Below are 57,671 nucleotides of genomic sequence, written 5' to 3'. Positions count from 1 at the left end.
GAACCAGAACACTCTTCGTTTGTGTGTAATGTTTAAGGGTTTCGACTCCGTTTTCACGGCCAACACCTGATTGCTTGTAGCCGCCAACTGGCATTTCCGCAGGTGAGTCACCCCATGTGTTCACCCAACAAATACCCGCTTGAATTTGATGGATCACACGGTGCGCACGAGATAGGTTTTGAGTAAATACACCTGCCGCTAAGCCATAATCGGTGCCATTTGCACGCGCAATCACTTCCGACTCATCGCGGAATTTCAGAACTGACATTACCGGGCCAAAGATTTCTTGTTGAACGTGGCTCATGTCATCATCGCAATCGACAAATACGGTTGGAGCAACAAAGTTACCATTGGCTAGGCCATTGTCTGTTACTTTGTAGCCGCCAGTCAGTAACGTCGCGCCACTCGCTTTCGCGGCTTCAATCGCTCCTAGAACTTTCGATTCATGATCTTTAGAGATTAGCGCGCCAATTTGCGTGTTCTCATCAAGCGGATCGCCGACGACTAACAGCTCGGTTCGGGCTTTAAGCTGTGCGATAAAGTCGTCATAAATACCTTCATGGACAAATACACGTGTACCGTGCGTACAAACCTCACCTTGGGTGTAGAAGTTCGCCACCATGGCCGCAGAAACGGCATCGTTTAACTTCGCATCATCAAAAATAATCAGTGGAGACTTACCACCAAGCTCCATCGTTACTTGTTTTAGTGTCTTAGCGCTGTCACTCATGACGACTTTACCGGTGCCTGACTCACCCGTGAATGACACTTTTGCGATATCAGGATGCGCCGTTAGCATCTGTCCTACTCGGTAATCCCCTTGCACGACATTAAATACGCCATCTGGCATGCCCGCTTCTGAATAAATTTCGGCGAGCTTAAGCGCCGTTAATGGTGTTTCTTCTGATGGCTTGAAGATCATTGCGTTGCCCGCAGCCAGTGCTGGCGCCGATTTCCACATCGCAATTTGAATTGGATAATTCCAAGCGCCAATACCCGCGCAAATGCCCAATGGCTCACGACGTGTATAGAAAAACTGATCGTCGCTGAGTGGCTGCTGTTCACCTTGTAGGCTTGGAGCAAGGCCAGCGTAGTACTCAAGAACATCGGCACCTGTTGTGACATCAACCGCGATAGCTTCTTGAATGGGCTTACCAGTATCTGCCACTTCCAATGCAGCCAACTCGTCATTACGCTCACGTAAAATGGCAACGGCTTTGTGTAAAATACGGCTGCGCTCAATCGCAGTCATCGCCGACCATGCAGCAAAACCTTTTTTTGCCGATTCAATCGCTGCTTGAAGATCGTCTTGGTTCGCTTGTTTAATGTTGGCCAATGGCTCACCATTCGCCGGATTGTAAGTGGTGAAGTGTTCATCTGAACACCCGTCGTACATCGCACCATTGATATAGTGTGCTTTCATTTCCATTTTGAAGACCTGTAACTTTTATATTTTTTCAGAATAAAACGTAAGTTGTTTTTCGAGATAATCGTTGATGATGATTCTCGCTCTTTCTGCATCAATGCCTTGCGGGTTGAGCGTTCCGCGCAGCCAAATTCCATCAATAAGTGATGCAATACCATGAGCAACCAATTCAGCCTGCTCTGCATTTAATAATGCTTTGAGTTCTTTTCTTAGGTGGGACAATAGACGTCGTTCGTTGACACGCTGTAATCGCTTGAGCTGCTCGTCATGCATTGAGTACGACCAAAACGCCAGCCAAGTCTTAGCAACTTGGTTTTCTGCCTGATAGCCGACAAAGTTACCGTCAATGATTGCATTAATTCTTTGGTGATGAGCATCACTTGGCAGCTCACGTAACTTCTGTGTGATAGTGGACGAAAGCTGACGCAAGATTTCTCGCATCGTTTCCTCCAGCAATCCGTGCTTACCACCGAAATAGTGGTTGATAATCCCCGTTGATACACCGGCTTCTTTGCTGATTAACGAAATACTCGCCGCGTGTAAACCGACTCTATCAATCACTGACATTGTCGCTTTCACAAGCTGCGGTTTTCTGATTTCAGGCATCCCCACCTTTGGCATTTTGCGTCCCTGTTATTTTTAATTGAACGGTTAGTTAAATATAAAATGCCTGAAAATTAATTCGAACTCAAATTATTTTTAAAGAAAAATGTTAGTAAAAAAGGATGAAAAGTTGAGGGTGTACGAAAAATTGCTCGGTAAGAACTTGTCGGGACAACTAGATTTTAGTTTAATAACAAACAAATAAGTAAAATAAAATCAAACGCTTAACCATTGCTCTATTTTTAAAACGATGATGAACGAGTTGATTTTTGAACAACAAAAATCTGTGCCACAAAAAATTTATATCGACCACTAATCATTTCACCTGTACACGGTTTTTTTGTACAAAGAATAGACACACTAGTTTGTTATAGTTTTGTAGACACAAGTGGCATTCGCACTTTGAAGGTGAAGGAGACAAAAAGAGAGGTTATATTGAACGCCATGAATATGCGATTCGATATCCTTAAGCCATTTTTAAGTAATATCGCCAAGTGACTTTAAGATGTTAGATTCAGCGTTTTATATTCGAAACAAGGATCTCAAAGTCACTTGGCTATCAAAGTAAATGGGAGGGATAAGTTCAGATTCATCGTGCGATGAGCCTGAACTTTTGATTTCTGTTACGCTAGCGAGCGACCTTTCACGCAGTTGCGTCCGTTCGCTTTCGCTTGATAAAGCAATTTATCGGCCTGATCGCAAAGTGATTTAAAACTCATCTCATTATCTTCAGTGGTAACGACTCCAAAACTACAGGTCACTCTCACTTCTTCTTTCTGTTCCGTAACAAAGCCATGTAGGGATAAAGCGCTACGTAAACGTTCGGCAGTAATAAGGGCGTTTTCATGGCCTGTATTGGGCATAACAACAACAAACTCTTCACCACCAAAGCGAGCAACAATGTCGTTTTCACGTACAGTTTCCTCCAACACTTTGGCAACGCCCGTTAGTACGGTATCTCCAAACACATGCCCATAGGTATCATTTACCTGCTTGAAATAATCCACATCGATTAACGCTAAAGTTACTGGCCCCGATTGTGGTTTATTTGGCACCATTTTCTGTTTATCGAGTTTGCTATCTACCCATTTATTTAAAGCTAGATAACCGTACTTAACTTGCTCGACTTGCTCAAAAACAAAGTGTTGTATTTTTTCTTGCTTAGATTGAGGTACCGGTTTCTCTTTTCGCTCACGCCTCACTTCTACTGGCATAGTGAACCAGTCCTCTAAAAAACGGCGATTGAACAACCCTGTCAATGTGTCTGTCTTTGCGAGGCGACGCATTCTCAAACGCGAGCGATTGACGACGAGAAATACTACCGCCATCAAAAATAGAACACCGATGAGCGCAAGTAGCGCTTCACCCAATAAGTAAAAAGTACGACGGTTATTTTCTAGCTCCATACGCTGCAACACATTGTTCCAATTGAGATCTTCGTTTTCATATTCAAGTCGTTCCAACTCAAATAACGTCTGCTGGCGCTCAAGATTTTCAACTTCTCTTTGATTGCTAAATTGGATAAATTTATCGTGATAGTTACCGTAAGTTTCGAATGCTAGTTTAAAGTCATTGCTTCCCGCATAGGCCATAGCGGCGACTTTTAGTAGCTCCATTTGCTGTTGCTTGACGTATCGACTATCTATAATCTCCGGCAGCATTGGTGCGATCATCGCTAAAAGTATTTCAAATTGCTGCTGCTCTAACATATATTCGGCTTGTAACAACTTAAATGTTGCCAAATACGCGCTAGACGTTTCTCTGTACTGTAAATTCTCCGCCAGCTTCAAGTGGTTAACCATCTTCTTTTCTTGATTCGTCTCGCGATATAAAGCTGCAAGTTCAAGGTTAACTCGAAATCTAAAGCGTCCATCACCGATAATTTGAGCCAGCTTTAACGCTCGCTGATATGACGCTATCGCCTCTTCGTATTGGAACTGTGCTTTATGAAGTTTCGCTATCGTCAAAACGCTCAACAACTCATTGAACGACATACGCCTATCCCTAAAATAGCGATATGCTTGTTCCAAAAGCGCCTCAGATCGGTCGTAACCCTGAATTTTGACAAGTACGTCACCTAGCTCTAGTGCTGCACGTTCGACCAGCCCGTGAACACCTGAAGATTCAGCCGCATCCATGGACGACATAAGTGCAGCATAGGATTTTTTAAACTCACCTTGCTCATCGTAATAGCGTCCTTTTAGCAACAGGATTTCTGATTCAAGTTGCTTATCACCATTCTCACGCGATGTTTCCAACAAGCTATCCAACGCAGAAAGCGCGGTATCGATATCGCTCTTTCCAACCATAGTTCGCATCTGAATCAACTTAAACAGGAGATACTCATGGCTCTGTGGACGCACAAGCTCCAATCCTTTTCGAACGACACTCTGACTCTCTTCTAAGCGCCCTAGCAGCTCTAAAACCGTGGCCTTGGCAAGCCAGTAACGCACCAACAGCGCTGTTGGTTGGTTTTGTAGTAAAGACTCTTCTTCTAACGCTTCAATCAAAGCTAAAGAACTCTGAGGTAATGCGTAAATTTGATTTTCGATGCCTTCTAACGACTGTAAAAACTTACCTTCCTGTTCCACCTTTTCTGTGGATGCCTGAACAGAAAAACACAGACACCCCAATAATAGCGGCATCGTCCTAAGCGAATGAAATAGTGACATTATTGCTCTTCCCTAATGGGTAGTTACTTCAGTGTAATTGAGAATTCTGATTATTTATTATTAAGACAACTGAAGGTTATTCAGTCAGCCTCATATTCCCATGTATTTTGCGCTGAATAATAAATCACCATCTTTAGATGCCGAAATAGTTTTCGGTCACAATACAACCAATGAGAGTGTTTTTTACACACCAAGAATAACGATCTCGTTAGTGAGACAAAAGATCGTCTTAGTTGTGAGTTGATACATTTACATGACAAGCAATATAGAACTAACCATTCACATAAGAAATAGAATCAATTTTTATACCGTTCGATGAGATAGCAGTCGACCATGCATCCAATACATTTTTCAGATAGAAGCAATAAAAGAAAGAAGAAAGTGGAAGGAAGCGGACAATCAAACTCGCTCCCCTTTTTTTATGTTGCAGAGGGGGTTACATTCGCATTCCGCCATCGACTTCAAACACTCGTCCGGTCACGAATTCGTTGGTTAACACGTATTTTATGGTCGATGAAATTTCATCCGCCAAACCTAAACGTCCAACCGGAATCATTCCGATTAAACGTTCCATCGCTTCAGGTTTTATTTGGTCTGTCATGGCAGTTTTGATGACACCCGGAGCAATCGCCACTGAGCGAATTCCGAAACGCCCTAACTCTTTCGCCCACACCGTTGCCATGGTGGCTACCGCCGCTTTAGATGCTGAATAGTTGGTTTGACCAATATTCCCGGCACGCGCAACGCTGGATATGTTGATCAGAACCCCTTTGCTATCGGTGTTCAGCATTACCTTGCTCGCTTCACGGCCACACAGGAAAGTGCCTGTTACATTCACATCTAGAACAGACTGAAATTGTTCCAGCGACATCGTGTTAACCTGACCATCTTTGACTTTAATGAACATACCATCACGCATAATACCTGCGTTATTGATAACGCCATTGAGCTGCTTGAAATCTGCCTCAATTTGCTCAAAAGCAGTGCACACCTGCTGTTCGTCAGTCACGTTTGTCACATAAAAACGAGCGGTAACGCCGAGAGATTCACATTCCGCTTTCGTTTCAGCCAGTTGCTCTGAATTGAGGTCGATAAGCGCAAGATGAACGCCATTTTCCGCCAGTGACAGTGCCATTTGTTTACCCAGCCCCTGCCCTGCCCCCGTGATCGCAATGACCTTATTTGCTAACTCCATAAGCGCTCCTTAGGCCTGATTTTGCTTTTGGTAGAACTCAAACAAGCTTGAAAAATCTTTTTGCCCGTTGCCCTGACCGTTGTGAAAATTAAACAGATTACGAGCCAAGCTGCCCATTGGCGTTGATGTTTGACTGGCAACCGCCGCTTCCATCGCAAGACCCAGATCTTTAGCCATTAACTGGCTCATAAAGCCGCCTTGATAACCATTGCTTGCAGGCGTATTTTCCATCACACCTGGACAAGGGTTATAAAGCTCTAGCGCCCAGTTACGCCCTGAACTTTGCAACATGATGTCGGAAAGCACTTTGGGATCGAGTCCGTTTTCCATCCCTAAATTTAGTGCTTCACAAGTGCCGCTCATCAAAATGCCCAACATCATGTTATTGCAGATCTTCGCGACCTGACCAGCTCCAACATCGCCCGCATGGAAGATGTTTTTACCCATGTGGCTAAGCACCGCTTTGGCTTGAACAAAGTTCTCTTGCGAGCCGCCAACAATGAAAGTTAACGTACCTGCTGCTGCGCCCGCAACGCCACCAGATACTGGTGCATCAACAAAACTGATACCAAGTTGCGATGCTTTTTCGCCAACCAAACGAGCAGTCGCAGGATCGATGGTGGATGAATCAATCAGCAAGGTGCCTGATTCGACGCTATCTAATATGCCATCTTGACCAAGATAAACGCTTTGAACGTGTTGGCTCGCTGGCAGCATAGTGACAACCACATCAACACCTTGTACTGCCTGCTGAACGGAATCGGCACTTGAAGCGCCCAATGCGGTCAACTCCTCAACTGCGTTTGGGTTCAAATCAAATACTTCGACGTTCAAGCCCGCTTTAAGTAGATTCTTAGCCATAGGCGCACCCATGTTACCAAGGCCAATAAATGCAATTTTGTCCATATCGTATTTCTTCCTTGTACTAAAGTGCCGCTATAGCTACCGACGATGCGGTCAGTGGGTATTCTGCTGAGTCAATTGGCGAGAAGAAGCGCTCCAAAACTTGTGGCGTTACGTCAGAAACCGTGCGATGTTGCCAAGTCGGTTGATTGGTTTTATCAATAATCAGCGCACGAACCCCTTCTCTAAAATCACCTTCTAAGCCACAACGTAGTGTTAGGTTAAATTCCATATCAAAACACGCTTTCAAAGAGAGGTTTTGATACTGCGTTAACTGCTGATAAGTGATACTGAGCGACAACGGACTGCCATAGTTCAGTGACTTCTGCGCATTGACGAACCACTTGTTATCAACGTTAGCACGGCTGATTGCATCAACAATTGACGCTAAGTCACCCGAACATAACTGCTCAATCAATTCCGCATAGGGCATCAACATCCCTTCGGTTGGCTCGTCCACGTGTACCGAACGCAGCGTAGTGGCGATTTTTTCGTTGATGTTCGCTTCACCTTTCCAACTTACCGATGCAAGCAGATCCAGCAGCACTTGCTTGTTTTCTGGCTGTGCAATCCATTGGCTTAACCCCAACGCTTTCATATCTGTTGCGGTAATTTGGCAAGCAGTCAAACTTAAGAACAGTGCCAAATGTTTTGGCAACTGGTTCAGGAAGTACGTCGCGCCTACATCTGGGTAAAGGCCAATTTTAATCTCTGGCATTGCAAAGCGTGTGGTGGTTTCTGCTACGCGATGGCTGGCACCCATAAACAGGCCAACTCCCCCGCCCATCAAATAACCATGTCCCCACGCGATGATCGGTTTTGGATAAGTATGAATAAGATGGTCACAGCGATATTCGAGGTCAAAGAAGGTTTCCATCGCTGAAAACGCAGAATCAAAGTCTTGCTCTTTGTTTTCAAGTGCACGGTAGATCACTTGAATATCACCACCAGCACAAAACGCTTTTTCACCTTGAGCATGCAAGAATACCGCGATGACGCTGTCGTCCGTTTGCCATTCATTAAGCTGTTTGTACAACTTCTCAATCATCACGTAACTCAACGCGTTGAGAGCTGCTGGGTTATCAAGCTCTAGCACACCAATAATAGAGCCATCAGCGCACTCAAGTTTTGAAACATTTACTGTACCTGTCATTTGGCCTCCGCTAGCTGTTTGTCCATTGTGGCTTGCGCTTTTGCAAAAACGCATTCACACCCTCAGTCTGATCTTGTGTATTGAACAGCTGTAAAAACAGTTCACGCTCCAAAACCAATCCAGCTGCATGAGTTTGGCTGCGTCGACCTTGAATTAGCGTTTTGCACGCAGACACAGATTTCGGTGATTGACCTGCAACACGCTGTGCTAGCTCCATAGCCGCTTCGAGTGCTTGACCTTTCGCTACCACCTCTTCGACTAACCCAATTTTTTCCGCTCGCTCGGCCGTCACACGCTCGCCACACAGGATCATACGCTTCGCCCAACCTTCACCTACCAACGCGGTCAGGTTTTGCGTCCCACCCGCACACGGCAACAAACCTACCGATGCTTCAGGAAGTGCCATTTGTACTTGTTCTTCTGCGATACGAATGTCACACGCCATCGCCACTTCCAGACCGCCGCCCATCGCATAGCCATTAATCGCTGCGATAGAAACCCCATCGAATGCAGAAAGCGCTTCAAACGCTTCACCAAATGCGAACGCCATGTTTGCTGCTTGTGATTTATCACCCGATGCAAAGTTATTAAGATCTGCTCCAGCAGAAAAGAATTTCTCGCCTTCGCCTGTTAAAACCAACGCATAAATAGAGCGATCATTACTAAGTTCAATTGCCAACTCTTTTAGCTGATTCAAAGACTCAAGCGTCCAAGTGTTCGCTGGCGGATTACTAATCGTGAGCTTGGCAATATGCGCTTCGCGCTCTAATTTGATTTGTGCCGTCATAATCTTTCAGTCCTTTTTAATTTCTTTAGGTAAGGCTGTGTCTCGCTGACTAAAGCAGCTCAACGCCTTCCGTTAGTAATCGTCTTGCGACGATCAGACGCATGATTTCGTTGGTACCTTCAAGGATTTGGTGAACACGAACGTCTCGGAAATGGCGCTCGACTGGATATTCTTTGATGTAGCCATAGCCACCGTGAATTTGCAGCGCCTGATCGCAGACTTTAAAGCCCACATCAGTAGCAAAGCGTTTTGCCATGGCACAGTACGCACTTTTTTCTGCGTGCTGGGCATCGAGTTTAGCGGCAGCGAGTCGCACCATTTGACGCGCAGCGACCAGCTCAGTCGCCATATCAGCAAGCTTGAACTGCAACGCTTGAAATTGCGCCAGTGAACGGCCGAACTGTTTGCGTTCGTTCATGTATTGCTTGGCTTCGTTCAGTGCTTGTTGCGCAGTACCGACGGAACAAGTAGCGATATTGATTCGACCACCATCCAGACCAAGCATGGCGAACTTAAAGCCTTCTCCCTCTTCACCCAACAGATAGTCAGCCGGAATGCGGACATTTTCGAAGGTAATCATGCGAGTTGGCTGGCAGTTCCAACCCATTTTGGCTTCTTTTTTACCGTAGCTAATGCCTTCGCAATCAGCAGGAACAACGAATGCAGAAACGCCACCCGCTCCTTCACCACACGAACGCGCCATCACGACCAATACATCTGTATCACCCGCGCCAGAGATAAACACTTTTGCGCCATTGAGGACAAACTCATCGCCATCACGCACTGCGCTAGTCGTTAGAGAAGCGGCGTCAGAGCCGGCATTAGGTTCGGTTAAACAGTAGGAAGCGAGCTTTTCACCCGAAATTAGATCCGCGCTAAATTGCTGCGCCACTTCGGCTTTGGCAAAGCTGGTGATCATCCACGTCGCCATGTTGTGAATGGTCATAAACGCAGTAGTCGCGGTACAACCCATAGCCAACTGCTCGAAAATGATCGCCGCATCCAAACGAGACAATCCCAAACCACCATGCTCTGGAGGCGTATAGATGCTCAGAAAACCAAGCTCACCTGCTTGACGCAGTACATCTTTAGGGAAGTGATGGTTTTCATCCCACTCGGCCGCATGAGGCGCTAACATTTGGTCTGCAAACTGCTTTGCTACTTCGGCAAACGCGAGTTGATCTTCGTTTAATTCAAAATCCATCTTGAAGTCCTAAGGTCTAATTCGTTGCATTTGTATCCGAGCCAAGCCCACTTAAACGGTGGCGCTTGGCTAGAGGTGTCGCTAATCCAGTAATTAGCTAAGTTGAATGGTCATGTTTGGACCGCTTGGAATGTCATCTTCAAACCAACGCGCGGTGACAGTTTTCGTCTCGGTGTAGAAGCGAACCGCTTGTTTACCGTAAGCATGCAGGTCGCCGTAGAAGCTGCCTTTCCACCCAGTAAATGAGAAAAATGGCAATGGCACTGGAATCGGTACGTTGATTCCTACGTTACCTACTTCGATATTGTGTTGATACTTTCTCGCGGCAGCGCCGTTCGCCGTGAAAATAGACGTACCATTACCAAAGCGGTTTACATTGATCAGTTCAATCGCTTCATCTAGGTCATCCACTTCCATAGTTAACAGTACAGGCCCGAAAATTTCTTCCTGATAAATCGACATGTCTGTGGTCACGTTGGTAAACAGTGTTGGCCCCACCCAGTTACCGTTCGGGAAGCCAGGTACTTGGCAGTCTGTCCCGTCCAGAACACAATTCGCGCCTGACGCTTTGCCTTCATTAATCAGATTCACCACTCGCTGCTTCGCTTGAGGGCTAATCAGTGGACCATAACCGGCGGTTTCATCATCCCACGCGCCAGGCTGAACCTGAGCTAACGCCTCTTTAAGCTCTGGAATCCATTCTTTGGTTTCGCCGACAAATACGGCAACCGAAATCGCCATACAGCGTTGGCCTGCAGCACCAACTGACGCGCCAACTAGGTTATTGATGACTTGCTGTTTGTTTGCATCCGGCATGATGACCATGTGGTTCTTAGCACCTGCAAATGACTGCACGCGTTTCAGGTTGTCTGTACCTGTTTTGTAGATGTACTCACCAACGGGCACAGAGCCAACAAAAGAGATCGCACGAACAACTGGATCAGTCAGAATGCGGTCGACTTGCTCTTTGGTCCCGTGAACAACTTGCAATACGCCTTTTGGTGCACCAGCTTGTTCAAATAGCTCTGCCAATTTCATTGCAGTCAGCGGAACTTGTTCCGAAGGTTTTAGAATAAAGGTGTTGCCACAAGCGATCGCCATCGGGAACATCCACAATGGGATCATCGCAGGGAAGTTAAACGGTGTGATGCCAGCACAAACACCGAGCGGTTGAATGTAAGAGTAACCATCAATATTGGTCGCGACGTTTTCCACCGTTTCGCCCATCATTGAGCTACAAATGTTCGCCGCTTGTTCTACGACTTCAATCCCACGCCAAATGTCACCCTTTGCATCCGCGAGGGTTTTGCCTGTCTCACTTGAAAGCAGTATCGCCAACTCATCGTGTTGCTCTTTTAGCAAATGTTGGTAACGCAACATCAATCTAGCACGCTCCGGTGCTGCAACTTCTTTCCAGCGTTTGAACGTTTCTGTTGCGCTGGCAATTGCCGCATTCATTTCCGATTCCGTGGCACAAGGTACTTGTGCAATCACTTCGTTGGTTGCCGGGTTGGTTACATCTAGCCATTGTTTTGAATCGGAGATGGCAAATTCACCACCGATATACTGCTTTACTTGTTCTGTCATGATGACATCCTTGTATTTTTCAGCTTGTTACTGACTACTGTTATGTAAGTGAAACTTTGTTGAGAGTGATTTAGCAGATTTCAATCGCGATAGCGGTAGCTTCGCCGCCGCCAATACAAAGCGATGCAACGCCACGCTTACCACCAGTTTGTTTTAGCGCATGAATCAAAGTGACAAGGATTCGATTGCCACTTGCGCCTATTGGATGCCCCAGCGCACAAGCCCCTCCGCGAGGGTTCACTTTGCTCTCGTCCAGTTCAAGAGCTTTCACCGCGTATTGAGTCACGACAGCAAAAGCTTCATTGATTTCCCAAAGGTCCACGTCTGATTTGTCCCAGCCCGTTTTTTCCAACAGCGTTTCAATTGCGAAGACGGGGGCGATGGTGAACTCATCAGGCTGTCTTGCATGCGTGCTGTACGCGACAATTTTGGCTAGAGGTTGAAGGTTTTCCTGACGGCCAAACTCACTATCGACTAAGATCATTGCCGATGCACCATCAGAAATAGAACTTGAGTTGGCTGCCGTTACGCCGCCATCTTTAGCAAACGCAGGGCGTAAGGTAGGAATTTTAGTGACGTCGAGTTTACTCGGTTGCTCATCGTCTACAACCAAGGTTTCGCCGCGTCGACTTTTTACGTTAACAGGCACGATCTCTTCTTTGAACAAACCTTGTTCGATTGCTTTCTGCGCACGAGTCAACGACTGTTGCGCCCAGGCATCCATACTTTCACGGCTGAACTGATACTTTTGCGCCGTCTGTTCTGCAAAGACACCCATCAGCTCGCCTTGGTAGGCATCCTGCAACCCGTCATAAAACATGTGATCAAGCACTTGCTCGTGACCTAAACGGAAACCATCACGCGCTTTCTTTAATAGATAAGGAGAAGACGACATGTTTTCCATGCCACCAGCGATGACAGCATGCGCATTGCCAGATTGAATAAGGTCATATGCCAGCATGACGGTTTTCATACCCGATCCACAAACCTTGTTCAGTGTCGTACAACCAATCGATTGTGGCATTTCAGCTTTAAGACTTGCTTGTCTTGCAGGCGCTTGCCCCACACCGGCGGGTAAAACGCATCCCATCAACACTTCGTCTATTTTGTGCACATCGAGTTGGCTTTCGGCTAGCGCCCCTTGAATGGCTTTCGCACCGAGTTCCGTGACATCTGTTGAAGCTAATGCACCTTGAAAAGAGCCGATAGGCGTTCGCTTAGCGGCAACAATCCATGTTTCATTTTTCATTCCATTAACCTTTTGTTGACGTTTACGTCATAACTATACTAACATTTACGTTAACGTCAAGTTTGAGGTTATTGTTTGTTCGAGTGATTCTTTGATTTCGAGTAAATGCGAGTGATATCAAGGCTCAAGAGTGGATGTTGTTTATTTACTTTAACGTTAACGAACTGTATATTCATGTAAATGTTATACGAAAGTCGTAAGGTTAAGGAATGAACACATTTAAGATCAGCGAGCTCGCGAAAGAGTTCGACATTACTACTCGAAGCATTCGCTTCTACGAAGATTTAGGTCTCCTAACTCCAGAACGTAAAGGCAACACTCGAATCTACAATGGTCGTGATCGAATTCGACTAAAACTGATTTTGCGAGGTAAGCGATTGGGCTTTTCTCTTGCAGATATCAAAGAGTTATTTGAACTCTACGATACCGATCAAAGTACTGAGCAGTTGAACTATATGATTCGGTTGATCGAAGAGAAGAAGGCAGCATTGCAACAGCAAGCAAACGACATTCAAGCGGTAATGATGGAGTTAAATGCTGCGCAGTTGCGATGCCAAAACACACTGAGATCCATGAAAGGCGAAAAAGTCACCTAACACCTCAACTCTGGGATGTAGGTGACGTAAAGGCAAGGACACGCAATGAAATCTACCTACTCTTCCCTAAACTTTGTTTATGACGAAAATACCGATTTGCTTCGCGAGCAAATCAATAGTTTTGCTGCAAGAGAAATTGCGCCGCTAGCGCAATCTATCGACCAAACTAACGACTTTCCAAACCATCTTTGGTCCAAATTAGGTGACATGGGTCTTTTAGGTGTGACCACCAGCGAAGAGTTTGGTGGTGCAGGCATGGGCTATCTCGCCCACGTTATCGCTATGGAAGAAATCAGCCGAGCATCCGCTTCGGTTGCGTTAAGTTACGGCGCTCACTCCAACCTTTGCGTCAACCAAATCCACCGTAACGGCACACAAGCGCAAAAAGAGAAATACCTACCTAAGCTCATCTCCGGTGAACATATCGGCGCCCTTGCTATGAGTGAACCCGGCGCCGGCTCTGATGTGGTCTCTATGCAGCTTAAAGCCGAACGTAAAGGCGATATTTTCCTGCTAAACGGCAACAAAATGTGGATCACCAACGGCCCTGATGCACACACCTATGTTGTCTACGCAAAAACCGACCCAAGCCAGCACTCCAAAGGCATCACGGCATTTATTGTGGAACGCGGATTCCCTGGATTTACTCAAGCACAAAAACTCGACAAGTTGGGTATGCGCGGCTCGAATACGTGTGAGCTGGTCTTCCAAAACTGCGAAGTCCCTGCGGAAAATATTCTCGGCGAAGAAAACCAAGGCGTGAAAGTATTGATGAGCGGCCTCGACTACGAGCGTGTGGTGCTTGCAGGCGGCCCACTTGGCATCATGCAGGCGTGTATGGATATCGTTGTGCCTTACATTCACGACCGTAAACAGTTCGGTAAATCCATCGGTGAATTCCAGCTAGTTCAAGCAAAAATCGCGGATATGTACACACAAATGAATGCCGCTAAAGCGTATGTTTACGCCGTCGCTGCCGCTTGTGATCGTGGTGAAACCACACGTAAAGATTCTGCTGGCGCGATCCTCTACAGCGCAGAGCTGGCAACCAAGATGGCACTGGATGCGATTCAACTACTTGGCGGTAACGGCTACATCAACGAGTTTGATACGGGCCGTTTGTTGCGAGATGCCAAGCTGTATGAAATCGGTGCGGGCACTTCAGAAATTCGCCGCATGCTTATTGGTCGCGAATTGTTTAACGAAAGCGCTTAATAGTCATACCTAGGCGTTCTAACTCGAAACAACTTCCTTATTCAATCTAAATCTTATTCAACCTAAATAAAAACGGGTGGTGTCACCCGTCTACCGAATGGAGATCGGCTATTTATGGCTTGTTTGACGACCAATATTAACACCCATTCAGAGCAGTATCAGGAAAACTACCGCTCTATGGCGTCACTTGTAGATCAACTTTATACCGTGACTGCCCAAATAGAAGATGGTGGCGGTGAGAAAGCCCGCGAGCATCAGCAGAAGAAAGGCAAACTTCCGGTACGTGAGCGCATTCTTGCCCTACTCGACCCTGGTTCGTCCTTTCTAGAAATTGGTCAATTTGCTGGCTGGGATGTGTATCCAGATTACGTTCCATGTGCTGGAGTGGTTGCAGGTGTGGGTGTGATTGACGGCACTGAGTGCATGATCGTCGCGAACGACGTGACGGTAAAAGGCGGCAGTTACTACCCACTCACCGTGAAAAAGCACTTAAGAGCACAAGAAATTGCAGAAAAATGCCAACTGCCGTGTGTTTACTTAGTCGACTCTGGCGGCGCTAACCTACCCCGCCAAGATGAGGTATTCCCAGATAAAGACCATTTTGGCCGTATTTTCTACAACCAAGCCCGTATGTCGGCCAAAGGCATTCCACAAATTGCGGTGGTCATGGGGCTATGTACCGCTGGCGGCGCTTATGTTCCTGCCATGTGCGACGTATCCATCATAGTCAAAGAACAAGGCACGATTTTTTTGGCAGGTCCACCTCTTGTAAAAGCAGCGACAGGTGAAGAAGTCAGCGCGGAAGATCTTGGTGGCGCAGACGTTCACTGTCGCACCTCTGGCGTGGCGGACTATTACGCAGAAAATGATCACCACGCGTTAGAGTTGGCAAGACAAGCGGTTTCTCAAATTAACCACTTGAAACCCGTCCAACTCAAGCAAAAAACGCCACTGGAGCCGCGTTTTCCTGCCCAAGAGCTGTACGGCATCGTCGGAACCGATCTCAAAAAGCCGTTTGATGTTAAAGAGGTCATTGCCCGAATTGTTGATGATTCCCAGTTCGATGAATTTAAAGCCTTGTTCGGCGAAACCTTGGTCTGTGGCTTTGCCCATATTCACGGTATGCCGATTGGCATTGTCGCTAACAACGGCATTCTATTTTCGGAATCAGCACAAAAAGGCGCGCATTTTATTGAGCTATGCGCACAACGCAAAATTCCTCTGCTCTTCTTACAGAACATCACGGGCTTTATGGTCGGTCAGAAGTACGAAGCCGAAGGCATCGCCAAACATGGTGCGAAAATGGTAACTGCTGTTGCGTGTGCAGACGTGCCGAAGTTTACCGTGGTTATTGGTGGCTCGTATGGCGCAGGGAACTACGGCATGTGTGGCCGCGCTTATGATCCAACCATGATGTGGATGTGGCCAAACGCGCGCATCTCCGTCATGGGTGGAGAGCAAGCGGCTGGCGTGATGGCGCAAGTGACCCGCGATATCAAAACTCGCAAAGGTGAAAGCTGGAGCGTAGAGGAAGAAGAAGCGTTCAAACGTCCAATTGCGGAGCAATATCAGACTCAAAGCCATGCATACTACGCCAGTGCACGCCTGTGGGACGACGGCATTATTGACCCTGCGAAAACCCGTGATGTTGTCGGCATTGCTCTGTCTGCTGCGCTTAATGCGCCCATACCAGACAGTAAATTTGGCATCTTCCGTATGTAGTCGGATGCAAGGCAAACCTTAACTCCTCGCGAATACCGATGTTTAACAAGTAATGGTTAGCGAGCATTGAAATACAGACTGAAATGTCAGACAAAGGAAGTCACATGACCGGACTACTGCTTGAAAAAGACAGCAATGGCGTTGCCTGGTTAAGCCTCAATCGACCAGAAAAACACAACGCGTTTAATGATGAATTAATTGCTTCACTTATCGAAACCTTGGAACAACTTGAGCGAGACGACTCTCTACGCGCGTTAGTATTAACGGCACAAGGGAAACACTTTTCTGCGGGTGCAGACCTTGGCTGGATGCAGTCAATGGCCACCAAAACCGAGAGTGAAAACCTGCAAGACGCACAGCAACTAGCAAAACTTTTGCATACGCTGGATACCTTTAGCAAACCGACTATTGCTATGGTGCATGGCGCTGCATTTGGCGGCGCACTTGGGCTTATCTGCTGCTGCGATATCGCTATTGGTACACCTGAAAGCCGCTTCTGTTTGAGTGAAGTGAAGCTCGGTTTGTTACCCGCCACCATCGGACCTTACGTAATCCGAGCGATTGGACAACGACAAAGCCGACGCTACTTTTTAACCGCGGAACTGATTGATGCCGAAACCGCGCTATCGATGAGTATTCTTCATCAGATAGACGCTCAACCACGTGAAGCCGTCAATCGCACCATTGATCACCTGCTCAACAACGGTCCACAAGCCATGCAGGCTGCAAAAGCACTTTGTTTACGCTGTGATAACCAACCTATCGATCATTCATTAATTGAATACACCAGCCAAGCTATTGCAACCGCTCGCGTGTCCAGTGAAGGACAAGAAGGACTAGCTGCATTTTTTGAAAAGCGCGCCGCCAATTGGAGGAATCATGTTTAAAAGAATACTGATCGCAAACCGCGGTGAAATTGCCTGCCGAATCATTAAAACCGCAAAAAGCATGGCTATCGAGACGGTAGCCGTCTATTCCGAAGCGGATCGCAGCAGCTTACATGTTAAACAAGCGGATTTCGCTGAATTCATTGGCCCCGCTCCTGCGAGTGAATCGTATCTCGATATCGATGCGATTATCGGCGCTGCGAAAAAATGGCAAGCCGATGCTATCCACCCTGGGTATGGTTTTCTTTCCGAGAACCCGAAACTAGCCAAAGCGTGCAGCGAAAATGGCATCACCTTTATTGGCCCTTCCACCAGCGCAATTGAAGCAATGGGTTCGAAGTCGCAAGCCAAAGCCATCATGTCTGAGGCGAACGTGCCCTTGGTTCCCGGCTATCACGGCACAGACAACAGCGTAGAGCACTTATTAGCGGAAGCTGAAAAAATCGGTTACCCAGTGATGCTTAAAGCAACCCAAGGGGGTGGCGGTAAAGGCATGCGAGTAGTCAATAGCGCAGCCGAAATGCCGCTGGCCATCGACGGTGCGCAGCGTGAAGCACTTTCAAGCTTTGGCGACAAGCGGCTTCTAATCGAAAAATGCATATTGCAGCCTCGCCACGTTGAAGTTCAGGTATTTGCTGACCAACATGGCAACTGTGTCTATCTTTCTGATCGCGATTGCTCCATTCAACGCCGTCACCAAAAAGTTGTGGAGGAAGCACCAGCTCCCGGTCTTAGTGATGAACTGCGTAAACAAATGGGTGAAGCTGCGGTTCAGGCCGCTCAAGCGATCGACTATGTTGGCGCGGGCACGGTGGAGTTCTTACTCGATAGCCGAGGTCAATTCTACTTCATGGAGATGAATACCCGTCTGCAAGTTGAACACCCTGTCACTGAATTGATCACCAGCGTTGATTTGGTGGAGTGGCAATTCAAAGTTGCAGCTGGCGAGCATTTACCTATTTCGCAATCTGAAATCACCCACAACGGCCATTCAATTGAGCTGCGAATTTACGCAGAAGATACAGACAATGACTTTATGCCGTCGACTGGCCGCATTGATTACTTAAAAGAACCCGTATCAGACAGTAGTGTGCGCCTAGCGTGCGTACGCGTCGATAGTGGTGTTACCCAAGGCGATAGCATCAGCGAATATTACGATCCAATGATCAGCAAACTGATCGTCTGGGGGCAAACTCGTGATATCGCTCTAAAGCAGATTAAGCAGGCGTTAACTCAATATCACGTACGTGGAGTAACGACAAACATTGGTTATCTGCACAGTATTATTTCGCAGCCAGCCTTTGCCGAGATTGAGCTCGATACAGGTTTCATCGTCACACATCAACAAGGCATAAATGAGCAGCAAGACGTGTCGGATTCAATCTGGCTTACATTGGCGGCGGTTGCTCGCTGGAATGATCTCATTTCAAAATCAGACAGCTCAACGTTACCCGCGCCAACCAGACGAGGTTTTAGACTGTCAGTTGACAACGTTTACCGATTTAACTTCACGGATGCCAATGCCAACCATCAGGTACGTTTGCAACAATCATCGCAAGATGCAGGAACTCACTTCACTGTCCGATGTGGTGAGGAGCTGCATCAGGTCATCCTGCTTGAAAGTGACAACCAGTTTATCGTCGATATTGATAATGTGCGTTACACCTTTAATGCACTTAGCAACGAACAAAAGACAACACTATTTTATCTTGGTCAGCAGCGCACGTTCGCTCATCAACCTAACTTTGACTCTGCAAAAGATGTAGATGATGAACTAAGTCCAACCGCACCACTCAACGGCATAATTTCAGCAGTTATGGTGGCTAAAGGTGACGAAGTGGCGGCGGGCGATCCGCTTTTGGTACTCGAAGCAATGAAAATGGAATACACCATCACGGCTCCGGTAGCAGCAAAAGTCGACGAATTGTTTTATCAGCACGGGGACCAAGTACAGCACGGTTCCATCCTGCTGAATTTGTCTTTGATATCGGATAACGTCAGTGAAGATAAGGAGCGCGAATATGCTACCAGCGAAGGTTAATATCGTCGAAGTCGGCGCTCGTGATGGTCTGCAAAATGAAACGGCAGTGACGCTGGTTGATAAAATCCGTTTGATTAACCAACTAAGCAGCAGTGGCTTAAAGCATATTGAGGCGGGATCTTTCGTCTCTCCAAGGTGGGTGCCTCAAATGGCCGATTCCGATCAGGTGTTTGCTGGTATCTCAAAAAAGCCTGAAGTGGTTTATAGCGCGCTCACACCAAATCTCGCAGGGTTAGAACGTGCGCTGGAAAGCGGTGTAAAGCGAATTGCGGTGTTTGGCTCCGCTTCAGAAACGTTCAGCCAGAAGAACATCAACTGCAGCATTACCGAAAGTCTCGCTCGATTTGAACCCGTTATCGAATTGGCGAACCAGCACAACATTCCTGTACGCGGGTACTTGTCTTGTACCATGGTGTGTCCATATGAGGGAGTAATCAAGCCAGAGCAAACTACCAAGGTCGCCAATACGTTGTTTGATATGGGATGTTATGAGATTTCGCTCGGTGATACTGTCGGTAAAGCAACGCCTAATCGCGTTATCGCCATGCTGGATTCGTTGTTAACGCTACTGCCAAAAGACGCGCTCGCAGTACATTTTCATGACACTTATGGACAAGCATTAGCCAATATCTACCAAGCCTTGTTAATGGGCATCAACACCATTGATAGCGCAGTAGCGGGGCTCGGCGGCTGCCCTTACGCGAAAGGAGCCAGTGGCAATGTTGCAACGGAAGATGTACTTTATCTGTGTGAGCAACTTGGGATTGAAACAGGCGTTGACCTTGGCGTCATCAATGAAGCGGGTTGGCAAATTTGCCGTGCGTTAGGAAAGTCTCCTGCTTCTAGGGTCGCATTAGCTCTGGGCGATCCGTATAGCTTGTAAATCATCAACAACCAATCAGGTAATGTATTTCAACGGGCATGCAGACGTACGTGCCCGTTTTTTGTTGTTACTCATAAAAACCTTAACGCTCAACGGTCTTCATCACATTAATTAGTATCTGATTTCAGCTACAATTTAGTTTCAAACCGAACATATAAAACAGGATCAGGTAAATGCTCATAACATTTCGTTGTCGAAGCCACTCAAACGTCACAATGTTTGGTGATATTGCATTAGATATGCTCAAAATGATGGGTCACAGCGGCACGGTGCCGGGATCAATTTCCGCTCAAGATGTTCCTGACGCGCTATCAAGATTAACTTCTGCTCTATCTGCGAAAAATGCAGCTGAAGAAAACCTCCCTACTGATGTAGACGAAGAGGAAGAACAAGCAGAGCCCGCGGTAAGCCTAGGACGCAGAGCGTTTCCACTGATTGAGTTGCTAAAATCAGCAATCAAAGAAGAATGCGAAGTCATGTGGGACAACCAATAACGCCTTCAAACTGGTTTCTAGCGAGGTGAATCCGTGTTGTGACCGCCTCGCTATGGTTACTCGACACCAAGATAAGAACACCAATACCGCTTATCGCCCTATCCGTTTCTCTCCCTAGACAACTTGATTTGCCCATCAATGTGCACATCTCGTTGTGGAAACGCGATTTCAATGCCATGCTTTTCGAAAGCTTCGTAGATTTCAAAACGCATGGCACTTGCGACCGAGCGAATACCGCCCTCAACCGTTGAGTTAATCCAAAAATAAGATTCGAAGATCAAAGCATTGTCACCAAAGTCTTGAAAAAACACATCTGGCGCTGGCGAACTCAGAACTTGCGCTTGCTGCGAAGTCACTTCCGCCATTAAGGCAGCAACCTGTTTGACATCGCTCCCATACGCGACGCCGACGACGACCGAACCACGAACTAATCTGTCGCATAACGTCCAGTTGATCACCACGTTCTCAATCAACTGACTGTTGGGTATGAGCATATGAACACCATCGGTTCGTCTGATTCTCGTTGAACGTGTATTTATTTGCTCGACAGTGCCTTTGGCGCCCTCAACCTCTAAAAAGTCCCCAATTCGAATTGGCTTTTCACCAATCAAAATCCAGCCACTTATGAAGTTGTTAATGATGTTTTGCGCACCAAAACCGAAGCCGATAGCGATGGCACCAGACAGAAAGGCAAACGCGGTAATTGGCACATTGATCATCGAAAGTGTGGTCATAAAAATAATGGCGAGAGCGATGACAAATAATATCCGTTTAACCAAATGAATCACGTTTGGGTCTTTCCCCGATGAGGACATTCTTGACGTAACGGTTTTGATCAAAATTTTTGATAACCATAAAGCGACAATCACCCATGTCGGCACCATCAATATCGCCCATAACGTGATAGGTTGTTCGTTAAAGGTAAACAGCGTTGTTTCTAAAAATGAAATGACCCGTTCGAACATAAAGAGCTCACTCTTGATTCATCGTTGCCAGCAAGCCAGAGCGCATAAGTCTTAAATTTTTAGGTCAATCGATAGCGCAAGCGGCTCAACTAAGTTCTTCTTATTAACTATATTGTAATCTACGTAAAACGCTTCGAGTGGTTTCCCACTTTGGCTTCAACCGATTAAGCCATTTAGGGAGCACGTCTTTGTGAACTAAACGAGCCAATCAACCAACTGGATACGCAAGGCAAATCAGTGATAACTTTCTGATTTTTAAGCGTCAAATTTTCACTTCGAATCACTCTCACTTATTATTATGCACCTTATTGCAATTTATATTGATGGAATGATTGTTATGTCAGAACTGACTCGGATGCGCTCTGGAGAAACCTATAATTGTCTGGATGAAGAACTAAAGCTAATGCGCGCCAAAACTGCGCAGCTTGTCTTCCAGTTTAACCACGAACCAAACCCAGATATCCGTAGACAGCTATTGGCGGAAATGGGCGTCCAATTAAAAAATAGCGCCTGTATAGAGCCACCGCTACAACTTACCTACGGTTGTCACTTGTCCATCGGAGAAAACACCTACATCAACTGGGATGCCATTATTCTGGACAATGGACAGGTTGAGGTTGGCGCGAACGTCATGATTGGGCCTAGAGTGCAAATTTACACAGCCGCTCATTCACTCGATACGCAAAGACGCTTAGCCGGAGATGAGATCGCCAAACCGGTAAAAATCGGCAATAACGTTTGGATTGGTGGGGGCGCTATCATACTGCCAGGCGTGACCATTGGTGATGAGGCCGTCGTCGGCGCTGGCTCTGTCGTAACCAAAGACGTTGCGCCGGGCGATCGAGTTGTTGGAAATCCGGCGCGCTCCATTAAACCAAAAAACTGAAGAAAGTCGCTATTTCGCCAAATGATCGCGAATAATATTAGCGAGCAGATTGAGAGCATGAACATATTTGTCATTGAGCTCAAAAGAAGCGTTAAGACGAATACAGTGATCGTATTGTTCTGTCAGGCTGAACATCTTTCCCGGTGCGATGCTGATATTATCTTTTAGCGCTTCTCGATATATCTGCAAGGCGTCGATATGCTTGGGAAGCTCTAACCAAATAAAGTACCCGCCGCTTTGGCTTAACACTTTGACTTCTTCAGGTAACAGCTCACTAAGCAGATCCGTCATCTTACTTTTACGTTCAAACAGCTTTTTCCGTAACTGCTTCAAATGCGATTCATAATTGCGGCTTGTTAAATAATGCACCAATGTCATTTGCACTGGTGCACTCGTCGCTAATGTACTCATTAGCTGTAACTTTTGTACCTCTAGCGCCCGCTTTCCCGCCGCAACCCAACCAATACGTAGCCCTGCGATTAATGATTTTGAAAACGAGGAGCACAACATGGCATTGCCCGTGTCATCAAACATTCTTAGTGGGTAGACCGAGTCATTCCCTGCATGCAGTTCGCTGTACACATCATCTTCAATCACTGGTACGTTATATCGCTGTGTCAGCTCAATCAGCTTTTGTTTTTTCTCGTTGGTGAGCGTAAAACCCAGAGGATTTTGGAAGTTCGACATCAACCAACATGCTTTCACATCGTGTGTTTGCAGCGCTCGTTCCAATGAGTCTAGGTCAATGCCCGTGATTGGGTCTGTTCTTACTGAGAGCGCTTTCAAACCTAACCGCTCTAAGGATTGCAATGCACCGTAGAATGCAGGCGACTCCACAACCACCCAATCTCCCGGTCTTGTGCAGGCTTGCAAACTGAGCGTTAACGCCTCCAGCGCGCCTGCCGTAATAACAATTTCATCGGGTGAAATTTCAATGCCTTTCGCAGCATAACGCTTCGCGATGATGGTGCGTAATTGTTCGTTTCCCGGCGGTAAGTTATCAAAGGCGGTAGAAATCGGCATATTGCGAGCGGCTGCGCTCATCGCCCGATTCACGTGATAGCGTGGGTACAAACTTGGATCTGGATAGGCAAAGCCAAAATTGATCATGGATGGATTTTTACTCGCTTGCAGCACATCAAAGATAAATTCATTGATGTCTACCTGTTCTGTCCACGAAACCGCGGCTGGCGCTTGGGGTTCATTTGAACTCTTAATATTGGGAGCGACTCGATAACCAGAGCGCGGCTGTGAGGTGACCCAGCCTTGAGATTCCAGAATTTGATAGGCATGCAACACCGTCATCAAGCTTAAACCCGAGTGTTCAGATTGGCGACGCAGAGAAGGCAGCTTGTCACCCGGATGCCATATCCCCGATTTTATCTGCCTTTTAAGCTGTTCCACTAACTCTTGATACTTCGCCAAACGCAAATCCCCCTCCATAAAGCTGAATTCAAAATAATAACACTTCAATATTTAATCTGTTATAGGTTTATAGTCACTGTCTGTACCTACTTCCCTCATTCCGCTCCTTTTAAAATAGCTCTCTCATAAAACTTAAAAGATCAAAGGAAGTTTAATGTTTGGCCTCGACGCATTTATGCTTGCACGGATACAGTTCGCCTTCACGGTATCCTTTCATATTATTTTCCCCGCTATCACCATAGGTTTGGCCACCTATCTCGCCGTGCTGGAAGGCTTATGGCTAAAAACACGTAATCCCGATTACCAAAAGCTCTATCACTTCTGGTCGAAAATTTTTGCGGTTAACTTTGGGATGGGCGTTGTATCTGGCCTTGTCATGGCCTATCAATTCGGCACCAACTGGAGTGGTTTCTCCGACTTCGCTGGTTCTATCACTGGCCCATTACTGACTTATGAAGTGTTAACGGCTTTCTTTCTCGAAGCCGGATTTCTTGGCGTGATGCTGTTTGGTTGGCGTCGCGTCGGCGAAAAGCTGCACTTTTTTGCAACCTCGATGGTGGCGTTAGGCACGATCATTTCGACCTTCTGGATTCTCGCCTCCAACAGTTGGATGCAAACGCCACAAGGCTATGAAATTGTCGACGGACGTGTGGTGCCAACCGACTGGTTTGCTATCGTTTTCAATCCTTCATTTCCTTATCGTTTGGCTCACATGAGCGTCGCAGCTTTTGTCAGTTCAGCACTCTTTGTAGGCGCGTCAGCCGCTTGGCATTTATTGAGAGGCAATCAATCGACTGCGGTAAAAACCATGTTTTCGATGTCGCTCGGGATCTTAGTGTTCCTTGCGCCACTCCAAGCCGTGATTGGCGATGTGCATGGGCTAAACACTCTGGAACACCAGCCCGCCAAAATCGCTGCCATCGAAGGACATTGGGATAACAGTGATGGCAAACCAACCCCATTGATTTTGTTCGGCATGCCAAACATGGAACAAGAACGCACAGACTATGCCTTAGAAATTCCTGTTCTAGGAAGTTTGATCCTACGCCACAGTTTAACTGAGCCAATCCCGGCGCTGAAAGACTTCCCGAAAGAGGAACGACCGAACTCACCTATCGTCTTTTGGTCATTTCGAATCATGGTCGGGCTAGGACTTCTGATGATTTTTCAAAGCTTCTACAGCATGTGGTTACGAAAAAAGAACACGCTTTATACCTCGCGTTGGTTCCTCAAATTTTCATTATTTATGGGGCCATCTGGCCTTATCGCAATACTCGCTGGCTGGTTTACGACAGAGGTTGGTCGACAACCTTGGGTCGTGTATGGCGTACAAAAAACGCGTGATGCGGTTTCTGCACACGGAGACCTACAAATGAGCATCAGCCTGCTGTGTTTCCTTGTTGTGTACAGCTTGGTGTTTGGTTTTGGGTATTACTACATGATCCACCAAATCAAGAAAGGCCCCGATGCAATCGAGCACGATGAGCACGACATGACGACCGTTTCAGGCCGCATCTAGAATTTGTCACAAAGTTAAGGTAGAGAATATGCATTTTGATTTATCCGTGATTTGGTTCGCGATCATCGTTTTTGCCACTTTGATGTACATCATCATGGACGGCTTCGATTTGGGTATTGGAATACTGATGCCCTTCATCAAGGATGAAAAACAAAAAGACGTCATGGTCAACAGTGTCGCGCCAGTTTGGGACGGTAACGAAACTTGGATTGTGCTTGGAGGCGCATCTCTATTTGGCGCTTTTCCGATGGCTTACGCGGTGATTATTGAAGCGCTAACCATCCCTTTAACGTTGATGTTGATTGCTTTGATCTTTCGTGGAGTCGCATTTGAGTTTCGCTTTAAAGCATTGGAAAGCCACTTAAAGTTCTGGGATCGCTCTTTTATGGTCGGATCGATTTTAACCACGTTTTTCCAAGGCATCGTTGTTGGCGCGGTAATTCAAGGCTTTGCGGTGGAAAACCGCGTCTTCGTAGGTAGCCAACTAGACTGGCTTACCCCTTTTCCCATCTTTTGCGGTTTGGGTTTAGTCGCAACGTACGCGCTGCTCGGTAGCACATGGCTCATCATGAAGACGGAAGGTGCACTGCAAAACACGATGTACCGCTTCACTAATAAAACACTACTGGCGATGATCTCCGCATTAGTCATTGTGAGCGCTTGGACTCCACTTGCTTACCCTACCATTGCGGAAAGATGGTTTTCTCTGCCGAATTTGTTCTACTTACTGCCCGTACCAGTCATTACTGGACTGGTATGTTTGAAGATTGCTGACTCCGTTAAAAAGCGTAAAGAGCGCAGCCCTTTCGTGATGGCGCTAGTGATCGTGATTCTCGGGTTCGCAGGGCTTGGTATCAGTATCTGGCCAAATATCATTCCTCCTAGCATATCAATATGGGAAGCAGCGGCTCCTGCAAGCAGTCAGCGCTTTATGCTCGTTGGAGCGGTGATCATCATCCCGATCATTCTGGCTTACACCTTTTGGAGTTATTACGTCTTCTCTGGAAAAGTGAAAGAAGACGAAGCGTACCATTAACGAGTTGATAAGGAGTGAGTATGAAAGTCAAAAATTGGTGCCGCCAATGGGCGTGGATGGTTGGAATTTGGGTCGTTAGCGTCGCTGCATTAGGGTTAGTGTCTATGTTATTTCGCGTCATGATGACCGCTGCCGGGTTAAAATCTTAGCTCGGCACTTTTAAGTCAATAAAAAATGGATGCCTCTAGATCTTGTGTAAGAGCTAGAGGCGTTTGCATTCAAGTCCGACTTTTCACGTGTGCAGACAATACGATCGTAGATTCTAAACCGCGAGCCACTTCAAAATAACCACCAGCACGAGATAGCTGACGAGCCGTCAATTTTTCTTTGCCTAGCTTTTCAAACCAATAAGGCGCCAATGAGCACTGAGCCGAACCTGTGGCAAGATCTTCTGAAATACCGATTTTAGGTGCAAAGTAACGCAGCACATAGCCACTATCAGAACTTTGAGCCGTCACGATGACCGCATGAAACTCATCAATTTTAATCAGCTCATCAAAGTTAGGTTGATAGAGAACAACATCATCTTCGGACTCGAGAACAACAACCAAATCACGCGTTGTAAAAGCATCTACGGGGCGATTGGAAAAACCTGAAATATCCAAGGGGATGGCATGAGGCTTGGCTTGCCAACTTGGCATCACGATCCTGTACATTCCAAAAAGTTCAGTAACGGTAATATGGCCATACTGGCTTTTTAGAATGATCTCATTCTGATGATAGTTGGAAATGATTGCAGCGCCTGCGCCCAAACTTCCGTGTCCGCATAGGTTGATCTCTCCTTCTAGGCTAAACCAGCGAATGTGGTAGTCAGTGCCAGACCGAACCACAAATGATGTGACAGGTTGAGCGACCTGATGAGTGATTTGAAGTAATTCAGAATCACTCAGCCAGTGATTTAGTTCGACAACGCCACATGGGTTACCTTGAGCTAACTCATCACAAAATACATCATATATTTGTGCTTTAATCATCCATCATCCTTACTGTTTGGCGTCTTGTTGACGGGTGAGCGACTCAATACTGATACCACTGCATACCGCCTTAATCACTAAAACCAACGCACAGTAAAAATGCTATGCGTTGCGAACCCCTCTTGAACAATTTGTTCGCTTAAATTCTGTAGCACCAAGCCACACTCGCCCAAAACATAATGTTCAAAGCCCAGATCATCACACTTTGAACAGGAAGCATGTGGAAAACTAACTGTGGACATGCCCTAAGCTCTCTCAGAGAGAACAGCATTTGAGGCTGAAAGTCCCAACTGGTTGCTAAACGCAGACCTCTTTTAAACCAAGGGTGATTCGCCAAATATTCAGCGTAAGATGAATAAATTGTCCACAAACCCAAAAGACCAAACAGCTCAATTATTGAGATTACTTCCAAACTAAAGGGCAATAATGAAGGTCCTCCAATAAGCAAAATAGCCGCAAATATCCATTTTCTATTTCTCATTACACATCCTTGTTAATGATTTAATCTAACTGCGTATATAAAAGATTCGAGAAAAGCTTGTCAGTTCCTAAGCTTTGAGGCATCAGGCCTGACAAGCATATGTATTAGCTATTTCTGATCGTCAAATTCATTAACGGTTTTTAGCCAAATAGCAAATTGGTTCAAGGATGTCTCATGACGTCTCTTAATATTTAACTCATCGCAAATAACATCTATTGGCGCTTCTGAGTTCTTCTGAATCGCAAACTTAGCAAGCCCCAAAGCCTCCTCATACGACAGCTCATTCCACTTTCGTTCATAACCGAATGCCTCTACACCCCGCCACTCAATCAAATCGACCATATTACTCGGCGAAACCCAGAGTGTTGGAGAGTACCCATCGCTCTCTTTGATACCAGCGAAAGTATCAAGTATTTTTCTCATATACTCGAGTTGCTTTTTGCTTGTACGTGTTAAGCCATGTAGGTTGGCTATTTCGAGGGTAAGTGCATGCAGTGTAATACCAGGGCGTTCGATAAGGATATCTGTAGCAAGTTGAGTGAGCCTATCAACGTATTCAGGTTTAAAATAATTTGCGGCATCCAATGTAATCGATGAAGCGTTCTCGATTTCATCAAATTCTTTACCAGAGCTCCCCGTTTGTTCAAGACAAAAACCTGTGCCTGAGTTTAAAGTTGAAGGACCTCTCGCTAACACTACTTTTCCCTCTGCTTCTGCTTCTGCTTCTAGCAGTATGTCTCGCTCCCTTTCCACTTCAAGTATTTCTCTAAGTTTTGAGTCAATGTTTTCAATTGCATATTCAGGATCAATAAAGTAATCCGTCGACCATAACCTAACAATATTCCATCCTAGACCTTCCAAAACTATCTGTCTTACCCGATCTCTATCTCGGGCTGCAGGAGAAGAGTGGTACGTAGCCCCATCACACTCAACACCAGCTATGTACTTGCCAGGCTTGTCTGGATGAAGTACTCCGAGATCAACTCTAAACTTACTTACTCCTACTTGTGTTTGTATTTTCCAACCTTTAATTCTTAAAGCTTGAGCTACCGCTTCTTCAAAATCACTATCAAATTGATCGACTCCATGCTCTGCAGAAGCAATCTCAGATAAAGCAATTGGCCCCTTTTCTGCAAATTCAAGGAAGTGTTTTAAGTGCTCAACGGCAACCGAGTTCGTTCTGCTTAAATCAATCATTGAAGAGTCAAAACTACTAAAGACAACAACCTCCGTGGTTGCGCGAGTAATCGCAACATTTAAGCGGCGCTCTCCCCCGCTTTTGTTGAGTGGCCCAAAATTCATACTCATCGTTTTGGCTCCTGGCTCCGTAGGACCATACGCGAGACTGAGCATGATTACGTCTCTCTCATCACCCTGAACTGACTCTAGGTTCTTAACAAAAACAGGATCTCTTCCTGACCCCTCTTGAAAGTATTTTTCGATAGCAGGGTTTTGTCTTCTTGCGTCGTCTAACAGATCTTCAATCGTTCTTTGCTGATCAGTATTTAAAGTTACTACACCTATAGACTTATCTTGTTCATATTTATCCAGTAATCTTCGAACAATTTCATTTACGACTGCTTTTGCTTCAGCCGTATTGTTGCGACCCGCTCCTTTAGCATAAATTCCATTAACTCGATGCAAAGAAACTGCTGAATCTTTTGTTTCTGAAGAAGGATAAGTTACTAATGAATTTTCATAATATTTATTATTTGAAAAAGCAATAAGGGTTTCATGCCTACTTCGATAATGTCCCATCAACCTTTTAAGCGGTAACCTCGCAGCAAGCGCTTGGTCAAGAATAGACTCTAGATCTTCTTCATCTGGATCATCCGAATTCCCTCGAGCAGAGAAAAAGTTTGTTGGGGGCATCTGTTTTGGATCACCGACAATGATTGCGTTTTTCCCTCTCGCTATAGCACCTACCGAATCCCAAGTGGTCATTTGTGATGCTTCGTCAAAAACAACCAAGTCAAATCCTCTGAAATCAGAGGGCAAAAACTGAGCAACGGACAATGGTGACATCATTAAACATGGACACAAATCCAATAACGAATGACCTAGCTCGCTAATCAAACTTCGGATTGGTATATGCCGAGTTTTTTTCTGAAGCTCTTTAGCTAATACACCAAATTGTTTCGAACTCTGCTCCATAGATTGTTGTGTAGGAGCACTCTTCGAAGCAAGTGCAACCACGTAATCGCTTGTAATCTTAGCAACACGTTCGTCTACCACTTGAAACTCTTTTATTGTTTGTTCATGCGTTGAAGCTTTGAACTTTCGAAGCTCATCGCTGGCATCAATAAGAAGTGGGGCGAGCCAATAAGAAAAAGCAACTCGAAATTGCTCATTTAACTCTTCAGGGTTACTTACTCCTGATTCCAGAGCTTTAACCATTACATCAAGCTTATTGTCATACGCCTTCTGCTTGACTGATTGCCACTCACACCAGTTTTTCAACTTGTTTGACTGAGTCTTTATATCATTAAAATTCCGATATAGTGATTCAAGTTCAGCTTGCTCGGGTATACTGACTCCAAGTTCCGCAACAATCGAATTCGAGTTTTTGAATTCTTTTACCGCCTTGGAAAAGTTATTTAGGCTTGAATATACTTTCGACTCTTCTAAAAACTCTCTCCCATCTACAAACCATTTTCTTATCGCAATCAATATTTCAGAGGGTTCATCAGTCAAGCTAACTAGGTTAGATACAATCTCACGAATTTTTTTTCCTGTTACTGCAGTGCTTTCTAATATTTCGTGAGACGTATCCCAACCTTTCCAGACCGAGTAGTCCCCAATAATGTTGATATGTTCTTCTATTGAGCTCTTGAGCTTCTGAACCGTCGCAATTTTTTCAAGAAGTAACAAATCTTCAATTTGAGACAGACCAAACTCTTTCGCTTCGCGATTTATCTTACGCTTGCGAAATATTGCTTTAAACCAACTTGTTTTAGCTTCTTCAGCCAATTGTAGCCATCTCTCTGTGGGTAACTTAGACAAGTTGTCGCTAGTCACGCCATGCGATATGTCTTTAAGCTGCTGGTCGTAATCTGCTTTTAATACCGACAACTCTTGAATGGCTGCAATTCGTTCTTTTGAACCAGAATCTACAGCGAATGCAATATCTTCAAACGTTGCGATCATTGCCAACTCATAAGCACTTTCTAGTGCTTCAACATTTTTAAGCGTTTGGCGTATCGAGGTAAGTGAAAAACTCGATTGAACCTGTTGTGTCCAATCTATTAAAACATCGTAGTTTTTTAACCAGTCATCAATAACAGCAAGTAAATTAGACTGCCAAACATTCGACCACTCAGTAGCAAAAACTGGCATAAATGCGTTGATGTTCAAGCCCTTAATATCAGAGAATGCTAGTGCTAGCCTCCCGACTAACTCTTTAATCCTAACTAAATCCTCTTTTGTAGAAATAGGAGCTGCTGTTATGTCAGGGAGCCAATCTAGCTTGACTTTTAAGGTTTCACCATTTAATGCAACGGTAGAGATAGCGTCTCTGGCTGAGATTCTAAATGCCGATTTTCCATGTAAAGCACGAACATAATTGTTAAGCTCATCTCTCCTCGACTTGAGCTCTATAATATTCGCTTCCCATTCCTCAGAGCTTAAACCCTCTCTTTTCTGCCATGCCTTATTTAATTGTTCAAGAACTGCTCGTTTGTTCGCTTTATTGCTATGTAGTTCCAAGCAAAGATGATCCAAACCTACTTTCTGTAAACGGCGATATACCACATTCAGTGCAGCCATTTTCTCCGCGACAAAGAGTACTTTTCGCCCGAGCCCGATATTATGAGCAATGATATTAGCGATAGTCTCTGACTTTCCGGTTCCTGGAGGCCCTTCCAGAACGAAATCTTGTGAACGAGCAGAAGCATCCACTGCAACCAACTGAGAACTGTCGCAGTTCAAAGGAGTATAAATCGAGGCAGGATCTAATTTCTCATCAATTTCTTCTCGTTCGATAAACGAGCTCTCTTGGGGGTATGGGTCCCTAGGGTTATCAACTAAATGCTTAACAAATAAATTTTCCTTGAGATCATCTAACCGATCTTTAAGATCTTTCCACATCAGATATTTAGCGAAAGAGAAAGAACCTAAAACTAGCTCTTCCACTAACTCAAAACCAGCTTGTTCCTTAACGGCGTCTCTTACTCTGTGCCATACATAAGGTACATCTATACCACTATCATCCATCGGTAATTCATCTCGAAATTCACTTAGGTTGATATCATGCTCGGATTGCAGAAACTCAATAAGAGTAAGATTAAAAATTGGTTCTTCTTCTTGAAGTTGCTCGACGTAAACAGACGCACGAGCACTACGACGGGTAAGCTTTACGGGAATTAATAATAGAGGAGCTTTATAACTTCTTGTATCTTCTGGGTTCTCTTTCCATTTCAAAAAGCCAAGCGCTAGAAAAAGCGTATTCGAACCACCCTCTTCCAGATCATTTTTTGCTTTTCGGAACAACTCTATAGAGTTTCGCTCTAATCGATTAGGTGACTGATTAGCAATCAGAATCTTATTCTGAATTTGATTGAACGCGTAGCTTCGATGGAGCTCAGACCCGGACTGAAGACGAAACAATTCGTTATCGCGCTCAGAGTCAAAGTAAGGACTTTCCTGTGCAGACTGAAACTTAAATTTTACGCCATCTGCCAACATATCTTCGATCGCAGCAATATCAGGACAATATAATTTGATCGCAATGGCTCGGTCACTAAAGTTAATAAGGCTATTTTTCTTTGTTAAATCAAGAAGCTTGCGTGACCAAGTATCGATCCTAGTTTCTGGAGTTTCCTCTATAACTTGTTCTTCTTTTCGCACAGGGGGTAAAGGTGGAACAACAGGTAACATCAGCTCAACTGAAGTATCTTCTGACGTTTTTTCTTCTCGTGTAGCTTCTACGGTTGAGAGTGGTTTTATCGCTTGCGCTCTCGCTTGAGCAATATCAATGACCATCACAAACTGTTTTTCATGTTCTTCTGATAGCAATTCTCGAGCATGCTCTCTCGACTGCTCAAAAGTAATTGGAGAGTCACTAGTAACTAAAGTCGTTTCAAACAACACTAGATCACGGTTATCTATCCGTTTTCTTACATCCTGAGGGTCATCATTTGTTAAGATAGGTAATCTTTCATCAATAAGCCAAGCACCCGCAAAAGCATGACCTTCCGTGATTGCCACGACAGGATTCAAACCCATTGCTTCGATACAACTAGCAAACAACACAGACAAATCCAAACAAGCCGCCATTCTGGAATTACTAATATCAGAAGGCAGCCTAACGCGCTGACCCAATTTCGCAAACCCCTTAGGCGGGCTTACATAAGCTAGCTTTTCTTGAAAAATTACGTTCCACAAAGCTGCGATCATTAGGTACGGCTTTTCACGTGTATTCGACTGATAGCCATCGACAGAGCGCCCATAGCCACCTTTTTCAAGAACTTGTGTAACCTTGTGAATAAGAGATTCAACATATACACCGTTGGGCTTGACAAATGCACCTAACAGAGCTGGTTGACGGATCTCTCCGCCCCAATAATCAGCAGGCAGAACATCAAGAGGAACTTTACACTCTTTGAGTACCTCTCCATCGTCACTCATCAATTTAAAAAACAAAGATAGTTTTACTTCTTCAGTTAACCCAAACAGCTTATCAAAGGGAAACTGTAACTCTTTTACTTTTAAACTTACTACCTCACCAGGCTCTAAGCGATCAATATGCCATGATGTTTCATCTAGCCAGCCTTCAACTCCTTCGAGTTTAAGAACAAGCGACCGATATGTGGGGGATTCTTGTTCCTCTTTTTTAGGGTAACTCACTCGGATAGACTTAATTATTGGATAAGAGTTTTGCTGAGCAGCAAGTGAAAAAGTCGGAGTAATATCAATATCTAATTCAATGCCGTTAATTAATGTCTCTTGGACACTTGTATCTAACACTTTCAATTCCTTCCAGCTGGCTGACATATGAAACTGAGTTAACTTTTACTCTCTCAATACATTCAAGTCTAACTGGAATTTAAAATTCTATGATTATTGATGGGTCATACAGTAAATATTGATAAAATAATATCTATTTAAACAGCTCTAACGTGAAACAAATCACAATGAAAATATGATACAACTTATTAAGTGTATATCGTATTTGGATCACCAAAGAACAAAAACGTTTATAAAACGAAGCCTTTTTATCAAGCGGTGTTGAGCTAATGATTTGGCCTAAAGCAGAGCCTCAACATGACCGATGTGCATGGCTACTTTTAACGCTTGTTTATTGAGATTAGATGCCTCCCAAGCAACAACAACACGACTAGTGAGAGGGATATCCTCAATCTCGGCGACTGTCGCGGAATCATCGAGATGTTCAGCCAGTGAGCGCGGAACGAGAGCAATACCTAACCCGGCCTGCGCCATGGCAATCGTCGTACGAAGTTGCGGTGCTGCGAACTGTGGTTCGAGCCTTACTCCTGCGTCGGCAAAAAGTGTGCTCATGCCATCAAACAATGCGGGGCCCGTCTCTCGTGGAAACAGTAAAATTTTATGGCCTCTCAACTGTTTCATCTGGATACAGGGATATTTTGCCAGTTCGTGCCCCGCCGGAATCACTGCGACAAACGGGTCGTTAAACAACACCTTGTGTTCAAAAGGCTCACTGGCGTAGCAGGGTAGCCGCATGATTGCGAGATCAAGTTGTTTGCTTTTTAACTGAGCGGCAAGCTCTGGCATTGACAGTTCCGCCGTCTGTAAATGAACCCCATTCTCTTGAATACGCCCAATCCTCTCCAATACCTTAATGCAGGTTGATGTTGACGTCGCGAACCCAATTTTAACCTGCGTATTTTCACCACGGGCAATCTGTCGGGCTTTTGCTTTAGCGCGTTCCACATCAGCAAGAATATTTACCGCATCCAAATAAAAGACTTGCCCTGCATGGGTCAGTTCTACTCCTCTAGACAAGCGCTTAAATAAGTCCACGCCAAGCTCGTGCTCTAGCTTTTTGATTTGTTGACTCAAAGGAGGTTGCGCAATCCCTAGCTGTTCAGCTGCTCGGGTAAAGTGACGAGTCTCGGCGACCGCGACAAAATACTTCAGGTAGCGAAATTCCATATATTTTCCATATCAAAATAAATCTTTTTTATATTGGATTTAGCACCGTGTAGAAGTCAATCTAAATATACTCTTCATTGCATAACTGGTCTTACTCATGCGTGGATTTTATAACCCTCTATGTGCTTGTTCGCTTGAAGTAGCGAAAGAATTTTCTGAATACCATCACGTTACCGGAGATGGTGAGATTTATCAGACTTCGTTAATGAGCGCTTTAATCGCTGGTGTTTACGAAGGCTCAACAACCATAGAAGAACTGCTGAAACATGGGGATTTTGGTTTAGGTACGTTCAATGAATTGGACGGTGAGTTGATTGCTTTTGATAAGGAAGTTTTTCAACTCAAGTCGGATGGCTCCGCAAACCCGGCAGACCTAGCGCAAAAAACGCCCTTTGCTGTCATGACTTTTTTTAAGCCTGATATCGAGCTGCCACTGACATCACGCATGTCACGTCATGAAGTCCATAGCCTCATAGACGACATGGTTCCAAGCGATAACCTATTTTGCGCAGTGCGCATTGATGGCGTTTTCGATTCAGTTCGTACTCGTACCGTACCTAAACAAACGCGCCCTTATCGACCAATGCTTGAAGTGGTCAAAGAACAACCAACATTCCGCTTCACGCATAAGCAAGGCGTGGTCGCCGGCTTTCGCAGTCCTAAATATACGACTGGCATCAATGTACCCGGCTATCACGAACATTTTATTACCGATGACCGCCAAGGAGGTGGTCATATCCAGGATTACAGCATTTCGTCAGGATTTCTCCAGATTGGCAAAGTCTCACGGCTAGTGATTGATACCCCAGTATCGACAGACTTTCTCAGCGCCAATTTGGCTCCGGAAGATATAAATACCGCCATAGAAAAGGCGGAAAAGTAACAAAGTCAGGCAAATAATAAGGACAACAAATGCAATCCAAACCTTCAAATAAAAATGGAGCTCAGTTGATCGCTCAACAGCTAGAGTCTCTCGGCATTAAGTACATATTCGGTATTCCCGGTGCAAAAATCGATCGACTGTTCGATGCGATTGAAGACACTAACATCCAAATGATTCCTGTACGTCACGAGGCTAACGGCGCATTTATGGCGGGCGTTATGGGAAGACTAACCGGCAAAGCAGGCGTCACGATGGTTACGTCAGGCCCTGGCTGTGGAAATCTAGTTACGGGGGTTGCAACAGCAAACTCCGAAGGCGATCCGCTGATTGCTATCGGTGGTACGGTGAAACGAACTGACCAGCAAAAACAAACACACCAGAGCATGGATACCGTCAGTATTTTTCGCTCTATAACCAAGTTCAGTGCTGAAGTGCAGCATGTGGACGCCGCAAGCGAGATCATGGCGAACGCATTTCGTATCGCAGAGTCAGGTCGTCCTGGGGCTTGCTTTTTGAGTCTCCCCCAAGATGTTTTATCCGAGCAAACCCAAACGGACATTATTGTCCCCTCGCCTTACACACAGCCTGGTTGCGCAGACATCGCAGCAATCGAAGAATCGGTCAATCGAATCAGTAAAGCAAAGCGCTGTGTGGTTTTACTTGGCCTTCACGCGAGCCGCAGTCAAAACGCTGCTGCTATCGCCCGATTTCTTCAAAATACGCAGCTACCCGTTGTCGGCACTTACCAGGCCGCCGGCACGGTAGACATCAATTACTATCATCACTTTGCTGGGCGTGTCGGTTTGTTTAATAACCAACCTGGCGATGTTTTACTGCGGGACGCCGATTTAATTCTCACCATCGGCTTTAGCCCAATAGAGTATGACCCTGAGCTTTGGAACAGCCACCGCAACCCAGTGATTCACCTCGATATTGAACCAGCAGAATACCAACTTAATTATCAACCTTGTGTTGAAATCGTCGGAAACATTGCGCAGTCATTAGACAAGATGGGCAGCTATATCTCTGAATATGCTCGCCTTTCCCCAACGGCACTTTCAGTACTGGAAGAGGTAGCACTGCAACGGCAAGTGATCAAGACCTATCCCAATGTCTATCACAAGCAAGGATTTCATCCACTGGCGCTAATTAAAGCCATGCAATCTATCATCACACCAGATACCACGCTATGCCTTGATATGGGGAGCTTCCACATCTGGATCGCTCGTTACTTAAGCTGTTTTCGAGCTCGCCAAATGCTGGTGTCTAACGGCCAACAAACGATGGGCGTTGCACTGCCATGGGCCATTGGTGCCAGCCTACTAAAACCTGGTAGCAAAGTGGTATCGATATCAGGAGACGGCGGTTTTATGCAATCGAGCATGGAGTTAGAAACCGCGGTTAGACTGAACTGCAATATCGTCCATATTGTGTGGGTTGATAACGCCTACAACATGGTAGAAATGCAAGAGATCAACAAATATCAGCGCTGCTCTGGTGTGAAATTTGGACCAATTGATTTCAAGGCGTACGCCGAATCATTTGGCGCGAAAGGCTTCGCAGTGACTAGTCAACACGAATTGCTACCGACATTGAATAAAGCCATGGACGTTGAAGGACCAGCAGTGGTGGCTATCCCAGTAGATTACAGCGACAACGACAAACTGATGTTGCCGCGCACCGAGAAAAATCAAGATCCCGTTTTTGTAAGTTTCGAAGGAGAAATCGCATGAGAGGATTAAAAAATAAAGTCGCACTCGTCACTGGTTCTGCCAATGGTATTGGTTTGGCCATCGCAAAACGTTTGTATGAAGAAGGCGCAAACGTCGCTCTTGCCGATTGGAATGAAGAGCAGTTGGCAAACGCCGTTGAGGGCTTTGATAAACAGCGTGTGTCTGCGCATTCCATTGATGTTTCTGAACCAGAAAAAGTCGCAGCACTGATTTCTGATGTTGTTACCCGTTTCGGTAAACTGGATATTTTAGTAAACAATGCTGGCGTACATGTCCCTGGTTCCGTGATTGAAGGTAGTGTGAAAGACTGGAAGAAGATCTCTGGTGTAAACATTGATGGTGTTGTTTATTGCGCGAAGTTTGCTTTGCCTGAACTCTTAAAAACGAAAGGTTGTATGGTAAATACCGCGTCCGTTTCCGGTTTGGGTGGTGACTGGGGTGCCGCATTCTATTGCGCGAGTAAAGGTGCAGTGGTGAACCTTACCCGAGCGATGGCATTGGACCATGGTGCGGATGGGGTAAGAATTAACGCCGTATGCCCAAGTTTAGTAAAAACCAACATGACAAACGGCTGGCCGCAGGACATCCGCGATAAATTCAATGAGCGCATTGCGCTTGGCCGAGCAGCCGAACCTGAAGAAATTGCGTCTGTCGTGACTTTCTTGGCAAGTGATGACGCATCTTTCATTAATGGCGTAAACCTACCTGTAGACGGCGGTGCCACCGCATCAGATGGTCAACCTAAAATAGTATAAGCATGAAATAGACAGATCAGTGAGAGACGTTCTACTACCTTTCGGATCGATGCTGATCTGTCGCTTTACGCTCTGAGCACACAACCCGTGCCAGCAATAAACTCAACCACTCGACCGCTGTTAGAGATATCTCAACAACTTAAACCAGCAACGAGAAATTAATGTTTCACACAAACCGACAAACTATGTGAGCATTCCATCAGGCATAGAGTGAAGACTTATGTATCAGCGATTCACAAAGAACCAGACAGTTTCCGCGAATACTTTCTAAAGAAGTCTCAGTGACGACTAACGTTTCTGCCACACCATCCATTGCTCTCTGCCTTTAAAAACCTCAACACTGTTTGCCACCACTGAGGACTTCACAAGTTCAAACGTGGGCTCTAGAAAAGCTGCCAACTCCCCACTTCGCAAACAAAATGGAGGGAAGCGAGAGTGGTAATCATCATCTATAACGAAATAACCAATTAACAAACCGTCTCTTGGCAGCAATTTATCCACCATAGAGAAATATTCTGACCACATGTCTCTCGGTAGTGCTGCGAGAAAGGCCCGCTCGTAAATGACATCAAACGAGTGAGAAAAATCGGCATTAAATACATCACCCAATACGACTTTATCTTTGTAGTTACCTAACGTTGATTGCGCCATTTTTACCGCTTCTTGGCTGTAATCCATCGCGATCACGTCATGCCCATATTGAATAAAAGTGCTCAGTTCATAAGCGGCACCACACCCAGGAATAAACACTGACTGGCCTACATGAAGTGAATTGTCGAGATAGTCCTTGAGTTCTTGAGGTGTCGATTGGGCATCCCAAGGCATAGTGCCTCGGATAAACAAATCATCCCAGAATTGTGTGTTAATCATTGGTGCCTGTTTCATTTACCCGCTCCCTTATTGCGGTAGTAAAAAATAAAGGGATACGCAGCGCAATGTGGTATCCCTTTTCTAGCCTTTTGTCTGACGTTGTTAGTTTTTAATGACAACCACTTTCTACTGCACTTATGCCACAAATGAGTTAACTGCGAAGATCATTGATTAACGGCTGCTCCGCTTGGTTCGGTACAAACTGGACATTGCCTTTCAGTTTAGTGACTGACTGTAGTGTTGCTTGAATATCCTCTGCTGATACATGCACATCATGACAACAGAAAGTAATGGCATCGTTGAAGCCATCGCGCTCAATTTTCAAGGAGCCTTTAATATCGTGGCGACGACAGACTTCTTGGATCTGATGCGGATAAACAAACAGCCCTTTTACTTTCACCGCGGAGTCTGCTCGTCCCATCCAGCCCTTAATTCGTGCATTCGTGCGTGAAGAATCAGAACTAATCTCTAGATATGCCGATAAATCTCCCGTTGCGTAGCGAATCAGCGGGAACTTCTCATCGAGCGACGTTACAACGACTTCACCGACTTCTCCCGGTTGTACAGGAACACCATCAGGATCAACGATTTCAACAATGATATCTTCGGCAATCACTAATCCTTGTTCACCAGACACTTGATAAGCAATCAAACCAAGCTCTGCACTTGCGTAGGCTTGAAAGACTGCAATGCCTTTTTCCTCAAACATCTGTTGCATGTCTGCTGTAACCGCTTCACCAGAGACCAGAGCTTTCTCAAAGCTAGGCAGCTCATTGTATTTCTCTTGGTACTTTTGTAGCAACGTCAGCAAATACGAAGGTGTACCAGTGTAACCATTAGGTTGAAGCTGTTTAATTGCCTCTATTTGCGCTTCGGTATTGCCTACTCCAGCCGGAAATACCGCACAGCCACAAGCCCTTGCGCCACCATCCATAATAAATCCGCCAGGAGAGAAATGGTAAGAGAGCGTGTTATGCACTAAATCACCCGCACAGAACCCAGCAGCGTGAAACGCGCGCCCCATACGCCAGAAATCGGCCTCATCCGTTTGAGCCTCATATAAAGGCCCAGGAGACTGAAAAACACGCGCCATTTGACCAATGGCAACGCTATTTAAGCCACCAAACGGCGGTTTAAGTTGCTGCTGATTTGGTACATTGAACTTACGTGTAATCGGGAACTGAGCAAGCCCTTCACGATTGTTTGCCAATGTAGGCTCTAACTCAGAAAAATGCGCTGCGTAATGTTCGCTATTGGCTTTCGAATTCTCAATCAGCGCTGGCAAACGTTGAAACAGCGACTCTTCTCGCGCCTGTAGAGACAACGATTCTTTCGCATCAAATAGTTCGTTCATCCTTGCTCCTTACAACCAACGCTTACGACGTTTGTAAGATTTCAGATTCTTAAAGCTCTTGCGATCTTCATCGCCGCCGCCAAGGTAGAATTCTTTTACGTCTTCATTGTTTAGCAATTCGTGCTTGCTGCCATCTAGTACGATTTTGCCTGATTCCATGATGTAACCGTAATCGGCCGCTTGAAGAGCGAAGTTGGCATTCTGTTCAACCAAAAGCATGGTAATACCTTGCTCTTTGTTGATCTTGTTAATAATGCTGAATACTTCTTTAACTAGCAGTGGAGAAAGCCCCATAGACGGTTCGTCCAACAAAATCATCTTCGGTCGAGCCATTAACGCTCGGCCAATCGCTAACATTTGTTGCTCACCGCCAGACAAATAGCCCGCCAGGCCAGTGCGCTCTTTGAGTCGCGGGAAATAGTCAAACACCATTTCGATGTCTTGTTCAACTTCGTTGTCAGTGCGTGTATAAGCGCCTAAGCGAAGATTTTCTATTACCGTCATATCTTCAACAATTCGGCGCCCTTCCATAACTTGGAAGATGCCCGAACGGACGATCTCTTCCGGGCTTTTGTTGTCTATACGCTCGCCCATGAAGTTGATTTCGCCGCGCGTCACTTCACCATCTTCGGTTTTCAATAAACCAGAAATGGCTTTCAACGTTGTGGATTTACCCGCACCGTTGGCGCCCAGTAAGGTCACAATCTGCCCTTTTGGAACTTCTAAACTCACACCGCGAAGTACTAGTATTACTTCGTCGTAGACGACTTCAATGTTGTTCACTGAAAGCAGTATTTCTGCCGGTTCGATATTCGTTGCTAATTCAGCCATCAAGCTACTCCTTGCTAGGGTGAGAGTGTTCTCTCACCCATCCTTATTTTCAGTAAGCTTTGTTATTAATAAGTCGTAGATTAGTAACCTAGCCAATCGTCACGACGTGACAATGTCACCTGAGATACTTTCTTAATATCAACTGCGCCGCCATCGTTGTTGCCCATAAAGACGTTCACGGTTGTTGTGCCTCGGTGATCTTCCGGTTTCCAGTTCGCAGGGACACAAACACCTTCTAAGCCTTGTGGTACCCAGTTGTCATGGACATACATGCCCTTCTTGATGTTTTCACCTGTGATACCACCGTTGTCTTTCGCCCACTCCATCGCTTCTTTCATATAGAACGCAGAACAAATACCGCGAATGTAATGGTGAGTTCTGAATTCGCCCGGCTCTGATTCAGACTGCTTAGAAATCTCACGAACCAGCTTCATGCCTTCGTTATCGTCTCCCCAAAACGCCGTCATACCTGGGAAAACGTAATCTTTAAGGCCATCGCCTGCTGCTTCAAGCACTGGCTTGTCGCCGCCCCAAATGTTTGCCATGTACTGGAACTCTGTCCCAACCGTGTTACAAGACTTCACTAGTGAGATAACCGAGCTACCGATATTAGCAATGTAACCGTAGTTGGTGCCTGACTCTTTCAGCGACAAACATTGCGCTTTGAAGTCCCCTGGTTTTAGTGACACAACGACTGGGTTTTGCACATCAAAACCAAGCTCTTTGGCGTACTCTGCACACGCTTCTTTTGGCGCATTCGGGAATGGATGGTTATCGCCAATGTGCGTAAATTTCGGCGCACCTTGATTGCCCTTAGATTCCCAATCTTCTTTCGCCCACTTAACTAGCGCACGGCACGCATCTGAGTACGACGCACCATAAAAGAAGTTATAAGGCGCTGGTTTCGCGGTTTTTGGGTTTTTACCGGTTGGGTCAGTTAAGTGACCAGAGTAAGAAGCAGAGAACACCGGCACTTTGTCTTTGGTGACAAACGAAATAAGTGCTTCGGTATCCGCCGTACCCCAACCTTGCAGCGCAACCATGTCTTTACGCGCCACCCAACGTTTATAGTTAGAAATCGCCACTGGTACTTTGTACGCCATGTCTACTGTTTCAAATTCGAGCTCGGTACCGTTAATGCCACCGTTTTGGTTAATCCAACGCAATGCGTCTCGCACGCCAGAACCATAAGGCTTGCTCACATAGGCAGTTGGTCCAGAAAAGTCGACTAATTGCCCGACAAACACAGAATCTTTTGCCCAAGTTGCGGTAGTAAACAGTGCAGATGACAGCACCAACGTTGTCGCTAAATGTCCTTTATTCATAACTCGTTGTCCTTGTTATTGAGGTATATTCCACTTAATTCCACGTTAATATGAGAACGGATAGTGTTTCCAATATGCTCGAATCTGTTGCCAGCGATGCGATAATCCTTGAGGTTCGAAAATGAGGAACAGCATGATGACTAGACCAATCGCCATTTCTTTGAAGTAAGCCAGACCATCAGTGAAAGCGGTGGTATCACCAAACGCTGAAAGCCCCGTTACGCCAAACTCTAAAACTTCAGGCAGCAGTACGATAAATATCGTCCCCATCAGCGTACCTTTGACTGAGCCTAAGCCACCAATGATGATCATGGCCAAAAACTGGATAGACATCATGATGGTGAAGCCTTCTGCTGATACAAACCCTAGATAATGTCCGTAGAGTGCGCCCCCGATGCCTGCATAGAATGCACACACTCCAAATGAGAGCAGACGATACTTGGTTAGGTTGATGCCCATGATCTCTGCTGACAGATAGTGATCTCGTACTGAGACAAACGCGCGACCGTCACGAGAACGGATTAAGTTTGATGCCCACATATACATGAAGATCAGCGCAAACAGAGCGATGTAGAAGAAGCTTTCGTCAGTCGTAAACTCAAAGCCAAACAAATTAATTGGGTTCGCGCTTGCACCGTATGAGCCGCCACTGAACCAATCTGCGCGAGCAAAGAAGTCCTCTAGAATAAACTGCGCCGCCAACGTTGCGATAGCTAGATATAAACCTTTAATTCGAGCCGCTGGCAGACCAAACAGCATCCCCACAATCATGGTTAAGTAACCCGCAAGCGGAATCGCAAACACGACTGGAATGTTAAACTGGTTATTTAGCCAAGCCGATGCAAAGGCGCCAAAGCCAAAGAACGCACCGTGACCTAGCGAGATTTGTCCGGTAAAACCAACCAAAATGTTTAAGCCCAATGCCGCGATACCGAGGTATGCAATCTGAATAAACAGGTTTAGGAAGTAAATATCCAAGACCAGCGGTGCTGCCAGCATGGCGATGACACCAGCAATCGCAAGGCTTCTGATGGTTTTGGTTTCAAAAATTGGCGTATCGCTTTTGTATGTGGTTCGAAAATCCCCACATGGGCGCATGCTAAGTTGAGCCATGTTATTTCTCCTTAAATACGCTCAATATCTTTGGTACCAAACAGGCCATATGGCTTGAAGGCAAGAATGATTAACAGCACATAGAATGGTGCGATGTTGTACAGGTTACCCACTTGCAGGTATTGGCTATCAAAAAACTCAGCCAAGTTTTCTAGCACCCCGATGGTGATACCACCGACAATTGCGCCGACTACCGAATCTAAGCCACCTAAAATAACGGCTGGGAAAACTTTGATACCAATAATGGATAGCGCGTCAGATACGCCGTTAACGATACCGATAACAATCCCTGCTGTTGCAGATACCATTGCCGAAATGGCCCAACTGATGGCGAACACTTTCTTGATGGAAATGCCAAGACTCTGGGCTACTTGCTGGTTGAATGCCGTTGCGCGCATTGCCAGACCCATTTTGCTGAATTTGAAGAACCAGTAGAACGCGCCCATGATGAGCATTGAGAAGATCAAGCTCAGAATGTAAGCAAACTCAACATTCAAACCTCCGATATTCACCACGTTGGTTTCGAACACTTGCGGGTACGACACAGCAGAGACACCGAATATCCACTTCATCAGCGCTTGGAAAAACATCGATAGACCAATGGTCACCATGATCACAGAGATAATCGGTTCACCAATCAACGGTCTGAGCACAATGGTTTGCACGGCGATACCAAAAATCATCATGAACGCGAGCGTGAGTAAAAAGCCTATAAAAAACGGTAACTGTAGGTGTACCAATGCCGCCCAACATACCCATGCGCCAATCAACAGGAACTCACCCTGAGCAAAGTTGACCACCTGGGTCGATTTGTAAATCAATACAAAGCACATGGCGACAACGCCATACAACATGCCAACGATCACGCCATTAATGACGAGTTGCAGTAATAAATCCGTATTCACTATGCGATCCTCCGTTGTTCGCTATCCACTAGTGTTGGCTCATGCTCAATAAGCGTTTCAATAACTAGCGACGTTTGAATGCGTGTTTTGGTGCCATCTTGATAAGTGATCACTGTATCGACATCGACTTTTGGATCGTCGCTGTAGATGGTTTCGATGATGTCTCCGTATTTCTCTGCAACCACACCACGGCGTACTTTACGTGTGCGAGTTAGCTCTCCATCGTCGGCATCCAGCTCTTTGTAAAGTAGAATGAATTTGCTGATCTTCTGTGCATCCGGTAGGGATTCGTTCACTTTTTGAACTTCTTCACGAATCGCTTGGTACACTTCTGGTTGAGCAGATAAGTTGGTGTAGTTGGTAAATGCCAAGCCGCGTTGCTCTGCCCACTTCGCGACGATCGCATAGCGAATACAGATGATGGCAGACAGCCAAGGTCGACCTTTACCTACCACCACGGCTTCTGCAATAAACGGCGAGAACTTGAGTTTGTTTTCGATAAACTGTGGCGAATAACGGTCGCCATGGCTGGTTTCCGACATATCTTTCAGACGATCAATCACCACCAAGTGACCGGAATCTTTAAAATAGCCCGCATCGCCTGTGTGCATCCAACCATCTTGAACATCTTCATCATATGCTGCTTGGTTGTTTAAGTAGCCAGTAAACATGCCTGTACTTTTCGCGATGATTTCACCAACGCCATTGCTGTCCGGGTTGATGACTTTCACTTCTGCATTATCAAACGCAACACCAACGGAATCGTAATCCACATCATCCGCTTGGTGCACGGTGTATGCGCCACACATTTCGGTCTGACCATAAAGCTGCTTAAGTGGCACACCAATAGCTTGTAGGTAACGGAAAGTATCCGGTCCCATCGCCGCACCGCCGGTTGCCGCAGATGTCAGGTTCGAAAACCCTAAACGGTCACGCAGAGCACGCAGAAGAATCCATTCAGCCAACTTAGAGCGTTTACCCTGCTCCAGCGCTTTGTTGGCTAAGCTCATGCCCAGTTTGTACATCTTTTGCTTAAACGGTGTCGAATCCATCATTCGTGCAGACACGTCTGCCACAATGTTTTCCCACACACGTGGCGCTAACAGCACAAAGTTTGGACCGATTTCACGCAAGTCGGACATCATGGTTTCTTGTTCTTCCACAAAGTTAACGATTTGACGAGAAATCAACGCCTGACCAACCACGTAAACCTGCTCCATAATCCAAGGCAAAGGCAGAACAGAAACGTAGTTGTCGCCTGGGGAACGAGGGTCTGCACGCAAGTAAGCCGCACAGTGATCCAAGAACGTGCCACTGTGTAGCTGAGCCAATTTTGGTTTAGAAGTCGTACCCGACGTAGTACAAAGAATTGAAAGATCGCTGCCTTTGGTTTCAACAACCATATTGAGATATTTGTCTGGGTCCGCTTTATCAATCAGCTGACCTTTTTTGTAGACCTGTTCAACATCAATTAATCTTGGATCATCGTATTTACGCATTCCACGAGGATCGCAGTAAATAATGTATTCAACGCTAGGAATTTCATCACCAAGCTCAAGCAGCTTGTCGCATTGCTCTTCATCTTCGGCAATCACGACTTTTGCTTTTGCATAGTTGATAAGGTACGCCACCTCTTCGTGCATAGAATCTTGATAGATGCCCAGCGAGAAACCTTTGATCGCATGTGCCGCTAACTCGCCCCATACCCATTCAGGGCGGTTATCACCTAGCAAACCAACGACATCTTGCTCACCAATACCCAAATCTCGTAGTGCCAGTGCCATCCACTTGACGCGGTTTTCATAATCCTTCCAAGTGAACTCTCGCCATATACCAAACTCCTTTTCACGCATTGCGACTTGTTCGGGCCAGTTCTTGGCATTGTGTTGCAACACTTTTGGAAAGGTATCTAAGCGGGTTATATCTGCCCAATCATTATGTTGCTGTGCCATTATGCACTCTCCTCTAATGTCGGTAGCTCTTCGCCTAAGTACGCTTGCTTCACATGTGGGTTGGCCATCACTTCTTCAGGCTCACCCGTAGCAATGTGTTTCCCGAAATCCAAAACCAAAACGCGATTAGAGATGTCCATGACCACGCCCATGTCGTGCTCAATCATGATGATCGTGATATCTAATTCTTCATTCAGATCCATGATGTAACGTGCCATGTCTTCCTTTTCTTCCAAGTTCATACCTGCCATTGGTTCATCAAGCAGCAGTAACTTAGGTTTTAAGGCAATGGCACGAGCAAGCTCTACACGCTTACGTAAGCCGTAAGATAGGGTGCCTGCAGTCGCTTTTCGGATGTGCTGGATTTCTAGAAAATCGATCACGTCTTCCACATATTTGCGGTGCGCCATCTCTTCTTTCTGCGCATTGGAGAACCAATAGAGTGGCCCCGTGACGAAGTTATTTTTCAGTAGGTGGTGTCGGCCAACCATGATGTTGTCCAGTACCGACATATGAGAAAAGAGCGCTAAGTTTTGGAAGGTTCTTCCCAGCCCTAACTCAGCTCGTTGGCTTGGTGTACGTTTAGTTACGTCATCTCCAGCGAAGATTACAGAGCCTTTGTTTGGTGTGTATCGACCAGAGATGCAATTGAGCATTGAGGTTTTACCTGCACCGTTTGGACCAATGATTGAAAAAATTTCCTTTTCATTCACATGGAAGCTCACGTCAGTTAAAGCTTTCACCCCACCAAAAGCCAATGAAATATCGTTTACCTGCAACAGAGGCGATTCCGATACCATAGTTGATCTCCCTTTCGTTATTTTAAGTGCGTTCCATTGAGCACTATTTTGATCAAACCTAACTTTGATACTGGTAACCGCTTTTACACCTATGCATCAACTTTGTATTCAGTTTACGTAAACGTCAATTTAAAATCAGAATAGTGCCTGAAAGATTAAGTTGCAATCGAGTTCATCGAGAAAGATTTGAACTAACGCAAACTTTAAGTAAATAAATTGTTAATAAAAATTATTCTCAAACGCTTACATATTTGGATAGTTCGGACCACCACCACCTTCTGGTGGAGTCCAGGTAATATTTTGACTTGGATCTTTGATGTCGCAGGTCTTACAGTGGATACAGTTGGCCGCATTTATTTGCAGCTCTGGCTGCTGCTCCCCCTGTACGATTTCATACACGCCAGCCGGACAATAGCGCTGTGCTGGCTCTGCATATAATTCAAGGTTCTGCTCAATAGGAATCCGCTGGTTCTCCAGTCGTAAGTGGCATGGTTGATCTTCCTCATGGAAGATATTGGATAGATAAACAGAAGAGAGGCGATCGAAACTTAACACGCCATCAGGCTTCGGATAGACAATTTCATTGCTGTTTTCCGCCAATAACAGAGACTGATGATCAGGCTTATCACAGCGGATATGCCACTTAGCTTTGCCTTTTAATACGTTATGTTCCAGCAGCGCTAAACCACCGCCCAGCCACGATCCAAAGCGGTGAATACCACTTGAGAAGTTACGTGCTTGATAAAGCTCTTCATACAGCCAAGACTGTTTGAAATGCTTTTGATAATCAGCAGTAACTGACTGACTCTCAAGGGCTTCACATACTGCTTCAGCGGCAAGCATGCCAGATTTCATTGCGGTGTGTGTGCCTTTGATTTTAGCGCCGTTAAGTGTTCCTGCATCACAGCCAATTAACAAGCCACCAGCAAACTGCTGCGTGGGAAGCGAATGAAAGCCGCCCTTGGTGATCGCTCTCGCGCCATAGCTAATACGCTTCCCATTTTTGAGGTATTGCTCAATCAACGGGTGGTGTTTAAAACGTTGAAACTCATCAAATGGACTCAAGTGCGGATTCTTATAATTCAAGTCAACAATCAACCCGACGGCAACTTGGTTTCCCTCTAAATGGTAGAGATAACTGCCACCTGTAGCTTCATTTGATAACGGCCAACCTAATCCGTGCACTACTAAACCTTGCTGATGCTGCTCTGATGGGATTTCCCACAGCTCTTTAAAACCGATAGCGTAGTGTTGAGGCGTTTTCTCTTCAGCAAGATTAAATCGGTTAATCAACTGCTTACCAATATGCCCCCGTGCGCCTTCAGCAAATAAAGTAAACTTCGCTCGTAGTTCAATACCAGGTTCGAAATTTCCTTTTTGTTCACCATTTTTATCTAATCCCATATCGCCCGTGATCACGCCACAAACACGACTATCTTCATCGATGATCGCTTGACTGGCGGTAAAACCTGGGTAGACCTCCACCCCCAAGTTCTCAGCCTGCAACGCCATCCATCGGCATAGACTGCCCAAACTTATGATGTAATTACCTTTGTTATGTAACGTATTAGGCACCGCCCAAGAAGGCAGTTCATGACCATTGATGTCATTGCCTAGATAGTAGGTTTTATCTTGGTTTACTTTGGTATTGAGCGGAGCGCCTTTCTCTTCCCAGTCGGGAAAAAGCTCATCCAAACTCCGCGTTTCAAACACCGCACCCGATAAAATATGCGCTCCAACTTCAGAACCTTTTTCTACCACGCAAACAGAGAGGTCTTGTTTTTTTTCTGCTGCTAATTGTTTGATTCGGCATGCCGCAGACAAACCTGCGGGACCAGCGCCTACAATCAGAACATCAAATTCCATGCAGTCTCTTTCCATGATTGCATTCCTTTTTCTTTGCATGTTGCCAACTTGTTAACCAACAATATATTTAAAGTTGACGCAAACGTAAAGGTAAATTAACATCATTTTAAAGACGTCATCACATCGTCTCCACTGTAAACACATAGTCTTCACTGTAAAAGGAATCTAACGTGAAAATACTAGTGCCAATCAAAAGGGTCATTGATCCCTACGTTAAAGTTCGCGTGAAAGCGGACCATAGCGATGTTGAAACCAATAACGTCAAGATGACGATTAATCCATTTTGCGAAATAGCCGTTGAAGAAGCCGTACGACTAAAGGAGCAAGGTATTGCAGATGAAGTCATCGTTGTCAGTGCTGGCGGTAGCCAGTGTCAGGAGCAACTACGTACCGCGCTTGCATTAGGCGCCGATCGCGCTATTCATGTCGATACTGAAGACAAAATAGAGCCATTAGTTGTTGCTAAGCTGCTCAAAGCTCTAGTTGAGCAAGAACAAGCACAGCTTGTGATTACGGGTAAACAATCCATTGATACGGACAACAACCAAGTGGCTCAGATGCTGGCCGCCCTACTTGACTGGCCTCAAGCAACTTTCGCTTCCGACGTGAAGATTGAAGATCAAAAAGTTCAGGTCGTGAGAGAAGTGGACGGCGGCTTGATGACGGTCGCGATGAACTTACCTGCGGTGATCAGTACTGACTTACGCCTGAATGAACCGCGTTTTGCCTCTTTGCCTAATATCATGAAAGCTAAGCGCAAGCCGTTAGATACCATCACACCTGACAGTCTGGGTGTTGAAGTGGTATTTAGCCAAACCATTCAAGAAATCACACCGCCAGCGCAAAGAAAAGGTGGCATCAAGGTTGAATCTGTCTCAGAGCTTCTCGATAAGCTGCGTAACGAAGCGAAGGTGATTTCATGAAGAACTTAATCATAGCAGAGCATGACAATAACCAATTGCATGCGGACACACTCAAAGTGGTTAATGCAGCAAAACAAGTCAGCCAAGACAATGTTTTGATCGTAGTGGGCCACCAGTGTGAAGAAGTCGCTCAGCAAGCTTGTCGCGTTGATGGTATATCAAACGTAATTTGTGTCGATGATGAGCAACTTAAGCATCAATTTGCCGAGAGTATCGCACCTATTGTAGTGAGTATTGCTGAAGGTTTTGACGCAATCTGGGCTAGCTCATCATCAAAAGGGAAAGACCTTGCACCTCGAGTAGCAGCGAAGTTCGGCGTTGGGCAAATTTCCGATATTGTCCAAGTTATCGATGAAAACACTTTTATCCGCCCTATTTACGCAGGAAACGCATTTGCCAAAGTGACTACCAGCGACAAGGTTCGCGTCGTCACCGTGCGCACGTCTGCGTTTGAGCCGGTTACTTGTCACAACCAAGCTGATATTAAGCATCAGCAGGTCACTATCTCAGCTCCAATGGTTGAATTGGTTTCTGTCGATAAAACCGTGTCAGAACGTCCTGAATTAAGCGCGGCAGAGGTGGTTGTGTCAGGTGGACGCGGGGTCGGTAGCAAAGAGAACTTCGCGTTGATCGAACAAGTTGCCGATAAACTAGGTGCTGCCATTGGCGCTTCTCGCGCGGCGGTTGATGCCGGGTTTGTTGCCAACGACTTACAAGTGGGTCAAACCGGTAAAATCGTTGCACCTAAGCTTTATATAGCGGTTGGGATTTCCGGTGCCATCCAGCATCTTGCAGGAATGAAGGAATCCAAAGTGATTGTCGCGATCAACAAAGATCCAGAATCTCCTATCTTTGAAGTTGCCGACTATGGATTGGTTGGTGATTTATTTGAGGTACTACCTCAGCTTGCCGAACAACTTTAAACGATCAGATAAGGGGCGAACACTGCTATGTTCGCCCCTTTATTTTGTTTTTGGTCATATTCAAAAGAATTGAAATTAGAGGGACCTATGCCAAAATCTGCACCTATTTGGTCACCATCTGCTGAGCGCGTCAGCAATAGCAACTTATTACGGTTCATCGAAAAGGTTAATAAAGACAAAGCCGAAGGTACCGTAATCAACAATTACACGTCTCTACACCAGTGGTCCATTGAGCACAATGATGAATTTTGGCGGCATACTTGGCAGTTTTGCAACGTAATCGGAGATATGGGTTCGCAAATCAAGAGCCTTGGCAGTCCAAAATGGACACTAACAGGTTCTAATCATCATCATGTAAATAGAGACACAGTATGGTTTGCTGACGCCACGCTGAACTACGCAGAGAACCTCCTATCTCAGGCTGGACAATCACCAGAGCGTGAGTTTATTGTTTTTAGCAATGAAAGCGGTGAACACCGACAACTCACCGGTAAACAGTTGCTTGAACAAGTTTCTGCCATTCAACAATGGCTACTCAATTGTGGTGTCGGTAAAGGCGATGTCGTTGCGGGTTATTTGCCCTACCTTCCTGAAACCGTTATTGCCATGCTGGCCACCACCAGTCTTGGTGCCATTTGGACTTCAACCTCTCCTGATTTTGGTATCGATAGCGTCGTAGAGCGTTTTGGTCAGGTCAAGCCGAAAGTTCTTTTTTGCTGTGATGGCTACCAGTTCGGAGGCAAAGCTTTCGATATGACGGACAAGAACACCACTCTTAGTAGTAAGTTAAGCAGTGCCTCCGAAGAGACTACTATTAGCGTATGCCAAATCGAATATTTACAAAACGCTGAGAGTGCTAGCACTTCTGAGTTTGTTTCTTGGTCCGATATTACTCACCACTTTTCTCCACAATCAATTCAATATCAACCAACGCTGTTTAATGACCCGTTATTCATTTTGTATTCTTCTGGTACAACAGGTCAACCTAAGTGTATTGTCCATTCCGCAGGCGGTACCTTGCTCAATCACCTCAAAGAACATCAACTGCATTGCGACATCAAATCTCAAGACAAGGTTTTCTACTACACAACATGTGGTTGGATGATGTGGAACTGGCATGTTTCCGCTCTTGCGAGTGGAGCAACCTTAGTGATTTACGACGGTAGTCCGGTTTATCCTGATCACTCCGTCTTATGGCGATTAGCAGAAGAACATAACGTGTCGCTGTTTGGTACTTCAGCGAAATACTTAGAGGCACTGGAGCATGCGAACTGCTCTCCAAAACTAGAACATAACTTGAAGTCACTCAAAACTCTGTGCTCAACTGGTTCAGTGCTTTACCCAGAACAATTTAATTATGTCTATCAGCACATCAAGCACGACTTGCATCTCGCTTCTATCGCTGGCGGCACAGATATTTGCGGATGCTTTGTACTTGGAAACCCTATTTCACCAGTTTACAAAGGTGAATGCCAAGGCTCAGGGCTGGGAATCGACGCACGTGTTCTAGAGGATGATGGACATACTATTACGCAAAAACGCGGCGAACTGACTTGTAATAACTCGCTACCTAACTTCCCTATTGGCTTCTGGCACGACAACGGCGAACGTTATCACAATGCTTATTGGAGCAAGTTTACCGATATCTGGCACCATGGCGACGATGTGATGCAAACCGAACATGGCGGCTTTATTTTTTATGGCCGTAGTGACGCAACCTTAAATCCAGGCGGCGTACGAATCGGTACCGCTGAAATCTACCAGCAAGTGAACGCGTTACCCGAGGTTGAAGACTCCATCGCTGTCGGCAAGTTAAACCAGCAGTCTGAAGAAATCTGGTTACTAGTAAAACTCGCTCACAACGTCGAGTTAACCCAACAACTCACCGATTCAATTCGCCAAACATTGAAAACAAAATGTTCACCGCGCCATGTCCCACGACAAATTTTTGCCATCAGTGATATTCCTAAAACGCGCTCAGGCAAATTGGTTGAGCTAGCAGTGAAACAATTGGTAAACGGACAAGCTGTAAAAAACATTGGTGCTATTGCTAACCCAGAAGTGCTGGAAGAAATTAAAACGCTTTTCAACATAGAAAGTGGCGCCACTGTCAATTAGAGACTCAACAAGTCTTCCAACAATACAGACGGGTATAACCTAACTGTATTTTTAGCTCGCTCGATAACTCCTCCCCACTTTCGTGGAAACTGCGCGAAATATGCTTCATGTACACAAAAAAGGTGAGATAATTATATCTCACCTTTGAGCCATATGAGCTGGAGCATTAGTTGGGGGTTAAGCTTTTATCAGTTGGCTCATATCTTCGCGAACTTGTGGCACCGTTAAACCAACGATGATTTGAAGGCTCTCTTTATTTCTAACAATATTCACCGCTCCGTGCTGTGTGAAAAATGCGTTCTCCTTTACAAGAGAGACATCTTTAACTTTAACACGCAGACGCGTCGCGCAATTAGTTAACAAGTCAATGTTTTCTTTTCCACCCAAACCTTCAATAAAGGCACTAGCTTGTGACGGACTTGCGCTACTGTTATGGACCGCTTTCGCTTCTTTGTAGTCAGCTTTGGAATACAACTTACTATCTGCACCTTCACGTCCCGGAGTAAGTATGTTGTATTTTAAAATAAGCGCGCGAAACGTAACAAAGTAAACACCAGTAAACATGAGACCAATAATAATCTGAATCACGTATGTTCCTGCATGGTTACCAGCCAAAGGCAACCAGTTTTGGAAAATGAAGTCTATCAAGCCAGTCTGAAAGTTACCGGAAACACCAAACATAAAGGCGATCGTTGCCATTGTCGCAGATAACAACGCATGCAAAGCAAACAGCGCAGGTGCGATAAATAAGAATGTAAACTCTATTGGTTCGGTGATCCCTGTAAGAATTGCTGTGATTGCGGCTCCGAGCACTAACCCCATCACCATCTTTTTATTTTCTTTTTTCGCAACTGAATAGAGTGCTAGTGCGATACCCGTACAACCAAACACTTTACCCATTCCCGTCAACATCAAACCACCCTGAGGAAATTGTGTTGTTAAACTTTCCGAGCTCTGGGCGAATGTCTGTATATTTTGAATCCAATAGGCAACCGTTCCGCCATCGACTGCAACTGGCCCATAAAAAACGGGACCATATACGAAATGATGCAACCCCGTTGGTATCATGATTCGCTCTAAAAACGTAAATAGCCATACCCCTAACGATCCAGCAGAAACCAAAAATGATTGCAGATTGTTAATACCATGCTGAATACTTGGCCAAGTCAAACAAGTTAGAATTGCCATCACGACCATAATGGGGAAACTAATGATCACAACCAATGGCGTTCCGCCAAATACAGCCGCCCAATCCGGTAGCTTTTTATCAAAGAATCGGTTGTGAACCCAAACAGAGAGACTTGCAATTAAAATGGCACCTAGTAAGTTGGTATCAAGCGTTAGAATGCCACCAACTTCAGTCAAACCTCGCTCACCTTCCGTATAGTTCACGCCCAGTTCTGGTCCCCAAAATTGAAGGATTCCACCAATAACGTAGTTAAACGTAATGTAGGAAACGAGTGTTGCAAGTACAGCGCGACCAGATGCTTTTTTAGCTAAAGCGATAGGTAACCCAACGGCAAAAATAAGTGCCATATTTTTAAATACAGCGAGAGATGCCTGTAAAATGATCGTCGAGACTTTAACCCAAGCACTCCCCTCTAGTGCCCAAGGAAACACTTCTTGATTTAACAGCACAACAGAGAAACCCAATAACATGCCCGCTGCTGGAAATAATAGAACGGGAACAAACATCGCGGCTCCGAACCTTTGAATAATGTCTTTCATATAAACCTCTTGTTTCATTCACGGAGCCTACAAGTAGGCCCCGAACGTCCAGTTGTTATTGAAAAAATTGAGGAAGGTAGGCTTTATTTTCTTCTAGTAATTGTTTTGTTATTTCTTTAGCTTTTGGCACATTAACCACGGTACGGTTAAGTGTGAGTGCATTAATCAGCTTTTGCTGACTTCCTTCGTACCAAGCATCCACAACTAATTTCTCGTAACCAAGTTGGCTCTCAATCATGGCTTTTTGGAAGGTTGGGATTTTTCCTACAGTAAAAGCTTTCGGTCCATCACTAGTTAGCGCAGCTGGAACTTCTACCATGGCGTCATTTTGTAAATTTGTAATAGCACCATTATTCGGTACGATGACGAGATACACATCGCTCAAGTTGTAGGCTAGCGAAGCCGCGACTCTCACCATGTATCGACCATGGATATCGGCATGCAGTGTTTCGTGCTTCGTGGTGCCCGCTTCAATTATTCTTGCGTTCAATTCAAACACTCGTTTCTCACGGCCGTTAATTACCTGCCTTGCGCGAGTATTATTGATATCCTCTTTCGCTACCATTTTTTCAGGGTACAAATAGTATTGAAGATACGTATTCGGCAAAAACTCTGGATTATCAGCAAGCATTGTTCTCATGTTTTTGAATGTGGCTTGCCACGATGGGTCATCCGCTATTTCCGCATCAACCGCACTGATCCCTTCTTTTAGGATGATATTTTTAATTTTATCCGTTAAGTCTTCACCCTGTTTATTACGAATTTTGGTAAACCAGCCATAGTGATTAAGCCCAAAATATTCAGGAACAAAGTCCCAAATTTCACACCCTAACAATTGCGCATAGCTGACCATAATCGCTGCTGGCATATCACAAATATTTAGAATTCGCTTATCATGCGGAAATTCACGATTTAAAGCTTCAGCGACAATTGCCGCCGGGTTGGTGTAATTAAGAATCCACGCATCTGGACACGTTTGTCGGATCTCGTTCACTAGCTGGATCATATCGCCGATAGAGCGAAGTCCATATGCCATTCCTCCCGCGCCACATGTCTCTTGCCCAACACAAGAGTTGGATAGCGGGATTTGTTCATCGCGCTCGCGCATGGCCAACCCACCAGTGCGGATCTGGATAAAGAAAAAGTCCGAATCTGCGAATGCGACAGATTTATCCGTTGTATAAACAAACTCTTCAACTTCTGGATAGTGTTCTCGCAATAGAATTTCAGTAGCTAATGCATTCGATTCTTGGCGTTTCTCATCTATGTCGTAAAACACGACTTTTGCGAGTGGAAAGTTATCTTTTTCGGCAATAAGGCTGTTCATCATACCAAGTGTGTATGTACTGCCAGCACCAACAATCGTTAATTTTTGACGTTTCATTTCGCTACCTCAAATGTTTATCCTGAAAATGTATAAAATAAGTATTAATACTTTTATGATACATTTAAAGTATAAGCACATAGATACGAGATAAAAATCACACAAAGATCCTAAGGAAAAGTATTAACTACATCTCAGATCACATTCTTGCTATCATGATCCAAGACTTAGCGAGGTATTATGAAACCCAAATACATAGACATTGCGGAACGATTAGAAAAAAAGATCAAAGATGGGGAACTACAACCTAAATCGATGCTTCCAAAAGAGAGTGATTTGCAAGAAGAGTTTTCCGTAAGCCGCGTAACCATCAGAAAAAGCTTACAAATTCTGGTCGACAATAATTTAATTAGCCGGACAAGAGGTAGTGGAACTTATGTAAACGATCTAAAAGCCCAACATGATGCCTTACATTTGCTGGGTTTTATCGAGGAAGTCAGTAAACAAGGGAAAACACCTAGCTCTCAAGTCATAAAGTTCGAACTTAAAAAGCCGAATGAGCAGGTTGCTAAGCAGTTAAATCTCTCGCCCAATGATGATACATATGAAATACATAGACTCAGATGTATTAATGATGAGCCTGAAATTTACGAAGTCACTCATATGCCAGCAATGTTATTTCCAGACTTGAGCATAGCCATAATGAATGGTTCTAAATATGAGTACATTGAAAATAGCAAAGGATTGAAAATTGCGAAAAGCTGTCAGTCTGTCAAACCGTATTTGTTAGATGCAGAGACGGCCTCATACCTGAATGAATCAGAAGCTTCCCCTATTCTAAAAGTTGAGTCCACTGGTTACCTAGAAGATGGTCGTGCATTTGAATATACCGTCAATTACTTCCGACTTCATCAATACAGCTTCGAGTTTATTTCGACTAGGGCGTAGTACTATTCGACGCTAATGGTTAATCATTGCGCCAAATCTTATATCCGACCTCTCGCATTGCTCTGCCGAGCAGGTGGGAGGCGACTGGCGCAGTGAGAACGATAAACAACATCGTACCGATAACCCGAGAGATCACGGTAACTTCAGGGAGTGAGAGAGCGACCGCTAATAACAAGCAGCTCACTCCGACAGTTCCAGCTTTGGTAGCTGCATGCATTCGGGTATACAAATCAGGAAGCCTCAGGACACCTAGACTTGCAACCAAGGTCAACAATGTTCCTAAGCA

46 protein-coding genes (2 of these 46 only partly in view) are annotated in these 57,671 nt (G+C 45.3%); 18 read left to right on the top strand and 28 right to left on the bottom strand.

Translation table 11 applies throughout. The features are described from left to right. The 10 genes from betB to R7P69_RS06565 all read right to left on the bottom strand — a co-directional run. Positions 1–1,429 carry the 5' portion of a betaine-aldehyde dehydrogenase gene (gene betB / locus R7P69_RS06610; protein ID WP_025767886.1) on the bottom strand. 32 nt of this gene lie to the left of the window's left edge, so 1,429 of the gene's 1,461 nt are visible here — the first part of the coding sequence; its start codon is at positions 1,427–1,429; the stop codon falls past the left edge of the window. An 18-nt stretch (positions 1,430–1,447) separates the two neighbouring features. Beyond that, positions 1,448–2,047, bottom strand: a complete 600-nt coding sequence (gene betI / locus R7P69_RS06605) for a transcriptional regulator BetI (RefSeq protein ID WP_017820329.1) — start codon at positions 2,045–2,047, stop codon at positions 1,448–1,450. Between the two features lie 605 nt (positions 2,048–2,652). Beyond that, a complete protein-coding gene (locus tag R7P69_RS06600; protein WP_373921190.1) occupies positions 2,653–4,674 on the bottom strand; it encodes a diguanylate cyclase in 2,022 nt (673 codons plus the stop codon). A 463-nt stretch (positions 4,675–5,137) separates the two neighbouring features. Beyond that, entirely contained in the window at positions 5,138–5,896 is a 759-nt protein-coding gene (locus tag R7P69_RS06595; protein WP_033906450.1) for an SDR family oxidoreductase, read from the bottom strand. Positions 5,897–5,905: 9 nt separating this feature from the next. Continuing rightward, complete coding sequence (mmsB, locus tag R7P69_RS06590) at positions 5,906–6,802, bottom strand: 3-hydroxyisobutyrate dehydrogenase (protein WP_033906449.1); 897 nt, start codon at positions 6,800–6,802, stop codon at positions 5,906–5,908. Between the two features lie 19 nt (positions 6,803–6,821). Then, positions 6,822–7,952 (bottom strand): enoyl-CoA hydratase/isomerase family protein, encoded by a 1,131-nt coding sequence (locus tag R7P69_RS06585; protein ID WP_238952710.1) that lies wholly within the window; start codon positions 7,950–7,952, stop codon positions 6,822–6,824. A gap of 10 nt (positions 7,953–7,962) precedes the next feature. Then, positions 7,963–8,739 carry an enoyl-CoA hydratase gene (locus tag R7P69_RS06580; RefSeq protein WP_017633670.1) on the bottom strand — a complete coding sequence of 259 codons (777 nt, stop codon included), beginning with the start codon at positions 8,737–8,739 and terminating at the stop codon, positions 7,963–7,965. A 49-nt stretch (positions 8,740–8,788) separates the two neighbouring features. Further along, the gene (locus tag R7P69_RS06575; protein ID WP_005373226.1) at positions 8,789–9,943 is read right to left on the bottom strand and encodes an acyl-CoA dehydrogenase family protein; all 1,155 of its coding nucleotides are present in this window, start codon (positions 9,941–9,943) and stop codon (positions 8,789–8,791) included. Positions 9,944–10,036: 93 nt separating this feature from the next. Then, positions 10,037–11,530 (bottom strand): CoA-acylating methylmalonate-semialdehyde dehydrogenase, encoded by a 1,494-nt coding sequence (locus R7P69_RS06570; RefSeq protein ID WP_238952711.1) that lies wholly within the window; start codon positions 11,528–11,530, stop codon positions 10,037–10,039. A gap of 70 nt (positions 11,531–11,600) precedes the next feature. Further along, complete coding sequence (locus tag R7P69_RS06565) at positions 11,601–12,779, bottom strand: thiolase family protein (protein ID WP_213903279.1); 1,179 nt, start codon at positions 12,777–12,779, stop codon at positions 11,601–11,603. A gap of 209 nt (positions 12,780–12,988) precedes the next feature. On the opposite strand from R7P69_RS06565, the gene R7P69_RS06560 reads away from it, so the two are divergent. The 7 genes from R7P69_RS06560 (at position 12,989) to R7P69_RS06530 (ending at position 20,617) form a co-directional block, all read left to right on the top strand. Beyond that, positions 12,989–13,375 carry a MerR family transcriptional regulator gene (locus R7P69_RS06560; RefSeq protein ID WP_005373242.1) on the top strand — a complete coding sequence of 129 codons (387 nt, stop codon included), beginning with the start codon at positions 12,989–12,991 and terminating at the stop codon, positions 13,373–13,375. A 45-nt stretch (positions 13,376–13,420) separates the two neighbouring features. After that, positions 13,421–14,590, top strand: coding sequence for an isovaleryl-CoA dehydrogenase (locus R7P69_RS06555; RefSeq protein WP_005373245.1), 1,170 nt, complete (start codon positions 13,421–13,423; stop codon positions 14,588–14,590). A 114-nt stretch (positions 14,591–14,704) separates the two neighbouring features. Then, on the top strand, positions 14,705–16,312 hold the full coding sequence (locus tag R7P69_RS06550) for a carboxyl transferase domain-containing protein (RefSeq protein ID WP_053304724.1): 1,608 nt from the start codon (positions 14,705–14,707) through the stop codon (positions 16,310–16,312). A 104-nt stretch (positions 16,313–16,416) separates the two neighbouring features. Further along, the gene (locus R7P69_RS06545) at positions 16,417–17,199 is read left to right on the top strand and encodes an enoyl-CoA hydratase-related protein (protein WP_180804722.1); all 783 of its coding nucleotides are present in this window, start codon (positions 16,417–16,419) and stop codon (positions 17,197–17,199) included. Continuing rightward, positions 17,192–19,240: an acetyl/propionyl/methylcrotonyl-CoA carboxylase subunit alpha gene (locus R7P69_RS06540; protein ID WP_238952712.1), complete on the top strand. Its 2,049-nt coding sequence runs from the start codon at positions 17,192–17,194 to the stop codon at positions 19,238–19,240. Before R7P69_RS06545 ends, R7P69_RS06540 begins: the two co-directional genes overlap by 8 nt. After that, positions 19,221–20,123: a hydroxymethylglutaryl-CoA lyase gene (locus tag R7P69_RS06535; protein ID WP_062731026.1), complete on the top strand. Its 903-nt coding sequence runs from the start codon at positions 19,221–19,223 to the stop codon at positions 20,121–20,123. The genes R7P69_RS06540 and R7P69_RS06535 overlap by 20 nt, the downstream gene beginning before the upstream one ends. A gap of 173 nt (positions 20,124–20,296) precedes the next feature. After that, entirely contained in the window at positions 20,297–20,617 is a 321-nt protein-coding gene (locus tag R7P69_RS06530) for a DUF1840 domain-containing protein (RefSeq protein ID WP_005373256.1), read from the top strand. 98 nt (positions 20,618–20,715) lie between these two features. Here the strand turns inward: R7P69_RS06530 and R7P69_RS06525 are convergent, their stop codons facing one another. After that, entirely contained in the window at positions 20,716–21,582 is an 867-nt protein-coding gene (locus tag R7P69_RS06525) for a mechanosensitive ion channel family protein (protein WP_005373258.1), read from the bottom strand. Positions 21,583–21,919: 337 nt separating this feature from the next. Between R7P69_RS06525 and R7P69_RS06520 the strand changes: the two genes are divergently transcribed. Continuing rightward, on the top strand, positions 21,920–22,468 hold the full coding sequence (locus tag R7P69_RS06520) for a sugar O-acetyltransferase (protein ID WP_005373259.1): 549 nt from the start codon (positions 21,920–21,922) through the stop codon (positions 22,466–22,468). A 9-nt stretch (positions 22,469–22,477) separates the two neighbouring features. On the opposite strand, the gene R7P69_RS06515 is transcribed toward R7P69_RS06520, so the two are convergent. Further along, the gene (locus R7P69_RS06515; RefSeq protein WP_275269529.1) at positions 22,478–23,911 is read right to left on the bottom strand and encodes a PLP-dependent aminotransferase family protein; all 1,434 of its coding nucleotides are present in this window, start codon (positions 23,909–23,911) and stop codon (positions 22,478–22,480) included. A 136-nt stretch (positions 23,912–24,047) separates the two neighbouring features. Between R7P69_RS06515 and R7P69_RS06510 the strand changes: the two genes are divergently transcribed. Genes R7P69_RS06510 through R7P69_RS06500 form a run of 3 tightly spaced genes read left to right on the top strand, consistent with a single transcriptional unit; the run spans position 24,048 to position 26,597 of the window. After that, a complete protein-coding gene (locus R7P69_RS06510) occupies positions 24,048–25,412 on the top strand; it encodes a cytochrome ubiquinol oxidase subunit I (protein ID WP_005477080.1) in 1,365 nt (454 codons plus the stop codon). A gap of 28 nt (positions 25,413–25,440) precedes the next feature. Continuing rightward, positions 25,441–26,448, top strand: coding sequence for a cytochrome d ubiquinol oxidase subunit II (cydB, locus tag R7P69_RS06505; RefSeq protein ID WP_033906439.1), 1,008 nt, complete (start codon positions 25,441–25,443; stop codon positions 26,446–26,448). A gap of 20 nt (positions 26,449–26,468) precedes the next feature. Next, positions 26,469–26,597 carry a DUF2474 domain-containing protein gene (locus R7P69_RS06500; RefSeq protein WP_017447407.1) on the top strand — a complete coding sequence of 43 codons (129 nt, stop codon included), beginning with the start codon at positions 26,469–26,471 and terminating at the stop codon, positions 26,595–26,597. Between the two features lie 69 nt (positions 26,598–26,666). Here the strand turns inward: R7P69_RS06500 and R7P69_RS06495 are convergent, their stop codons facing one another. From R7P69_RS06495 to R7P69_RS06480, 4 genes are all read right to left on the bottom strand, one after another. Continuing rightward, positions 26,667–27,422, bottom strand: coding sequence for a PhzF family phenazine biosynthesis protein (locus R7P69_RS06495; RefSeq protein WP_170893166.1), 756 nt, complete (start codon positions 27,420–27,422; stop codon positions 26,667–26,669). A gap of 139 nt (positions 27,423–27,561) precedes the next feature. Further along, positions 27,562–27,903, bottom strand: a complete 342-nt coding sequence (locus R7P69_RS06490) for a hypothetical protein (RefSeq protein WP_054577804.1) — start codon at positions 27,901–27,903, stop codon at positions 27,562–27,564. 108 nt (positions 27,904–28,011) lie between these two features. Then, positions 28,012–33,867, bottom strand: coding sequence for a DUF4011 domain-containing protein (locus R7P69_RS06485; protein ID WP_318121527.1), 5,856 nt, complete (start codon positions 33,865–33,867; stop codon positions 28,012–28,014). 279 nt (positions 33,868–34,146) lie between these two features. Continuing rightward, positions 34,147–35,034, bottom strand: coding sequence for a LysR family transcriptional regulator (locus tag R7P69_RS06480; protein WP_062731034.1), 888 nt, complete (start codon positions 35,032–35,034; stop codon positions 34,147–34,149). 97 nt (positions 35,035–35,131) lie between these two features. Between R7P69_RS06480 and budA the strand changes: the two genes are divergently transcribed. From budA to R7P69_RS06465, 3 genes are read left to right on the top strand one after another with little or no spacing between them, the layout of a single operon-like run. Then, positions 35,132–35,917 carry an acetolactate decarboxylase gene (budA, locus tag R7P69_RS06475; RefSeq protein WP_005392587.1) on the top strand — a complete coding sequence of 262 codons (786 nt, stop codon included), beginning with the start codon at positions 35,132–35,134 and terminating at the stop codon, positions 35,915–35,917. Between the two features lie 29 nt (positions 35,918–35,946). Further along, the gene (alsS, locus tag R7P69_RS06470) at positions 35,947–37,650 is read left to right on the top strand and encodes an acetolactate synthase AlsS (protein ID WP_318121525.1); all 1,704 of its coding nucleotides are present in this window, start codon (positions 35,947–35,949) and stop codon (positions 37,648–37,650) included. Beyond that, positions 37,647–38,405 carry an SDR family NAD(P)-dependent oxidoreductase gene (locus R7P69_RS06465; protein ID WP_053307586.1) on the top strand — a complete coding sequence of 253 codons (759 nt, stop codon included), beginning with the start codon at positions 37,647–37,649 and terminating at the stop codon, positions 38,403–38,405. The genes alsS and R7P69_RS06465 overlap by 4 nt, the downstream gene beginning before the upstream one ends. 288 nt (positions 38,406–38,693) lie before the next feature. Here R7P69_RS06465 and R7P69_RS06460 read toward each other — a convergent pair whose 3' ends face one another. From R7P69_RS06460 to R7P69_RS06420, 9 genes are all read right to left on the bottom strand, one after another. Further along, complete coding sequence (locus R7P69_RS06460) at positions 38,694–39,290, bottom strand: methyltransferase domain-containing protein (RefSeq protein WP_062731036.1); 597 nt, start codon at positions 39,288–39,290, stop codon at positions 38,694–38,696. Positions 39,291–39,426: 136 nt separating this feature from the next. Continuing rightward, positions 39,427–40,629, bottom strand: a complete 1,203-nt coding sequence (locus R7P69_RS06455; RefSeq protein ID WP_062731037.1) for a phenylacetate--CoA ligase family protein — start codon at positions 40,627–40,629, stop codon at positions 39,427–39,429. 9 nt (positions 40,630–40,638) lie between these two features. Continuing rightward, a complete protein-coding gene (locus tag R7P69_RS06450; RefSeq protein WP_005373283.1) occupies positions 40,639–41,460 on the bottom strand; it encodes an ABC transporter ATP-binding protein in 822 nt (273 codons plus the stop codon). A gap of 80 nt (positions 41,461–41,540) precedes the next feature. Further along, positions 41,541–42,785 (bottom strand): ABC transporter substrate-binding protein, encoded by a 1,245-nt coding sequence (locus R7P69_RS06445; protein ID WP_005373285.1) that lies wholly within the window; start codon positions 42,783–42,785, stop codon positions 41,541–41,543. A 45-nt stretch (positions 42,786–42,830) separates the two neighbouring features. Then, a complete protein-coding gene (locus R7P69_RS06440; RefSeq protein ID WP_005382737.1) occupies positions 42,831–43,898 on the bottom strand; it encodes a branched-chain amino acid ABC transporter permease in 1,068 nt (355 codons plus the stop codon). A gap of 11 nt (positions 43,899–43,909) precedes the next feature. After that, a complete protein-coding gene (locus tag R7P69_RS06435) occupies positions 43,910–44,803 on the bottom strand; it encodes a branched-chain amino acid ABC transporter permease (RefSeq protein WP_005373295.1) in 894 nt (297 codons plus the stop codon). Then, complete coding sequence (locus R7P69_RS06430; protein WP_005373296.1) at positions 44,803–46,755, bottom strand: long-chain fatty acid--CoA ligase; 1,953 nt, start codon at positions 46,753–46,755, stop codon at positions 44,803–44,805. The genes R7P69_RS06435 and R7P69_RS06430 overlap by 1 nt, the downstream gene beginning before the upstream one ends. Further along, positions 46,755–47,555: an ABC transporter ATP-binding protein gene (locus R7P69_RS06425; RefSeq protein ID WP_005373297.1), complete on the bottom strand. Its 801-nt coding sequence runs from the start codon at positions 47,553–47,555 to the stop codon at positions 46,755–46,757. Before R7P69_RS06425 ends, R7P69_RS06430 begins: the two co-directional genes overlap by 1 nt. Positions 47,556–47,798: 243 nt before the next feature. After that, positions 47,799–49,436: an electron transfer flavoprotein-ubiquinone oxidoreductase gene (locus tag R7P69_RS06420; protein WP_115386574.1), complete on the bottom strand. Its 1,638-nt coding sequence runs from the start codon at positions 49,434–49,436 to the stop codon at positions 47,799–47,801. A gap of 155 nt (positions 49,437–49,591) precedes the next feature. On the opposite strand from R7P69_RS06420, the gene R7P69_RS06415 reads away from it, so the two are divergent. From R7P69_RS06415 to R7P69_RS06405, 3 genes are all read left to right on the top strand, one after another. Beyond that, positions 49,592–50,344 (top strand): electron transfer flavoprotein subunit beta/FixA family protein, encoded by a 753-nt coding sequence (locus R7P69_RS06415; protein ID WP_042523555.1) that lies wholly within the window; start codon positions 49,592–49,594, stop codon positions 50,342–50,344. Then, positions 50,341–51,267 carry an electron transfer flavoprotein subunit alpha/FixB family protein gene (locus R7P69_RS06410; protein WP_213972704.1) on the top strand — a complete coding sequence of 309 codons (927 nt, stop codon included), beginning with the start codon at positions 50,341–50,343 and terminating at the stop codon, positions 51,265–51,267. The genes R7P69_RS06415 and R7P69_RS06410 overlap by 4 nt, the downstream gene beginning before the upstream one ends. 87 nt (positions 51,268–51,354) lie before the next feature. Continuing rightward, the gene (locus R7P69_RS06405) at positions 51,355–53,385 is read left to right on the top strand and encodes an acetoacetate--CoA ligase (protein WP_238855093.1); all 2,031 of its coding nucleotides are present in this window, start codon (positions 51,355–51,357) and stop codon (positions 53,383–53,385) included. Between the two features lie 177 nt (positions 53,386–53,562). Here the strand turns inward: R7P69_RS06405 and R7P69_RS06400 are convergent, their stop codons facing one another. Further along, on the bottom strand, positions 53,563–55,113 hold the full coding sequence (locus R7P69_RS06400; protein ID WP_213911889.1) for an alpha-glucoside-specific PTS transporter subunit IIBC: 1,551 nt from the start codon (positions 55,111–55,113) through the stop codon (positions 53,563–53,565). A 55-nt stretch (positions 55,114–55,168) separates the two neighbouring features. Continuing rightward, the gene (locus tag R7P69_RS06395; protein WP_005373308.1) at positions 55,169–56,497 is read right to left on the bottom strand and encodes a 6-phospho-alpha-glucosidase; all 1,329 of its coding nucleotides are present in this window, start codon (positions 56,495–56,497) and stop codon (positions 55,169–55,171) included. 180 nt (positions 56,498–56,677) lie between these two features. Here R7P69_RS06395 and R7P69_RS06390 point away from each other — a divergent pair, with 180 nt between their 5' ends. After that, positions 56,678–57,385: a GntR family transcriptional regulator gene (locus tag R7P69_RS06390; RefSeq protein ID WP_053349219.1), complete on the top strand. Its 708-nt coding sequence runs from the start codon at positions 56,678–56,680 to the stop codon at positions 57,383–57,385. Positions 57,386–57,404: 19 nt separating this feature from the next. Here R7P69_RS06390 and mnhG read toward each other — a convergent pair whose 3' ends face one another. After that, positions 57,405–57,671, bottom strand: partial view of a monovalent cation/H(+) antiporter subunit G gene (gene mnhG / locus R7P69_RS06385; RefSeq protein ID WP_238952716.1) — the 3' portion only. Its footprint extends 27 nt past the window's final position; 267 of the gene's 294 nt are visible here — the last part of the coding sequence; its start codon lies beyond the right edge, outside the window; it ends in the stop codon at positions 57,405–57,407.

Source organism: Vibrio sp. 661 (assembly GCF_033339315.1).
In the GTDB taxonomy this organism is placed as follows: domain Bacteria; phylum Pseudomonadota; class Gammaproteobacteria; order Enterobacterales; family Vibrionaceae; genus Vibrio; species Vibrio alginolyticus.
The sequence above is the reverse complement of the archived record's forward strand: the minus strand, read 5'-3'. Positions and strand labels throughout refer to the sequence as shown.

Bases quoted from the DNA above. Each gene is read 5' to 3' on its own strand.
- betI (WP_017820329.1), bottom strand. From the start codon at position 2,047: ATGCCAAAGGTGGGGATGCCTGAAATCAGAAAACCGCAGCTTGTGAAA.
- R7P69_RS06600 (WP_373921190.1), bottom strand. From the start codon at position 4,674: ATGCCGCTATTATTGGGGTGTCTGTGTTTTTCTGTTCAGGCATCCACA.
- R7P69_RS06595 (WP_033906450.1), bottom strand. From the start codon at position 5,896: ATGGAGTTAGCAAATAAGGTCATTGCGATCACGGGGGCAGGGCAGGGG.
- mmsB (WP_033906449.1), bottom strand. From the start codon at position 6,802: ATGGACAAAATTGCATTTATTGGCCTTGGTAACATGGGTGCGCCTATG.
- R7P69_RS06585 (WP_238952710.1), bottom strand. From the start codon at position 7,952: ATGACAGGTACAGTAAATGTTTCAAAACTTGAGTGCGCTGATGGCTCT.
- R7P69_RS06580 (WP_017633670.1), bottom strand. From the start codon at position 8,739: ATGACGGCACAAATCAAATTAGAGCGCGAAGCGCATATTGCCAAGCTC.
- R7P69_RS06575 (WP_005373226.1), bottom strand. From the start codon at position 9,943: ATGGATTTTGAATTAAACGAAGATCAACTCGCGTTTGCCGAAGTAGCA.
- R7P69_RS06570 (WP_238952711.1), bottom strand. From the start codon at position 11,530: ATGACAGAACAAGTAAAGCAGTATATCGGTGGTGAATTTGCCATCTCC.
- R7P69_RS06565 (WP_213903279.1), bottom strand. From the start codon at position 12,779: ATGAAAAATGAAACATGGATTGTTGCCGCTAAGCGAACGCCTATCGGC.
- R7P69_RS06560 (WP_005373242.1), top strand. From the start codon at position 12,989: ATGAACACATTTAAGATCAGCGAGCTCGCGAAAGAGTTCGACATTACT.
- R7P69_RS06555 (WP_005373245.1), top strand. From the start codon at position 13,421: ATGAAATCTACCTACTCTTCCCTAAACTTTGTTTATGACGAAAATACC.
- R7P69_RS06550 (WP_053304724.1), top strand. From the start codon at position 14,705: ATGGCTTGTTTGACGACCAATATTAACACCCATTCAGAGCAGTATCAG.
- R7P69_RS06545 (WP_180804722.1), top strand. From the start codon at position 16,417: ATGACCGGACTACTGCTTGAAAAAGACAGCAATGGCGTTGCCTGGTTA.
- R7P69_RS06540 (WP_238952712.1), top strand. From the start codon at position 17,192: ATGTTTAAAAGAATACTGATCGCAAACCGCGGTGAAATTGCCTGCCGA.
- R7P69_RS06535 (WP_062731026.1), top strand. From the start codon at position 19,221: ATGCTACCAGCGAAGGTTAATATCGTCGAAGTCGGCGCTCGTGATGGT.
- R7P69_RS06530 (WP_005373256.1), top strand. From the start codon at position 20,297: ATGCTCATAACATTTCGTTGTCGAAGCCACTCAAACGTCACAATGTTT.
- R7P69_RS06525 (WP_005373258.1), bottom strand. From the start codon at position 21,582: ATGTTCGAACGGGTCATTTCATTTTTAGAAACAACGCTGTTTACCTTT.
- R7P69_RS06520 (WP_005373259.1), top strand. From the start codon at position 21,920: ATGTCAGAACTGACTCGGATGCGCTCTGGAGAAACCTATAATTGTCTG.
- R7P69_RS06515 (WP_275269529.1), bottom strand. From the start codon at position 23,911: ATGGAGGGGGATTTGCGTTTGGCGAAGTATCAAGAGTTAGTGGAACAG.
- R7P69_RS06510 (WP_005477080.1), top strand. From the start codon at position 24,048: ATGTTTGGCCTCGACGCATTTATGCTTGCACGGATACAGTTCGCCTTC.
- cydB (WP_033906439.1), top strand. From the start codon at position 25,441: ATGCATTTTGATTTATCCGTGATTTGGTTCGCGATCATCGTTTTTGCC.
- R7P69_RS06500 (WP_017447407.1), top strand. From the start codon at position 26,469: ATGAAAGTCAAAAATTGGTGCCGCCAATGGGCGTGGATGGTTGGAATT.
- R7P69_RS06495 (WP_170893166.1), bottom strand. From the start codon at position 27,422: ATGATTAAAGCACAAATATATGATGTATTTTGTGATGAGTTAGCTCAA.
- R7P69_RS06490 (WP_054577804.1), bottom strand. From the start codon at position 27,903: ATGAGAAATAGAAAATGGATATTTGCGGCTATTTTGCTTATTGGAGGA.
- R7P69_RS06480 (WP_062731034.1), bottom strand. From the start codon at position 35,034: ATGGAATTTCGCTACCTGAAGTATTTTGTCGCGGTCGCCGAGACTCGT.
- budA (WP_005392587.1), top strand. From the start codon at position 35,132: ATGCGTGGATTTTATAACCCTCTATGTGCTTGTTCGCTTGAAGTAGCG.
- alsS (WP_318121525.1), top strand. From the start codon at position 35,947: ATGCAATCCAAACCTTCAAATAAAAATGGAGCTCAGTTGATCGCTCAA.
- R7P69_RS06465 (WP_053307586.1), top strand. From the start codon at position 37,647: ATGAGAGGATTAAAAAATAAAGTCGCACTCGTCACTGGTTCTGCCAAT.
- R7P69_RS06460 (WP_062731036.1), bottom strand. From the start codon at position 39,290: ATGAAACAGGCACCAATGATTAACACACAATTCTGGGATGATTTGTTT.
- R7P69_RS06455 (WP_062731037.1), bottom strand. From the start codon at position 40,629: ATGAACGAACTATTTGATGCGAAAGAATCGTTGTCTCTACAGGCGCGA.
- R7P69_RS06450 (WP_005373283.1), bottom strand. From the start codon at position 41,460: ATGGCTGAATTAGCAACGAATATCGAACCGGCAGAAATACTGCTTTCA.
- R7P69_RS06445 (WP_005373285.1), bottom strand. From the start codon at position 42,785: ATGAATAAAGGACATTTAGCGACAACGTTGGTGCTGTCATCTGCACTG.
- R7P69_RS06440 (WP_005382737.1), bottom strand. From the start codon at position 43,898: ATGGCTCAACTTAGCATGCGCCCATGTGGGGATTTTCGAACCACATAC.
- R7P69_RS06430 (WP_005373296.1), bottom strand. From the start codon at position 46,755: ATGGCACAGCAACATAATGATTGGGCAGATATAACCCGCTTAGATACC.
- R7P69_RS06425 (WP_005373297.1), bottom strand. From the start codon at position 47,555: ATGGTATCGGAATCGCCTCTGTTGCAGGTAAACGATATTTCATTGGCT.
- R7P69_RS06420 (WP_115386574.1), bottom strand. From the start codon at position 49,436: ATGGAAAGAGACTGCATGGAATTTGATGTTCTGATTGTAGGCGCTGGT.
- R7P69_RS06410 (WP_213972704.1), top strand. From the start codon at position 50,341: ATGAAGAACTTAATCATAGCAGAGCATGACAATAACCAATTGCATGCG.
- R7P69_RS06405 (WP_238855093.1), top strand. From the start codon at position 51,355: ATGCCAAAATCTGCACCTATTTGGTCACCATCTGCTGAGCGCGTCAGC.
- R7P69_RS06400 (WP_213911889.1), bottom strand. From the start codon at position 55,113: ATGAAAGACATTATTCAAAGGTTCGGAGCCGCGATGTTTGTTCCCGTT.
- R7P69_RS06395 (WP_005373308.1), bottom strand. From the start codon at position 56,497: ATGAAACGTCAAAAATTAACGATTGTTGGTGCTGGCAGTACATACACA.
- R7P69_RS06390 (WP_053349219.1), top strand. From the start codon at position 56,678: ATGAAACCCAAATACATAGACATTGCGGAACGATTAGAAAAAAAGATC.